We start from the raw sequence: 47,851 nt of genomic DNA, 5'->3' as shown, positions 1-47,851 counted from the left end.
TTGAACGCGTGGTCTCAATGGGCTACCTCAGTTGTGCTTGGGTCTCGCGGACACCGGTCGATGCCGGGGTACGGCCGTTATGGTATTTTCGTCCCCTTAATGTGCGAGCAGCATAGGGATTTCGGGCCCAGCAAGAAAAGACTGGGTAACACCGCCCAAAAGGCGCTCTCTCAACCGCGAATGCCCGTAGCCGCCGGCAATGAGCAGGTCGGCGCGATACTCCTTTGCCACCCCCTGAAGCACCGTTGCGGCCAGCTCTCCATCTGCACGCCTTTTCGCGACCTCCACCGACAGTCCGCCTTTTCGCAATGCTGCAGAAAAACGATCATGCAAATCCTCGTCTATCGCCTTGTCATCGACGACCGATATCAGCACGATCTTTGGGGACTGATCGAGGAACTGACGCGCGCCGGCTAGTGCCCGCGCCAAAGTCGCGCTGCCGTCCCAGGCGATCGCAATCACGTCGACGCGCCCGCAGGATGGCTCGCTGGGATACAGGATCACAGGTCTTCCACTGTCAAATAGGATACTCTCTACGAGCGAGCGGGCCGTTGGAACAGCTTCCATGAGGGAACAATCGTGGATTCGTGCTCTTCTCGAAAACGCCTCACCAATTTGGGATTCCAAGGTTTCGAGATAGGAGATCGTCGCGCTGATCCCGGCGGTTTCAGCGTAGTCCCTGGTCGCTTGCGTCAGAAACTCCGCGTTGTCGCGACTTGCACCTTCAGCGTCCGCACTCATTTTCGCGATGTCCAGGATGGGTGGAAATGCGCTGTGTACATTCGGTATTTTCACCCTCGCGATCGTTACATTCAGATCCGCGCTCTGATTTCGGGCAAAAGTAATCGCGTTCTGGAGTAGCGTGAACGAACTTGGATCTGGATAGGTCGTCAACGGCAGGTGAAACTGAGGCTTCATGGGGCATCTCCTTTCAAGATATCCTGATTCTTGCGCTGATCGAGCGTCATCGCCTCGGTTTTGGGCACACCGATCATGCCAGGATGTTTGCTAGAATACGCCAATTGGCGGGTCGCGATTTGATGCCGATCAATGTTCACACCCTCCGACAGGCTATGATGAAAACACATCTCGATCACATGAGATGAAAAAAGAGTGGAGCACGCCTCCCGTCAGAATCATCAGGTGAAATGGAGATTGAAAACATGGCTGAACATCCTGCTAATCTTCCAACCAACACAGAGCCAAAAACACCGTCGACATCGGGCCGCTGGTCACCCTTTGAAGGCCTGCGTTCGGAATTCGACCGGGTCTTCAATGACTTTACGCCGGGCTTTCTCGACCGGACCTTTTCTCGTTTGCCGGCGGCTTTTCATAGCAACGCACCGGCCATCGATTTTGTCGAAAAGGACGACGCTTTTGAGTTGACCGCCGAGCTCCCAGGCATTGACCCCAAGGAGCTTGATGTCACGCTGTCGGACGGCATCCTCACGTTAAAAGGTGAAAAAAATGAGCGCGAGGAAAGGAAAGATGGGGACTACTACCTGTCCGAACGCCGCTATGGATCCTTCCGGCGCGATATCCGGCTCCCAGAAGCGACAGACCCCGATAAGATTGACGCCTCGTTTGCCAACGGACTTTTGAAGATCACGCTTCCGAAAACGCCAAATGCGAAGAAGAACAACAGGAAGATCGCTATCAAGACATCCTGATAGCAGTCGAATTAATCACGGCCAATACGTTGTGCAAGTTGAAAACGAAGCGCGGGAGCTCAGACCTCCCGCGCTTCTGCAGTATCAGCGTACACGAATATGATTCTCTACCAGGCTGACGCCGGGGACCGACCACGCGGCCTGTTCCGCAGCCTGGCGCTCGCTCCAGGCGTGGACGTCACCCTCCAAAGTCACCTTGTCGTGTGCGACATTGACCTTGACTGCAGCCGCTTCAATGAGAGCGTGCCGTTGCAATGCTGCCTCTATCCGATGTTTGACATCGACGACATTTGCCTTCGGCTTGACTTCCAAAACGTTGACAACACCGGCGACCCCGCCGAGCTTCTTGACCGCGTCTTCCGCGGCTTGCCGCTGGAAATGCCACGGCACTTCCCCGGAAAGCGTGATCCAACCTTTGTGAACCTTGATGTCAACCGCGGCATCGGGAAGTGCGGTATCCCATGATATGATGTCGAGTGCTCTCGCAGCGATTTCGTCATCTGCATGGCGCTTATGCCCGGGCCACCGTATTTCTATCTCGCTGGCGACGGCCCGGACACCTCTGACGCGTTGCGTAATCAACTCCGCCATCAATTTCTGGGCATAGGTTTCCACGTGACCAGAAAGCGTTGCGATCCCGTGTTCGACGGCGACACCGATCTGGGCGGCGTCGAGGCTCGGATCGTACTCCAGTTCGTCGAGGATATCCCTTCGAATTTTTCGGTCGTCCATGTCTTACTCCATCCGTTCAAGAGGCAGGATGCACCTCATTTTAAATTTGAACCAATCGACGGCATCACACTTTGCGCTCGATCAAAGATGAGGCGGGGCTACCTGCGTTAGTCTGATGTATGCTAGAATGAGGAGATTCTCTGGTGACATATATCTTGAAAGATCTGACCGAAGGCGAATGCCGTACGGTGCTGAGCAAAGCCCGCTTTGGCCACCTCGCCTGTTGCAAGGACGGTCAGCCCTATGTCGTGCCGATCTATTTTGTCGCCGATTACGGGGCGATTTACAGCTTTTCGATGCCTGGCAAGAAGGTCGAATGGATGCGGGCGAACAACAACGTCTGCCTGCAGGTCGATGCGGAAGGCGAGGGTAAAGGATGGGGCAGCGTTATCGTCGAGGGTCGATTTGAAGAATATCCGGATACGGAAGCGTGGCATAATCAAAGACTGCACGCCTGGTCGGTTTTACAGCAATATCCTGACTGGTGGGAGATTGGCGCCCTGAAGCCGGAGGAACTGCCAATATCGTCAACGTCTCCGCACCTCTTTTACGGGATTGTCGTTGGGGAGATCCACGGACGCAGAGCGAGCTTCGTGGGATAGTCAAAACCCGACCAGATATTAAGAGGCCGCCCAGATTTGCACTTGGGCGGCCAGTACATTTGTCGATGTCCGTGACCTGCTTACTGTTTCTGCGATCCCTTGCCATCGCCAAAATTCGGTTTAATGAGCCAAAAACAGTGGGATCTTGGCCTCTTTCAACATCGAATGTGTTACCCCGCCGAACAAGCGTTGTGCCAAACGTGGATGGTTATAGGCGCCCATGACGATCATGTCGGCAGAGACATCAATCGCATGTTGCCGCAACGTTTCATCGATGGGCCGTCCGCCACCCGAAATCCGATCGACTGCAACCTTGACGCCGTGCCGCGCAAGGTAGCGAGCGATGTCTGCGCCCGGCTCTTCACCATTGCTGGAACTAGTCGCGAGGGGATCGACCAGCGCGACGTGCACCTCGCCCGCGCTTTTTAGAAAATCAAGGGACAGTTGGGCTGCGCGAGCAGCCTCGTCGCTGGAATCCCAGGCGAGGAGAACTGCCTTTGGCGCAGCACTGATGTCGCGACCCGTTGGATTGAGCAGGATCGGCGTTGGTGAATGGAAGAGAGCACCGTCAATGACCTGCTTGCGAAACTGCTCATCGCGTGCGGCTTGAGGTCCGACCAACAGGATATCGGCGTAAAGCGCACGCACGGCGATATCATCCGCGGCCCAGGCGAATTCGGTATAGATGTCCTGTACGTCCCAGGAGATCTCGCTTTTTTCTAGCAGCGACTTGATGTTACTCGCTGCCGTGTCGAGTTCCTCGATCTCGCGCTGTCTCTCTTCGACCCAGACAGTCGAAATGACATCGTACGCGCCGACATAGGGGGCGGCTCCCATTGATACCACAAGGGCGGTTAGGTGCGCTTGATGCGTTTCACAGAATGTGATGGCACTCTCCAGGTCCTTGTGGAATTTGGTGACATCGAGGACACCGAGAACTGTTTTTATCGTCATGGTCTGAGCCTTTTCCTGTTTGAGGATCTCCTCCAGCATAGTCAGGTCAGCGACTGGTCACATTGATCTGGCGCAAAGACGAGCGCCGACACGCCAATGGTTACACGCACCTCTTTCTCAGTCGATCACGTCAGCGTGTGGAGGAGTTATCTGTCTAGAAGCTGGCGCAAGCGTACCGCCAGTTCGGGCGTCGTATAGGGCTTTTTGAGCCAGCTCGCGTTTTTCAGCAGGCTTCCGCTGGTAATCTCGGGCGATGCATACCCGGACGTCAGCAACACAGCAACATCGGGACGCCGTTCCTTGACCGCCTGCGCCAACTGGTCGCCGGTCAGCGATCCGGGCATTATGATGTCACTGAATACGAGGGCGATTTCTGGTGTTTGTTCGAAGAGGGCAAGCGCGTCAGTCCCGTTCTCCGCCTCCAACACTTGATATCCTAGGTCCTTCAGCCGCGAGACAGCCACGCGTCGAACCCGTGGATCATCTTCGACGACGAGGACAAGTTCCTCGCCCTTTGGGAGTGCGACATTGGCGGTGCCAGGTGGACCGGCGGGGACGACTGCGCCCTGCTGGGCCGGTAGGAAGATCCGAACAGTTGTTCCTTGGGCTGCTTCACTGTAGAGTTGGACATGCCCACCAGACTGGTGGGCGAACCCGTAGACCATGCTCAGTCCGAGCCCAGTTCCGGCGCCGACGGCTTTGGTCGTGAAGAAGGGTTCGAAGGCGCGGCGTTTGACGTCGTCCGTCATTCCATTCCCGGTATCGCTCACAGCGATGAGCACATATTCACCTGTCCGGACGTCTGGATACATCGCGGCATAATCGACATCGAGAGTAACGCGGCTGACCTCAACCGTTAGACGTCCGCCGTCGGGCATAGCATCGCGACCGTTAAGGGCGAGATTGAGAATGGCGTTTTGCAGCTGTGACGCATCGACAAGCGCGAGATTGGCCGCGCCAGCCACGGTGCTGTGCAGCTCCACTCTTTCCCCGAGCGTTCGTCTGAGAAGATCCGAAAAACCGTCGATCAGCCGGCCAATATCTTCTGGCTTTGGATTGAGCGCCTGCCGGCGCCCGAAGGCGAGAAGCTGACCGGTGATCTTCGCCCCGTCGTCTGCAGCCAACTGTGCCTCGCGGGCAAGATTGATAAGCTTCGGGTCTGAAAGCTTCGCCTCGAGCATTTCAAGATTGCCGCCGATGACAGTCAGCAGATTGTTGAAGTCGTGTGCGAGGCCGCCGGTCAGTTGACCGACCGCTTCCATCTTCTGTGCTTGGCGCAGTTCCTCTTCCATCCGATGGCGGCTTGTGAGGTCGCGAATAAAGCCTGTGAATACACGTTCGCGATTGGAGATCGCCTCGCCCACGGAAAGCTCCATTGGAAACAAAGTGCCGTCCTTGCGCAGGCCCGTGACCACCCGTCCATATCCGATAATGCGACGTTCGCCGGTTTCCATGTAGTGAGAAAGGTAGCCATCATGTGCACCGCGATACGGCTCGGGCATCAGTTGCTTAACATTCAAACCCTTCAGTTCCGCAGCTTGATAACCGAATAGTCGTTCCGCAGCCGCGCTAAAGGCAGTGATTGAACCCGCTTTGTCGATCACCACCATGGATTCTGGAACCGTAGCCAGGATGGAGGCCAAATGTGCCTCCCGCTGTGCGAGGTCCCTCTCCGCCTGTTTCAGCGCGGTAATGTCGTTGTTCGTCTGTAGAACGACCAAGGTCCCAGTGTCCTCCATGACCACACAGACGAAGCGAGCAGCGATAAAGAGACTGTGCCCGTCCTTATGCCGGTGTTTCAGCTCGCCCGACCAGATGCCCGTCTCACGGAGCTTGCGACGGATGTTCTCGATAGGTTCCGGAAATTCTGTGGAAAGAACGTCGTGGACGATGGCACCAATCGCCTCAGCACGGGACCATCCGTAAAGGGCCTCGCATCCCGCGGTCCAACGCTCGATCACCCCGTCAAAGCGATGAACAATGACGCTCGCGCCCCCGAAAATCCGTTCGACCTCGTCCAATCCGTGGTGGGTGACCGTTTGTAACGCTTGGAATTGAGACATCACGGTTCTTCATGTTAAGCGCTGGCGAACCTGCGCGCGTTCACCTTATCATGCACATCGGCCTCGCCATGAGAAGTGTCAACTTCACCGGCGAGCGTGATCAACTTTTCGATCTTAATTCTGTATTGATGACGCCCGTCTGCCGTTATGACACCACGCGAAGCGAGGCTGGAAAACGTCCGCGAAACCGTTTCGATTGTTAGGCCAAGATAATCCGCGATGTCCTGGCGGGTCATCGGTAGATCGAGCAGAGACACAACGAGTGCCTCCCGATCGCGTCGAGCTGTCAGGACAAGGAACGTGCATACGCGTTCCTCTGCTGTCTTCGTCGCCAGCAGGACCATCTGTTCCTGTGCTGCAGCCATCTCGTCGCTCAGTCGCGCAAAAAGGCTGGGTCGGAGTTCAGGTGACTGGTCCATCCGTTGCTGGAAGCTCTGCCTGGAAAACCGCCGGACCCTGGTCCTCGTCACCGCCTCGGACCCGTAGAGATACCGATCCAACAGGGAAATTCCAATCAGATCGCCAGCGTAAAGAAACCCGGTAATGACGCGCCGGCCGTCGGAGAGTATCTTGAACACCCTGACGAGGCCTTCAACGATCTCGAACACGTGCTTTGCGGGATCGCTTTGCCAGAAGATTGGCTGTCCCGGCTCGAATGTTTCGATCGGCTGTCTGTCGAAAACGCAGGCCAGGCTCGGCTGCAGGCGGGACGCCAGAGGAATGACGCTTTCAGAACGGTATTGACGAGCAGTTTCTGCCGGGACCATAACCATTTCCTCTCTCCTGTTTGACGAGGGGAGTTGAACCGGTACAGATGACGAGCGAACGCTACGCCTGTATTAGTTAGCGCGAAATTGCAACAATTTGTAACAGATGCCAAACTACCTGCGACACTGTCGCGATTGGGCCTCATGCAATGCAGAACCTACTTGTCATCGACGATGACCCGCGCATCCGCGATATGCTGACCCGCTATTTCCAGGATGAGGGGTTCGGCGTGATGGCGGTGGCGGACGCCCCCTCGATGCGCGCCTGTATGGCATGCACCACCTTCGACGCGATTCTCCTTGATCTCGTCCTGCCCGGCGGCGACGACGGACTCGTGATCGCAAGAGAAATCCGTACAACGTCCGACATTCCAATCCTCATGCTGACGGGGCGCGACGACGTTATCGACAGAATTGTCGGACTGGAGATCGGGGCGGACGATTATATTGCCAAGCCTTTTCACCTGAGGGAGGTACTGGCGCGCCTGCGCACGGTGCTTCGGCGGCGCGCGGCGATCAGAACTCCGAACGGACATGCCGATGTCGACGTCCTTGCCTTCCAAACCTTCACCCTCGACCTCGGTCGGCGCCTTGCGATGACTGCGGGCGGAAGTGAGATCGATTTGACGACGGGCGAATTCGACATGCTCGTCGTTCTCTGCCGCCACCCAAAACGCGTTTTTTCACGCGAGACCCTGATGGAACTCACCCGAGGTCGCAATCTCGATGCTTTTGACCGAAGTATCGACGCACAGATCGGTCGTTTAAGAAGAAAGATAGAACCTGACCCGTCCAGGCCCTATCTGATCAAATCGGTCAGGGGCGTGGGCTACGTCTTCACCGGCAAGCCTGGATCCCAATAGCACACGACTATTTTAGGATCAGCCGAACACCATGATCCCAACGACTGTAGTCTAAACGCTGCAGCCGCCGCGTCCAGTTGTCGGACGTCAATGTCCAGAAGCGAATGCTTGTGCATCCGGCCTTTGCAGCGATGCCCCGCAGCTTGTCGATGAGGGCCTTTGAGACCCCGGCCTCGTCTGCGGCACTGGCAACGACGAAGATGGGCACATCAAGCATTCGTTTATGCGCGAAATCATCGCCGAGCTTGCACAAAGCAAGGCCCTGAATCACACCCATCGGATTGAGCGCGATCCACGCCTGCTCGCGTTGCTCTACGACATCGGTGTTAGTTGCCAATTGAGCGCAGTATCGTCGCCATGCCGCCAGATCGAGCGTTGAGGCGACGGGTTCGATCAACGGATAGGCTCTGTCCACGTCAAACGGCTTGACCTGTGTAATCTTATAGGTTGCTGACATGCGCATTTCCTCCGTGAGCCTCGAGGCCGACCTTGACGCCGCCTTTCAAGCGATAGGCTTGCAGATGTCATTCGTCTCGAATGCCTACGAAGGCGGAAAGGCCAGCCTATTGCATTGCGCCAGATCAATGCCGGACCTTTGAATTTAAGCTGAATTGGACATTCCAAGCCAAAACCCGGCAGAACGCATCCGTTGCGCCCTCCAGCTCGCAAGGACGACCGATGATTCCCAAGCTCCGCGGCGAATTACTGATAAAGATCCTGCGCTCGCGTGGCATCCTATTGGTGCTGACGGCCTCTATCAGTTTGCTGCTCGGGATACTCTTTCTGATTGCTCAACAGTCGGAGCTGGCCGGGCTGGCATTTATGGCCGGAACCGTTCCAGTGCTGTTGGCACTAATTGTCCAGATTGTTCGGTCACTTCGCAAAGGCGACGCCGGACTCGATATCGTCGCGGCATTATCGATGGCCGTCGCCCTCTCCTTTAACGAGCATCTTGCCGCCAATGTCGTGGCGCTAATGTATGCTGGCGGCCAACTGCTTGAGAGTTTCGCCTCCAGCCGCGCGGCGCGCGAAATGACGGCTTTGATGGGAAGGGTCGCTCACACGACAATGCGTTATGCCGGCGATGCTCTCGAGGAAGTCCCGATCATAGAGGTCTTGGCAGGCGACCGGTTGATGATCCGCCGCGGCGAGGTTCTGCCGGTCGATGGTGTGATACTGTCCGGTGAAGCGACTCTCGACGAGTCGGCACTGACGGGTGAGGCTGTACCACATCACCATTTTGTCGACCAGGAGGTCTTGAGCGGCACCACGTCGGTAGGAGACGTCTTCGATCTCGTCGCCCTTCGACCGGCAGCCGAAAGCACTTATGCCGCCGTCGTCCGTCTTGTGGAGGCTGCCCAGAAAACCAAGGCGCCCATGGTGCGTCTGGCCGACCGATACGCGATCCTTTTCCTGGCCGTCACCCTGTCAGTCGCCTTTGCCGCATGGTGGTTGTCCGGCGACCCGCGACGGGCTCTTGCCGTCCTGGTGATCGCAACACCTTGCCCTTTGATCCTTGCAGTGCCAGTGGCGATCATGTCCGGGATCTCTCGTTGTGCAGCGCAGGGTTGCCTCGTCAAGGACGGCGGCACACTTGAAGCGCTCGGGCGAGTTCGGGTCGCCATTCTTGATAAGACCGGTACGCTGACCCATGGCAAGGCGGCGGTGTCCGCCATCGAGACAGCTGGCTGGCTGGAGGAAAACGAGCTTCTGCGCCTTGCCGCTTCGCTCGACCAAGCGTCGGGCCATGTGTTTGCCTATACATTGATAGAGGCCGCTCATGACCGCGGCCTGCATCTTGAACCGCCGACCAATGTAGATGAAGCGCCGGGTGATGGTATAGAAGGTTCCATTGGTCGCCATCGCGTCATCGTCGGCGGTGACCCCTTCGTGGCCGGTCGGGTCAAAGAGATCGCGGATTCGCCTGTACCGAACCGGCGGCGCGCGGGCGAAGCGACGATCTCCGTCGCTGTCGACGGGCGAATTGCCGGATCGATTGTGCTATCGGATCGGGTTCGTCCAGAGGCACTAAATGTTCTCAAAAAGCTCCGTCGTTATGGGGTCAACCGGATTATTCTTGCGTCCGGCGACAGGCTGGACGTTGCGATCAGGATCGGTAAAGGCCTCGGTCTCGACGAAATCCTCGGCGAGCAAACACCAGCTTCCAAGGTCGCTGTCGTCGCATCTGCGCGCCAATGGGGACCCGTCCTTATGGTCGGCGACGGCGTCAACGATGCACCTGCTCTGGCGATGGCCGACGTAGGGGTGGCCTTAGGGGCTCGAGGCGCTGCCGCCGCCTCGCAGTCAGCTGGCGTCGTTTTGCTCGTCGACCGCCTCGAACCGCTCGCCGAGGCCTTAGGTATCGCCCAAAGGACAATTCATATAGCCAGACAAAGCGTATTCGCTGGCCTTGGTCTTTCTCTCGCCGGCATGATCGCTGCCGCCTTCGGGTATCTTCAACCACTGCATGGGGCGCTCCTCCAAGAAGTTATAGATGTTGCCGTAATCTTGAATGCGTTGCGTGCATTGCGGCCGAGACGTGAGGCAGATTCCGGGGAGTGAAACCCAGGAAAAATTCGCTCGTTGCCGGCGTGAAATAGAGGTGCTTTGGCTAACGAGACCATCAGCAATAACCGTTCGGTTTTGATGCGGATCAAAACCAGAGGCACCTCTTTATGTGACAAACAATCGATGGCGTTTGACAAGATATGACGCGGTATTCTCGCTCGTTGTTTTGCGTCAGGCTGCTCTAAGCCAATGGGAGATGCGACGATGCTGTCAAAGACATTCCGGACGTCGAGACGGCCAACCGAACACGCTCCTGACGCCAATTACTGGTCCCGACCCGCGTCTTCACTTTTGTCGGAAATGCAGACCTCGATCCGAGGACTATCGAATGATGTCGCCGCTCAGCGTTTGCTCCAGTTTGGTGCCAACCGCATCGAACAGCAAAGGCACGCTACGGCGTTGGCAACATTTGCCCGGCAGTTCCGAAATCCGCTTGTCCTTATCCTAATCTTCGCTGCGGGTGTCTCGGCCTTGGTCGGGAACGGCAATGAGGCGGTCATCATCGGCCTGATCGTGCTAGCAAGTTGCGTCCTGAGTTTTACACAGGAGTACTCCGCCTCAAGGGCAATGGAGAGCCTGCGCAGGCAGATTTTCACAATGGCGGTTGTTTTGCGAAACGATGTGGAAAAAAGTGTGCCTGCGCAGGAGATTGTGCCCGGTGACATACTTAGATTGTCGGCCGGCAATCTCATTCCCGCAGACAGTATCATCCTCGAGGGCCGCGATTTTAACGTCAGTGAGGCGGTGTTGACCGGGGAAACATTCCCAGTGGTCAAATCTGCGGGCTTGTCGGCAATTAGTGCGACAGTCTCCCAACGCACCAACATGGTGTTCATGGGCACATCCGTGCGCAGCGGCACGGCAACCGTGTTGGTGGTCAGCACAGGAAACCAGACCGAGTTCGCGAAGATCGCCAAAGCCCTGGAGCGCCAAATACCCGAAACGGACTTTGCCAGGGGCATTCGTCGCTTCGGCACACTGATGACCGAGATCATGCTGACGATCGTTATCGTTGTCTTCGTCTCCAACCTTCTCCTGCATCGACCACTGATCGACTCCCTGCTTTTTTCGCTGGCGCTTGCAGTCGGGCTGACGCCGGAGCTTCTACCGGCAATCATCAGCATCACCCTTTCAAAAGGCGCGCGGAGGATGGCGGAGAACGGCGTCATTGTCAGACGGCTGGAAGCCATCGAGAATCTCGGCAGCATGGATATTCTTTGCACCGACAAGACCGGAACACTCACGGAAGGTGTCATTCATCTCGACGGTTGTTTTGGTACTGACGCGAGACCTTGCGACGAAGTCTATCGATGGGCGAAATTGAATGCGACCCTCCAGTCAGGTCTTAAGAACCCTCTTGATGAAGCGATCGCTGCGGCGCCCGACAACCCAGGCGACCGGGATATGTCCACGTATTCGAAGATCGACGAAACCCCGTATGATTTCATTCGCAAGCGGCTGACCGTCGTCGTTCGCCAATCGCCCGGTGACCCGACTGATCTGATGATCTGCAAGGGAGCTATGAGCAATGTAATGAGCGTGTGTACGTCGGTCATGGTCGCGGATCGGCCCGAGATCCTGGATGATGCACGCAAGCAAAGCCTTGACGAGGCGTTCAAGGTTTGGAGTGCACAAGGTTTCCGTGTCCTTGGCCTGGCGATCCGCCAAATTAGTCGCCAGCCGACATACAGTCGTGATGATGAGACACAAATGTCCTTCGCCGGCTTCCTGCTTTTTCTTGATCCGCCGAAAGCCGGCATCAAGGACGCACTTGCCCATCTCGCCAGCCGTGGTATCGGGATAAAAGTCATTACCGGCGATAACCGTTATGTCGCCCGGCACCTGGCCGAAACGATCGGCCTGGATTGTGAACAAGTCCTGACGGGCGACGAGCTCAATCGGATGACGAAGAGTGCCCTTTTCGGCAAGGCGTCCAAGACGAACCTTTTCGTTGAAATCGATCCGAACCAGAAAGAGCGGATCATCGCGGCGCTGCGGTCGCATGGCCACGTTGTCGGTTATTTGGGTGACGGAATAAACGACGCGCCTGCTCTCCACGAAGCAGACATTGGTATTTCCGTCGATGGCGCAGTCGATGTTGCCCGCGAGGCCGCAGATATGATTCTTCTAAAGCAGGACCTGGGTGTCCTTCTGCGCGGGATCGACGATGGTCGCCGGACTTTCGCCAATACGATGAAATATGTGTCGATCACGACCAGTGCCAATTTCGGCAACATGATCAGCATGGCCATTGCATCACTGTTCCTGCCCTTCCTGCCATTGCTGGCCAAGCAGATCTTGCTCAATAATCTTCTGTCGTCGATCCCATCGCTGGCTATAGCCAGCGACAATGTCGATCCGGGACAGATCGAAGCGCCCCACCGCTGGGACATCGGGTCGGTGCGGAGGTTCATGTTTAGCTTTGGGCTCGTCAGCTCTGCCTTCGATTTTCTGACCTTCGGCTTTCTACTTTTGGTCATGCACGCAACGCCCGATATCTTCAGGACTGCTTGGTTTATCGAATCTCTGATCACACAACTTGCCATCGTGCTCATCGTGCGCACACATTTTCCGTTCTGGAAGAGCCGCCCGGGTCCCTTGCTTTCGAGCATGACGCTGGCAATCGCGCTGCTAGCTGTCGCCATTCCCTATCTCCCTTTTGCTGATTGGTTCGGCTTCGTGCCTCTTCCATTGTCAGTCATGCTGGGTCTCGTGGCGATCACGATGATGTATCTCATTGTATCGGAAGCTACGAAACGGTGGTTTTTCGCGCGGGAGCAACATCATGGGGGCCATCGAGGCAAGGTCAGGACACCAATACGGCGGCACCGCTGAGACCGCCGTGGCGCAGGTGAGAAGGGAAACAACACAACACGGTATCGGTGACATTGCTGCGGCAATGGAGCCGTATGATCTCCAGAAGCGCGCTTGTCGGCTTCATCGCCAGACCGATCGATCCTAGAAGATCTTTGCCTATAGCAACAATCTGGACGGCGCGACCACGGCCGCGCCGATGCCTTGCGGGTTCGGTTTCAGGAAACTCTGATGTGGTCGACAACCGCGTTCACGCCTGGTGCCGACCACGCGGCACGTTCGACTGCGCTGCGTTCCGGCCAAGCATGCACATGGCCTTCCAGAGTCACCTTGCCGTCGGCGACCAGAACCGTGATTCCGTTAGCCTCAACTTCGGCTGTGCGTTTCAGTGCATCTTCGATGCGTTTCTTCACATCAAAACTGGAAACTAGCGGCTTGACTTCGATGTTGTTGGTAACGCCGATGAGGCCAGTTAGGCGTTTAACGGCGTCCAGTGCTGCGATTTTTTGGTATTGCCACTCTACCTTGCCAGACAACGTGACCCAACCCTTCGTGACCTTGGCCAGTACCGCGTCGTTCGGAACGGTTGTATTCCAGTTGATTGAATTCAACGCGCGCTTGGCGATTTCGTCATCCGCCGTCGTGTTGATCCCAAATGGGCGCACCTCGATTTCCTGAGCGATGCCACGTACGCCCCTTACTCTGCTGACGACGTTTTCGACCTCAATTTTCTGAAAATAGCTGGGTACGTGGCCAGTCAGGGTGACGACCCCGCTGTCAACGGCTACCCCGATGTCTGCAGCATCGATACTTGGTTCAAACTCCAGCTCATCGATGATGTTCTGCCTCAAAGCCATATCACTCATAATTTTCGTCCTTTCGTTTTTGACGCAGGAACGTTCCTGCTTGAAGCACCCCAACTATCTGTCTGCACACCATCCGCGTCTTTGACGTGGGTCAAAATAGACGTATTCGCCCCATCCAGCAGCTGCTAAGCGAAACCATCGTGAATGCCCGCGCCACGCGCGTGACAAGACAGAGATAATATTGGCCGGATTACAGCGCTTCTTCATGATCGCTGGCCTGCCTTGTCGCTCTTGGCGGAAGAACGCAGGGACTTTGACCGGCATCAAATCGCTCCTTGCGGTTTGATGCCAGTATTCCTGGTGTCAACCCAATTCAGGAGGGAGCCATGGCTTCGATCGATACCAGCGTACCAGTCCGCAACTCATCGAAAGCGCTAGCGGGGAAACTTCGTCTGGGGTCGCTGACTGCTCTCGTCATCGGCTCGATGGTCGGATCAGGGGTTTTCAGCTTGCCGCAGAATATGGCGGCAGGCGCCGGACCGCTTGCCATCCTGATCGGCTGGGGCATTACAGCAGCCGGGATGCTCGCACTCGTATTCGTTTATCAGTCGCTCGCCACCCGCAAACCGGAACTCGACGCCGGACCTTATGCCTATGCCAAAGCGGGATTTGGTCCGTTCATCGGATTTAACAGCGCCTGGGGATACTGGATCAGCGCCTGGATTGGCAACGTCTCGTATGCGGTCATCGTGTTCAGTGCGTTGTCCTATTTCTATACCTCCTTTGGTGACGGCAACACTTGGCAGGCGGTACTGGGAGCTTCCGTTCTCCTATGGGCCGTGCATTTTCTGATCCTTGCCGGGATCCGACAAGCTGCCATCACCAACCTCGTTGTCACCGTGGCGAAGATCGCGCCGATTGTCGTGTTCATCGGCGTGGTTGCAGTGGCCTTCAAGCTCGATGTTTGGTCACTCGACTTTTCCGGGCTCGGCAATGCCGGTCTCGGCTCAATCACCGCACAGGTCAAAAGTACCATGCTCGTCACCTTGTGGGTCTTCATCGGGATCGAGGGGGCGAGCGTGTTCTCGGGGCGCGCAGAGCGTCGCCGCGACATTGCAATGGCAACGGTGCTCGGCTTCTTCACCTGCCTTATGCTCTACGCCCTCGTCTCCCTGCTGTCTCTGGGCATCCTCAACCAGTCGGATCTTGCAAATTTGAAGAACCCATCAATGGCCGGCGTTCTGGAAGCCGTGGTCGGGCCGTGGGGGGCGGTAGTGATCAACTTTGCCCTCGTTGTCTCGGTGATTGGCGCATTTCTCAGCTGGACCTTACTGGCGGCGGAAATCCCCTTTGCCGCCGCCAAGGACGAGACTATGCCGCAGTTCTTCAGCAGGGAGAACAGACATGGTGTGCCATCGGCCTCTCTGCTGATCACCAACGGACTGGTTCAGCTATTCCTCATTGTGACCCTGCTTGCACACAGCACCTATCAGGCCCTGTTCTCGATCGCGTCTGTTGCCATTCTCGTCCCTTACATCTTTTCGGGCGCCTATGCGGCGAAGCTTGCAATCACCAGCGAAAACTATCGACCGGGAGAAAACCGGGTTCTGCCCATGCTCGTTGGTCTTTTGGCGACCTTGTATGGAGCGTGGCTGCTTTATGCCGCAGGTTTGAACTAACTCTATATGTGTGCCGCTCTCTATGCTCCCGGCATCCTTTTCTACGCCTGGGCCCGTTTCGAGACGGAGCGTCGCCTTTTCCATCCAGTCGAGGTCGCGATCGCGATCGTTCTTGGTGCCCTGGGCCTCTATGCCGCCTACCAGATGTGGACCGGCGCGATCAGCGCTCTGTGAAAGGAGAATGTCATGAGCACTCTTGGCGTTCACTCAGAGACCGGTCGGTTGCGAGAGGCCATGGTCCATCGACCGGATCTCAGTTTGCGTCGTCTGACGCCGGACAACTGCAAGGCACTCCTTTTCGATGACGTCCTCTGGGTCAAGCGTGCGCGGCAGGAACACGATATCTTTGTTGATGCCCTGCGTGAACAGGGCGTACTGGTGCAATCTTTCGGTGAACTCCTGTCCGAGACCCTGGAATTGCCGGAGGCGCGAAAATGGCTTCTCGATCAACGCGCGGACGCCTCGGTTGTCGGCCTTGATACGGCGGATGAACTGAGGGGCTGGCTGAACGAGATGGCCAGCGATCAACTGTCCACTCTTCTGGTGGGCGGGATTGCCCGGGCCGAATTGCCTTTTCAACCAGCGGGTCTGACCGGCCGCACCCTTGCGCCGCAAGACTTCGTCTTGCCGCCATTGCCCAATCAGTTGTTCACGCGAGACAGCTCCTGTTGGGTTTATGGCACCGTCTCTGTCAATGCCATGTACTGGCCGGCCCGCAGACCAGAAGCTACAAATGTCGAAGCTGTTTACCGGTACCATCGGCGCTTTCGCGATGCTGGGTTCCCGCTGATCTCCCCGGACACGCAGCGCGCCGGAGCGAGCCTTGAGGGGGGTGACGTCATGCCGATCGGCAACGGGGCTGTTCTGATCGGCATGGGAGAGAGAACGACGGCACAGGCTGTCGATGCTCTGGCGCGCCATCTCTTCAGGACAGGAACGGCGACACATGTGATCGCTGCGTTGATGCCCAGAGACCGCAGTTTCATGCATCTCGACACGGTGTTCACCTTCTGCGACCGCGATCTGGTGACCATGTATCCGCCGGTCGTTGATCGCATCAGAAGCTTTTCACTGCGGCCGGGCTCTGCGCAAGGCAGCGTCGACGTCACAGAGGAGAGCGAGAGTTTCATCTCGGTCGTGGCGGCCGCGCTGGGACTGAAGGCGTTGCGCGTCGTGGCAACGGGGGGTGACTGCTACGAGGCAGAGCGGGAGCAATGGGATGACGGCAACAATGTTGTGGCGGTCAGACCCGGGGTCGTCCTCGCCTATGACCGCAATGTCTACACCAACACGCTCCTTCGACGCGCCGGTGTCGAGGTCATCACCATCGAGGGGGCGGAACTCAGCCGTGGCCGAGGGGGCGGTCACTGCATGACATGCCCGCTCATCCGCGATCCCATTTAACTCATACCGGAGGCCCGAAAATGTCGATCAATCTCCATGGACGCAGCGTGCTGACGCTTGATGATCTCAGCCCGGATGAAATCCGGTTTCTGCTCCGGCTGGCGGCCGATTTGAAACAAGCGAAATTGGCCGGAACGGAACAGCCGCGCTTGTCGCGGAAAAATATCGCCTTGATCTTTGAGAAGGATTCCACCCGGACGCGATCGGGCTTTGAAGTGGCGGCCTATGACCAGGGCGCGCACGTCACCTATATCGGCCCTTCCGGGAGCCACATCGGCCACAAGGAAACGATGAAGGATACAGCGCGCGTCTTGGGCCGCATCTACGATGCGATCGAATATCGCGGATTTGCCCAAAGCTCAGTGGAAGACCTTGCGAAATTCGCAGGTGTTCCCGTCTACAATGGCCTGACGAATGAAGCGCATCCAACCCAAGTTCTTGCCGACTTCATGACAATGCGCGAGTTCACCCATAAGCATTTGTCCGACATGGTCATGGCCTTCGTCGGTGATGGCCGGGATAACGTCGCGCTCTCGCTGGCAACTGGCGCCGCGAAGGTGGGCATGGATTTTCGGGTGGTTTCGCCAAGAGAGCTCTGGCCTGCCCCCGACGTCATCGAAAATCTCGCGGCCGAGGCTCGAAAGAACGGCGGGGTCTTCTCCATTGGGGAGCATATCCGTCCCGGCGTCCTGAGGGCGGATTTCGTCTACACCGATGTCTGGCTTTCGATGGGTGAGGACGAGGCTGCCTGGCCCGACCGCATCCGCCTGCTGTCGCCATACTGCGTGACGACAGACGTGATGACCGCGACGGAAAATCCCTATGCCAAATTCATGCACTGCCTCCCTGCGTTCCACGACAGGAATACGGATGTGGGCGCCCGCATTTTCCAACGGTTCGGCTTGGATTGCATGGAAGTCACGGACGAGGTTTTTGAGTCCAAAACTTCCATCGTCTTTGATCAGGCGGAAAACCGGATGCACACGATCAAGGCGCTGCTCGTCGCAACGATGGGAGGCTAGGATGTTGATTGTCGCGGCGCTGGGAGGAAATGCGCTTCTCAAACGAGGGGAGAGTATGACGGCTGAAAACCAGCGTGCCAATATCAAGCGGGCTGCATCGGCGTTGGCAACATTGATCTCTGCCGGCCATGATCTTGTCGTTACGCACGGGAACGGTCCTCAGGTGGGGCTTCTTGCACTCCAGTCTATGACCCCTCCGGGTTCGCCGTTTCCCCTCGACGTTCTGGATGCCGAAAGCGCTGGAATGATCGGTTATGTCCTTGAACAAGAACTGGCAAACGTCGTCGACAACCGCCGGTTTGCGACACTACTAACCCAAATCAAGGTCGATCCATCTGATCCGGCTTTTGACTATCCAACCAAGTTTATTGGACCAGGCTATGATCTGGCAACGGCTCGGTCTTTGGCCGACCAGCGGGGATGGAAGATCGCTGCCGACGGAGACAAGTGGCGCCGGGTGGTTGCCTCGCCCCGGCCACTGGCGATCCTGGAGGTTCCAGTCATTGCCAGTCTCGTTCAACAAGGCGTTATCGTTATCTGCGCAGGGGGTGGAGGTATTCCAGTCGTGGAACGAGAGGACGGAATTCTGGTCGGCGTAGAAGCGGTTATCGACAAGGACCTGGCGAGTGCCATGCTTGCAAGAGACCTGAAAGCGGACATGCTGCTTTTGCTGACTGACGTCGATGCGGTCTATCGCGATTTCGGCACACCGGCCGCTTGCGCCCTGGGGCATGTAAACCCGGCTTCGCTCCAGGTGAGTGCATTCCCGTCTGGATCGATGGGGCCGAAAGTCGCCGCGGCAGTCGAATTTACCACCCTCACAGGCAAGATAGCGGCAATCGGCAACCTCGAAGAAGCCATCGATATTGTTTCCGGCAAACGGGGGACATGGATCGACGGCACGATGCCACGGGATCCGTCGTAACTGCAAGCCAAGATTCCACCGTCGCTCGCTCTGGCAAGTGCAACAGTTTTGAAAGGAGTGGCAACCGTGATGCAAAAGCTCCTGTTGTTTGTGCTCCTCATTATGATCGCGCTCGTCTTAAGCATCCTGTTCGTCAAACATTCTCAGGATAGGAAATATCGGACCGTTCAGACTGAAACCTGGTTGGAGAAGAGCCTCCGCACAGATCGATTTTCGTTTATTTCGCAGACTTTTGATGCGGATCATTGCCCGTGCAATACGCGAAGCTAGGCTGGCATACCGAACCGAAGCGAGGAGACCCACCATGAACGCTCAGCCAATCATTCACTTCCATGGTGCCGCCGGGACCGTCACGGGCTCTTGTTTCCTCCTGGAGCACGACGGAAACCGGGTTCTCATCGACTGCGGCATGTTCCAGGGATCGAAAACGGAAAAGGAGCTGAACTATCGTCCCTTCCCCTTTGCCGCGTCGCAGATCGACGCCGTGATCCTGACCCACGCTCACATCGATCACTCCGGACTATTACCGAAGCTTGTCAAAGACGGGTTTGACGGGCCTATCTATGCAACCGCGGCGACCCTCGATCTGTGTACGATCATGCTTGCCGATTCCGCACATATCCAGGAAATGGAAGTCGAGCACCTGAACCGGCGCAACCAAAGACGCGCAAGGGAGCCGGTAGCCCCGATTTACAACGCCACAGACGCTGCGGTGTGTATGACGCAGTTTCAGGCGATTGCATTCCAGGCTTGGCATGACGTCGTGACAGGTGTTCGGTTCCGTTTCTGGAACGCTGGCCACCTTCTCGGGTCCGCGTCTGTCGAACTCGAGGTTGGGGACGGTGGTAACCGCCAGCGCATCCTGTTTTCCGGCGATCTCGGCCCGTCCCACAAACTCCTGCAATTCGATCCGGAAGCACCAACAGGATGGGACTACATGATTTGCGAGAGTACCTATGGCGACACCACGCGATCCGAGGTGTCCGAAGAGACACGGCGAAGCAGGCTGTGTGACGAAGTCAAGGCAGCTGCGCGCCATCGCGACGGAGCGCTCATCATCCCTTCCTTTGCGGTGGAAAGGACGCAGGAACTTCTGGCCGATCTGATCATCCTGATGGAAAGACACGAGATTGCATCATGCCCGGTCATTATCGATTCGCCGCTGGCCGCCCGCGCCAGCCAGATTTTTCAAAAATACGCGCGGGTTCTCCAGAACGGCGATGCTTTGGTACGGGCCATGAGGTCGAGGAATGTCCGGTTCACCGAAAGTGCGGAACAGTCGAAAGCCATCGATTCCATTCACGGATTTCACATCGTGATTGCAGCAAGCGGAATGTGCGAGGCCGGCCGTATTCGACATCGGCTCAGGAACTGGCTCTGGCGCGAAGAGGGAACAGTCCTGCTTGTCGGTTATCAGGCTGCCGGAACACTGGGACGTATCCTGTCGGACGGGGCCTCGATCGTAAAAATTCAGGGCGACGATATCATGGTGCGCGCCAGAATTCGCAAACTGGACGTCTACAGCGGTCATGCGGACGGCACGGAACTCGAAGCATGGGTTAAGGCGCGGCTGCCGATCAGGAAGGATATCTTCCTGGTTCATGGCGAAGCGGAGGCCCTCGCGGGGCTGCGCCAGCGACTGTCGGGTTTCCTTCGGCCGGACCAGATCGTTGTGCCCCGGCTGGACGCTGCCTATCGTCTGGACGCTGAAGGCGGCGTGGACATCTCTCCGGCAGCGCCTCCTCCGCGCATCGATCCGGTGCAAGCGGGCCATCGCGACTGGCACAATGACGTTCAAGCTCTCATTCTTGATCTTCAGGAGCAATTGGCATCGGCCGCTGACGAGAAAGCACGAGGCGTGATCATCCGCAGGATCCGCCGAGCGTTGGAAGAACCGAACTGATCTTCGGCGCGCCCATAGAAGATTTCAGCGATTAAGTCGATCAAGGTGAGTGTGAAACTGTTCGCCACCGTTCTAACCGCGCGAAATGCCGGCATGTGGGAGGGTATCGAGGCGCTTGAAACAATGAATCTTACGATCGACAGTACCATCTTTGACGCTGATCAAGGGCGGCTGGAACCAGGGCAAAAAGGATCTGGCCATCTGCTGTTCGACGCGTTGGCCGGGCTCTCCGCCTCATCGTATCGGCTGGAGTATACGAAGACCCCCACGCCGAGCGGCGCGAGGTTACCGCGATGCCGACTGTTGGGACCATCTGCTACGCGGTGCAGCGGCGTCGGCGGCCAGCCTTCAAACTCGGTGCGGAGCACTCGTGCCGATGCTATGCCCGATGCAAGGCACAGCCATCAGCTTCGATGCGATCCGCACCGCCATTCTCTTGTCGGCGCGGATCGATTTGAGCTGAATCTACTTGGGTGCAAGGCAAAAAAGGCCACTGTAAGTGGCTCCTATTGGTCCCGCATAAAACCTTGCATCTCCTCGGTTGTTACCTTGCCATCCTTGTTTGCATCGACGTTGTCGAACACCCGTTTGTGAATCGTCGTCACTTCCTCGAAGGAAAGTGCTCCATCTCCATCGACATCCGCGATGGCGAACATGATTTTCATCATGTGACCACGCATTGCACCGCCGCGCATTCCGCCCATCATACCGGCTCGCCCCATCATCGCACCTGGCATCATCTCCGAGGACCCCGACTGTAAATTCTGGTCCGCGGCCGGGGCCGTCTGCGCGAAGGTCATAGTCATGGCGCTGCCTGAAAAAAGTGTGGTGACCGTTGCCACGCATGCCAATTTTGTCAACGTCATATGCGTTCTCCTTTTGAGATATAGGAACTGGAGGCGACTGCCGCAGCACTGTCGTTTCTCACGACATTCCAGTGCCAACATTTATGATACCCCTGAGGCGAAGTTGCTGCTTTGCGTTACATCAATCATCCCCATGATGATGACGCCTGTTTTCAGCCCCAGCCACCACCGCATTTTGTGTCGATTAACGGGGCTCGCCATGCCCGTCCTGATCCGGCACTGGCTTCTCCAAGTTGCCGCGCACTCTGTCTGGTTCCTGAAAGCCGGTGGCCGCTTGCGCACGCACGCAACGGTAGTCTTTGCAGGGCAAGCTCACGCAACGCACCCACGTCTGCTGAGCACCCGAAGCTTTGGGGCCAGAGCGATATTAATCGCCGTGCATCGTTCGGAATTTACCCCCGTCGGAGATCAACAGAACGTAGCTCGCGAAAATTCAAAAAGTGCTGCACACTTAAATATGATATTAGGGTGGCCACAGCCTCGTCGAAGTCATCTCGCGTGCCTGTCGTCTGAGTGCCTGGAGGGATCTGTTGGGGTGGCTTTTTCGAATGATCGCCAATCTATCCCATTCGGGCCGCTCGGTCCCGACAAGCGCTTCTGTAGATAAGCTGTTCCGGGAATCGGAGATTGAAGCGGAGTATGCGATTGGATGGGTTCGAATCGCCGTGGGGCTCGCCCTCCTCGCGAGTGGTCTACTCGTTTCGTCAGGGACCGCCGAGCTTTCCGATGAATACAGCCTGAGCCGAGTTCGTGTCACAGCCCTGTTCACGGTCGGGGCATTTCTAGCCCTCGGTATCGTATCGTTGCTCTTGGTTATCCGCCACTGGTTCAGGCCATGGATGGCATTTGTGCTCGTTACCGGTGACGCGGCCATTCTCGGAACCAGTCTATTTTTCGGCTTGGAAGGCATTGGTCTAGGCGGCAACTGGGTCGCCGCAGTACCGACCATCTGGCTCGTACCTCTCGGTCTCGCCGTCGGCGCCCTTCGATATCGGCCACTCGTTCAAGTGTGGGCCACCTTTGTAACAATGATCGCTCTGGTTGGCGTCGTTTCCGCGCTTGGCTTTCGCTCGTTCCAGGAGGGCTTTGGGATCGCTGCATTTCCTGCTGACCTGAAGGCGAGCCTTGGTCGCCTGTTCTCGCTGCCGCCTTATCTCATGCGGGCCGTCATGCTCACGCTAGTCGGTCTCACAACGGCACTCGCAATGCTGCGTTCTCGGCGCCTTCTCATGCGCGCTGTCAGCGAGACAACCGGCCGGGCAAACCTCGCTCGATTCCTGCCATCCGAGATCGCGCCATTGGTGGGGGAGAGTGATATCTCCACGTGGCGGCAAGGGCGCCGCCAACAGGCTACCATCCTGTTCGTCGATATACGGGGGTTCACAGCTTATGCGGAGGGCATGGATCCGGCGCGGCTGTCCATCTTCATCTCCTCCTTTCGGCGACGGGTGACGCATGCGGCGGGGGCCTTCGGCGGCGTGGTCGACAAGTTCATTGGGGATGGCGCACTGCTTGTATTCGGCATTCCAAATCCCCAGAGTGATGACTGTACCCGCGCTGTAGCTTGTGCCCAGGAGCTTCTCGTACTCTTGGATCAATGGAACGCGAAGCGCGGATTTGATCCTCCTATACGGATTGGGATCGGCATCCACACGGGCGAGGTCTATTGCGGTCTTATTGGAGACGACAAACGAATTGAGTTCACAGTGCTTGGCGACGTCGTCAATGTGGCTGCTAAGATCGAACAGGCCACCAAGCGGTTTAATACAGCGCTGCTGGCTTCTGAGATCGTAGTGATGCGCTCGGGACAATTTTCCGCATGGCAGGAGGTCGGTCGTGAGCCGTTAGGTGGGCGCGGCGAGCACCTTGCGATCTACGCTTACTCGGGGACAAGCTCGACCGGCTGAATGGCGAGTCCCAGAGCCCACATTCTGATGGGGGATGCGTTAAGTCCGCGATACCCGAACCCGGGCTTGTCAATTGCGGTCATCTTCGAGCACCAGCCCGTCGGGGAGCCGGTGCTTGCAGGACATGTCCCACTGCTTCAATGCGCCAGAAAAAGCGGCACGCTCGCCTTTGGGAGCATCGACTGCGTGACACCGCCGAAAAACCGCTGCCTCAAGCGCGAGTGGTTGTAGGCGCCCATGACGATCATGTCGGCGGAAACGTCGCTTGTGTGCTGCCGCAGCGGTTCAGCGACCGAACGACCCCTTGTTGCGAGGCGGTTGACATCGGCCTTGATGCCGTGACGTGAAAGGAAAGTCACCGCTTTGGCGCCCAACTCTTCACCCTCGGTCGAGCGGGTCGGGAAGGGATCGACCAGCGTCACATGGACTGCGCCGGCCGACAGCAGAAAACCCAAGGATTGGCGGGCGGCCCGGGCCGCCTCATCGCTCGATTCCCAGGCGAGCAGAACTGTTTTTGGAGCTGGATCGATCGCGAGGACTGATGGGTTGAGCATGATCGGCGTCGGCGAGTGGAACAGGGCTCCATCGATCACCCGCTTGCGAAACTCTTCGGCGCGCGTGGCCTGCGGTCCGATCAGCACAAGGTCGCATAAAGCGCGCGTGGCTATATCGTCCGCGGCCCAGGCGAATTCAGTTTAGATATTCTGGACATCCCAAGAAATGCCGCTCCGGACACCTTGGTCGTTTCGGCCGCATAGACTATCCAACGCACTGGCACTTCGACCCAGTACAGAAACCCGCGGATCGTTCTGTCGGATACCTTTGCGAAGGTCAGTATCGATCCGGTCGAAGACAAAAGAAACTAAGCGGAATGGAGCCGAGGGAACTCAAGCGTTTTCGCCCATCGAGACGGATACCAGGGGCTGCCCGTGGAGGCGGCATAGGATATCGTGGCAGAGTGCTTCGGTAGGCTGGCTGGCATCCATCCGCAGCCACTCAATGTCGCCTATCTCATGAGAGAGTTGGCGCACCAGTATATCAACGGTCGCATCGGAAGTGCCTCCAACCCTCGTTGCAACCCGCCGGTGAAGCAATGCCGGATCTCCATGAAGCCAGAAGGCCGAAAACGCATGTCGGCCCTCGGCCGCCGCCTTTTCGATCATCTGTCGATTGTGCGCCTTTTCGAAGACTGCGTTCGCCACCACCGTGCCACCTTCCGCGAGTATGAGGCGGACCCGCCAGACCATCTCCTGATAGACTTTTGCAGAAATTTCAGGTCGATACGCAGCCTGCGGCAGCCTCGTCTGTGGCGGCAAGCCATGCATCGCCTTGCGGATACGATCGCTCTCGATGAGACGTGCCCCAGGGGCAAGCCCGATACGCGGCGCGAGCGTTTCCGCCAGTGTTGACTTGCCCGAACCACTCAGACCACCAATGGCAACAAGCTGCCCCGCCACCGGCTGCAACAGAGACTGGGCAAGCTGGAAATAGGATCGCGCTTCGCCCGCAAACGTCGTTGCCAAGTCACCTGCATCTTCCGCCTGTGTGGCGATCACATGCGCCCGGACGGCAGCACGCACGGCGATGAAGAATGGCAGCGCGCCAAATCCGTCATCCTCGTCTGTCTCGTCGAGATATCGATTCATGACGAGGTTAGCGAGTTCGGGATGTCCGCGATGCCAGAGATCCATCAGCATGAAGGCGAGGTCGTATAGTATATCGGTCGTGGCGATCTGGTCGTTAAACTCGATGCAATCGAACAAGCATGGTTCGCCCTCTAGCAAGAATATGTTGCGGAGGTTCAAGTCGCCATGGCAACGCCGCACTTTGCCAGATCGTTCCCGTCGGTCCAAGAGATTGGCAAGCTGCGTCAGGCGCCGGTTGAAGGCCGCAGTCAAGTCGTGGACCTCCTTTTCTGAAAAGACATGGCTTGTCGCAAAGCCAGCCTCGTTCACCTTCAGCACAGCCGCCATATTGGCGGTGCCACTGCTGCCGTGTATGATCGGTGCATGACGATGAGCCTTGACGATCGCCTTCGCAAGCGAGGCCACCATCGTCGGCGTCAATCCCCCTGAAATGGCAATCTGGTCGAGCAGTAAAGACTGATCGAAACGCTTCATCTCCACGAGAGCATCGAGCAGCTGTCCTTCGCCGCCAAGCGCAAGGCCGCCGTTATTTTCCCGTGTGATAGTCTTGACCCCGAGATAAATGCCGGGCGCTGTCGGGGTGTTCAGCTCGACCTCTTTGCGACACGCCGCTAACCGCTTCTCCGCTGAGGAAAAATCAGCATATGGCAGCTTCACAGCACGTTTCATCTTATAGGCTCGCTGCCCCACCAAAAAAATGCGCGAGATGTGAGTCTCCATCATCTCGACGGGCGCCGCATTCAAGGACAATGCGTCCTTGAGAAAGGAGATGGTTGCCGACTGGTCCTCAGTGATCATTTGCAAACCTTTCTGATGCCGTGGTCAGATCATCAAGTTCACCATGCCCCGGCACACAATGCATTGACGTGGGTCAAAGATCAGATTGCCGCCGTCGAACCTGCTTTCGAAAACACCAGACAGGCGTCACGCGACCGCGCTCGTCAGCGGTTTTCCTCTCAATTTGCGGACCGAAGCACGTTTTGCCGCCTTTCAACCACCCAAGGGGAGGATACCACCTAGCTGAGGTGCCACAGGTGGCTCACAGGGATCGCAGCATCCAAAATGAAGCGTTGTTGTTGCGCTAGATCAAAGCGCAGCCAGATTGGATCGCTATTATCCTTGACCACAGGGCGCAGCGGCTGACCCAACTGAACGGCGCTAGCCAACGACCGTTGTGCAGGCTCGAAGGAGACATGAGATGCTCGAAGATACCGATGACGACCTGACCACGCGCACTGGTTTCCGTTTCCATGTACGCCACGCCACGCCGCAAGACGAAGCGATCGTGGCCGAGTTTTTCACACACGTAACCCCGGAGGACATCCGATTTCGGTTCCTCTCCGGCATGAAGACCGTATCTCACGAACGGCTCCTCGAAATGACGCGCGCCGACGATCCTCGGGTCGTGAACTTCCTGGCCTTCGCTCCGAATGAAGCGCTGTTGGCAGTGGCAATGCTTGCGGCTGGCGAAGATGCTCAGCGCGGAGAAGTCGCGCTCACGATCCGCAATGACTTCAAACATCAGGGAATAAGCTGGGAAATGCTCGCGCATATCTGCCGCTATGCGGAGCGGCACAATTTCAAGAGCATCGAGTCCCTGGAAAACCGTGAAAACCACGCGGCGATCGAGCTGGAGCGCGATATGAAGTTTCAGGTCTGCGACGACGAAGACGACCCGACCGTGGTCGTGCTGCGCCGAGATTTCAAGCCACAGCCATCACCCGACGCCGCCCCGCTCGACGGCGGCGAGGTTTCGCATATGTTGCGTTGACCAATTCAGAGAAATCGCTCCGTTCGGAGCGACGCAGGGATCGAAGCTGTCGCTCATCGTGCAACTCTGCAAAGGAACGGATTGGCCAATGGACACGATGCCGGGACACGGTCGTTACGATTCATTCGTCCGCAAAGCGATCGCCCTTTCACCGATGCGGACGGCAGTGGTCCATCCCTGTTCAGAGGAAACCCTCCGCTCTGCGATTGATCTGAAAACCCAAGGGCTTCTCGATCCGTTGCTGGTTGGGCCAGAGCACAGGATCAGGGCGATTGCCGAGGCGGCGGTGCTTTCCCTCGCTGGTATCGACATTGAGCCGGTCGAGCACAGCCATGCTGCAGCGGACCGCGCCGTTGAACTCGCCTCGACCGGCAAGGTCGCTGCGTTGATGAAGGGCAGCATACACAGTGACGAACTGCTTTCCGCCGTCGTGTCACCCGCGTCGAGGCTTCGAACAGACCGCCGCATCAGTCACGTTTACGTGATGGATGTGCCCGCTTACAACAAGCTGCTGGTCATCACCGATGCTGCAATCAATATTCGGCCGAACCTCGATCAAAAAAGGGACATTTGCCAGAACGCCATCGATCTCATGCGGCTTCTCGGCGTTGAAAGACCGCTCGTTTCAGTGCTCGCAGCCGTCGAAACCGTCAACAGCAAGATGCCTGCAACGCTAGACGCCGCTGCCCTAACGGTGATGGCTGTGCGCGGCCAGATCGAAGGCGCGACTGTCGATGGTCCGCTTGCCTTCGACAACGCCATCAGCATCACGGCCGCGCAGGCCAAATGCATCAATTCCGAAGTGGCAGGCCAGGCAGACATCCTTCTGGTTCCCGATCTCGAAGCCGGAAACATGCTGGCCAAACAACTCATCTATTTCGCAGGCGCGGATGCGGCTGGACTTGTCCTTGGCGCGCGCGTTCCCATTATCCTGACAAGCCGTGCGGATTCGGCCAAGGTTCGCATGGCCTCGGCAGCCCTGGCCGTGCTGACCGCCGCCAAACGAAATGAGCCAAAGGCGATCCTATGACGGGCAACCTCCTCCTCACGTTCAATGCCGGCTCATCGACGGTCAAGATTGGCATCTTCGAGTTGGGTGACAAGGGGCTGGAGCGGAGGGGCAAGGCGGTTGTTGATTTCGGCTCCCATTCGCTGCAGCTGACTGTGAAGGAAGCTACGACGCACCTCGACCTTGCTCGACTGAGTAACAGAAGCGACGATTTGTCGGAACTGATGGAAGAGGTCTTCAGGGCGCTGTCCGGTCTTGGTTCGGTAACGGCTGCAGGCCACAGGGTCGTTCATGGCGGCGATCTCTTCTCCGGTCCAGCCGAGTTGACTGCCAGGACCCTCGAGCAGATCACGTCGCTGACGGATCTTGCGCCACTTCACCAGCCACAGGCGCTGCGACTTGTCAGAGCGGTCAAACACCTGCGGCCGGATCTTTTCCAGACCGCTTCATTCGATACCACGTTTCACGCCACGCAGCTGGATCTCGTGCGCCGGTTCGCAATTCCGCGCGTCTATCACGAGCGAGGTATCAAGCGATACGGGTTCCACGGTCTTTCCTACCAATCCGTTTCAAGTACCTTGGCCTCGAAGTCGCCGGAAGTCGCCCATGGCAAGATCATAGTGGCTCATCTTGGCAGCGGCGCCAGCCTGTGCGCGATCGATAACGGGACCAGTCGCGATTCCAGCATGGGCTTTTCAACGCTCGACGGTATCCCGATGGCTACGCGTCCCGGCTGGCTCGATCCCGGTGTGCTCCTGCATTTCCTGGGACCGCTCGGAAAGACTGTCGGGGAGGTGGAGGAAATGCTCTACCATCAATGTGGTCTGCTCGGTGTCTCGGGACTGAGCGGCGATGTCCGGGTGTTGCTAGACGACAATGGGCCAGCGGCTAGGGAAGCAATCGACCTCTTTACCCTGCGGATCGCCGGTGAAATCGGTCGGCTTGCGTCGACGCTCAAGGGACTTGACGCCCTGGTGTTCACGGCAGGCATCGGTGAGAACCAACCGAGGGTTCGCGAACTCGTCAGCGAAAGGCTTCTTTGGCTTGGTGTCGAGCTGGATAGGCGCGCCAATGACATGAACGCATTCAAGATCAGCACTGCCACGAGCCGGATCGCTGTTTACGTTATTTCAACGGACGAGGAAATGGTGATCGCAGAAGAATGCCTCGCCGTCATCAGTTCGCGGGATTTTCCACCGCATTCATAAGTCGATCGTGGATACGGTCCGCCTCTGGCGCGACGCTCCCGATGTACCAAAGGAACAAACCGATGCAGTCAGATACCTCCCTGGCCCCAAGTCCTGCGATAACTTCGGAAGAACTGACACTGATCGACCGCTACTGGCGCGCCGCCAACTATCTGTCCGTTGGACAGATCTATCTTCTCGACAACCCGCTGCTGCGTGAACCGCTACAGGCGGAGCATATCAAGCCCCGTCTGCTCGGTCACTGGGGGACGACGCCCGGCCTCAACTTCATCTATACCCACCTCAATCGCATCATTCGAAATCGCGATCTCAGCATGATCTACGTCTGCGGGCCGGGTCATGGCGGGCCGGGTATGGTTGCAAGCACTTATCTCGAAGGCAGCTACAGCGAAATCTATCCGGATATATCGCAGGACGCCGCCGGCATGCAGAAGCTGTTCCGACAGTTTTCCTTCCCGGGCGGAATTCCCAGCCATGCCGCGCCGGAAACGCCCGGCTCCATCCACGAGGGCGGTGAGCTCGGTTATGCGCTTATACACGCCTATGGCGCGGCGTTCGACAATCCGGACCTCATCGTAGCCTGCGTTATCGGTGACGGCGAGGCTGAGACCGGGCCGCTTGCCGCGAGTTGGCAGTCAAACAAGTTCCTCAATCCGGCCCGCGACGGCGCCGTTTTACCTATCCTGCATTTGAACGGCTATAAGATCGCCAATCCGACGCTGTTGGCCCGCACAAGTGACGAAGATCTCGGCAATCTCTTTCGTGGCCTTGGCTACGAACCGTTTTTTGTTGAAGGACATGAACCGGCGGACATGCACCGGCAGATGGCAGCGACGCTCGACGCGGTTTTCGACCGTGTTCGCACTATTCAGCAAGACGCGCGCGATGGTTCGTCACAGGACGGTTGCCCGCGCTGGCCGATGATCGTGCTGCGCAGCCCGAAGGGCTGGACCGGCCCGAAGGAAGTCGACGGCAAGAAGGTCGAGGGCTTCTGGCGGGCGCATCAGGTGCCGGTGGCCAATTGCCGGGGAAATGCCGACCACCGCAAGATTCTCGAAGACTGGATGCGCAGCTACGATCCGCAAGACCTTTTCGATGTCGGCGGACGGCTCAAGCCCGAGCTGCAGGCACTGGCGCCGATGGGTGAGCGGCGTATGGGTACCAATCCTCATGCCAATGGCGGACTGCTTCGCAAGGAACTTGTCGTACCTTCGATCCGGGACTATGCCGTGCCCGTGAGCACCCGCGGCGGTTCCATGGTGCAGACGACCGAAATTCTCGGGCACTATCTGCGTGACGTCCTCAAGCTCAACGACGACAATGCCAATTTCCGGATTTTCGGTCCCGACGAAACGGAATCGAACCGCCTTGGGAGCGTATTCGAAGTTACCAATCGTGTCTGGATGGAGGCGATCGAACCATACGACGTCCAACTCTCGCGTGATGGCCGAGTGATGGAAGTCCTGAGTGAGCATCTGTGCCAGGGTTGGCTGGAAGGCTACCTGCTCACCGGCCGCCACGGGTTGTTTTCCTGCTACGAAGCTTTCATCCACATTATCGATTCGATGTTCAACCAGCACGCCAAATGGTTGAAGGTGTCGCGGGAGCTTCCATGGCGCAAACCGGTATCGTCGCTCAACTACCTGCTGACATCGCATGTCTGGCGGCAGGATCATAATGGCTTCAGCCATCAGGATCCTGGCTTCTTGGACCTTGTTGCCAACAAGAGAGCCGACACGGTGCGGATCTATTTGCCCCCGGATGCCAATACTCTGCTTTGGGTCGGCGATCACTGCCTGAGAACCTGGGACCGCATCAACGTCATCGTCGCGGGCAAGCAGCCAGAGCCTCAGTGGCTGACGATCGACGAGGCGGCAAAGCACTGTGAAGCCGGTATCGGCATATGGGACTGGGCCAGCAACGAGGAGGGCTCGGTTGAGCCAGACGTCGTGATGGCCTGCGCGGGAGATGTACCGACCCTGGAGGCGCTGGCGGCCGTGAAGCTGCTGCGCGAGGCAATCCCTGAACTCAGCATCCGGGTCGTCAACGTGGTCGACCTGCTTTCCCTTCAGTCGCAAGAGCATCATCCGCACGGCCTATCTGACGACGCGTTCGACCGCCTGTTCACCAAAGACCGGCCGATCATCTTTGCCTATCACGGCTACCCCGCCCTCATCCACCGGCTGACCTACAAACGCACCAACCACGGGAACATCCACGTTCGCGGCTTCATCGAGGAAGGCACCACGACGACGCCATTCGATATGACTGTTTTGAACGAGCTCGACCGCTTTCACCTGGCGATAGAGGCGATCAAGCGCGTGCCTGGCCTGAAGGAGAATGCCGATGCGGCCATCGCCGCTCTTGAGAGCAAACTCGTGGAACATACCCGTTATGTGCGCGAATATGGCGAGGACATGCCGGAAATCCGCGATTGGAAATGGGACCAGTGATGCGCATGTCCGGATCGAAACCTTGCTGAGCCAGAATTGCAGGCGGACCCGGCTGGGACAGCGCCGGTTCTAGCGGGCGAGCAAGGCAATCGCAGTCGTAAGGCTCATCCAAGGCGACGGATCAGTGCCAGCCATATATAATTCCAAAGGGTGCCCATGTGGAGGTGGCCTTGGGATCCGCGGGCAAACCTGCTCGAAGAAGAAACTGGCTGTCCTGAACGCGTCGCGGGCGTGGATTCGCCGTCGCGCCTGTTCAAGATCAGATGCTGACGTTGACCGATATCAATGTCCAGGAGCATCATGAACACTACACTCCGGGATCATCGTCGGCTCTTTCTCGCGACGATCAACCGTCTGATCTGGAGTGTCGCATGACCGCCACCGCTCAATTGCCTCGTGACGTCCAGGCCACCGGACAAGGGCCTGGAGGACTGACCAGTGTTGAGGCTGCCGAGCGCCTGGTGCAATTCGGTCCGAACACCATCCCCGAGCCCAGAGCGGCGTCTCTGTTGCTGATCTTCATAAGGCAATTCCGCAGTCCACTGATTTACATCCTCCTTGTCGCAGCTGCAGTATCGCTCGCCGTCAGTGAACCCGAAGATGCCGTTTTTATCGCCATCGTCCTTCTGCTGAATGGGTTGATTGGTGGCATTCAGGAACATTCGGCCAGCCGCGCAGCCGCTGCGCTGCGCAATCTTGAGCAGCCCTATGCGAACGTCATTCGTGACGGAGAAGCACGGGAGATCGACGCTCGTTTGCTGGTTCCCGGCGATCTCATCCGCATTGAGGCCGGCGGCAAAATTCCTGCTGATATCACTCTTATCGAGGCGAACGGCCTGCTGTGCGATGAATCGCTGCTGACAGGGGAATCAGCGCCGGTCCACAAGCACATTGGCCTTGCCGATGTGCCTGGGGAACATCGGAACTCGGACCTTGCATTTGCGGGATCGTTGGTCACCCGTGGCCGCGGCAAGGGTCTGGTGACGGCCACCGGCCCCTCAACCCAAATCGGCAAAATCGCTTCTGAAGTCGGCAAAGCGTCCATTTCCAAGCCGCCGCTGATGATCCGGCTGGCGCATTTCTCTAACAGGATCGCCTGGCTGGTCGGCATCGCCAGTGCCGTGCTTATCACGGTCGGATTGATAAGAGGGTTGCCTTGGAACGAGCTGTTGATGATGTCGATCGGACTTGCGGTCAGCGCGGTTCCCGAAGGTTTGCCGATCGCCATATCAATCGCGCTGGCCATCAGCATGCGCCGCATGGCCAAGCAAAATGTGATCGTCCGGCACATGACGGCGGTTGAATCCCTTGGCTCGTGCACGATGATCGCTACCGACAAAACAGGCACTCTGACCCTCAACGAGCTGACAATTACCGATATCCGGCTTCCCGACGGCACTTGCCTCGAACTTGACGCTGGCACGGATCTCGATAGTTGCGAGATCCGCGGCCCAAACATGAGTGTGGCAGACGCCCGTCAAAAGGCCGCACGCCTGCTCAAGGCTGCCTCATTGCCGAACGAGGGCGCGCTCACCAAACAGGAAGCCGGGTGGCAGGGCATCGGAGATACAGTCGACGTGGCGCTTCTGGCAGCTGCCCGCAAAGCGGGTCTTGAGCATAGGGTCATGCAGGATGCTTATCCGCTTCTGGCACGCATCCCCTATGAGCCTGATCTAAAATATGCAGCCTCCTTCCATCAGCGGGGAGAGAGTGTCCACATGTTCGCCAAGGGGTCGGCCGAAACCTTGATCGATATGGCCGATCGCATGGATGCGGGTAATCGTAACGTGCCGATCGACCGTGAGGGGCTCCTCGCGCAAAAGGAGGAGATGGCAGGACGCGGCCTGCGCGTGCTCGCCTTTGCGGAGGGCGAGATCAAGGCGGCCAATGACCGCACATTTGGTCACCATCATCTCGTCGACCTTGTCTTCCTGGGGCTTGCGGGTATGCAGGATCCTATTCGTCCGGAAGTACCCAAAGCTATCCGGGATTGTCATGCGGCCGGCGTCGAGGTCGCAATGATCACCGGAGATGACCCGAGGACAGCCTCCGCCATCGCCTGCCAGGCAGGTCTGAAATTCCGGCCTGATCAGGTGGTCGTGGGTGATGATGTCCGGAAGGCGGAAGACGGGGGGCCCGGTAGGCTGGACGCGTTGACGAAAGATGCCCGACTCTATGCGCGCGTTGTGCCGGCTCAAAAGCTCGCAATCGTGTTATCGCTTGCCCGCAACGGGCACTTCGTCGCCGTCACCGGCGACGGCGTCAATGATGCCCCGGCGCTCAAACATGCTCATGTGGGCGTCGCGATGGGGCGAAAGGGTACTGAAGTCGCCGAGGAAAGTGCCGACATCGTGGTATCGGACGACAATTTCGCGTCCATCGTGAGCGGTATTCGTGAAGGGCGTGTGGCCTATTCGAATATCCGAAAGGTCATCTTCATGCTCGTGGCAACGGGAGCGGCGGAAATGTTGCTTTTCCTGCTGGCGATCCCGCTCGGTCTGCCCATGCCCCTGCTGCCGGTGCAGTTGCTCTGGCTCAATCTGGTGACCAACGGAATTCAGGATGTCGCGTTGGCGGGCGAAAAGGCGGAGGGAGACGAACTGGAGCGACCGCCCCGCCGCCCGAGGGAACCGATCTTTGACCGGCTCATGGTTCGCAGAATCGTTCTGTCGACTTTGACCATCGGTGTTGGAGGTTTTGCTGTCTTCTGGTGGCTGCTGCAGCATGGATACGAGGTTTCGCAAGCACGAAACATGCTGCTCCTGCTTTTCGTGATATTTGAAAACTTCCAGACTTTCCTCAGCCGCTCAGAACGCAAGTCGATCTTTGCATTGGCCTTCCTCGGCAACCCGCTGCTGCTCTTGAGCATTGTCGCGTCCCAGGCACTGCACCTGTCGGCGATGTATGTCCCCTGGTTGCGCGAGACACTGCAACTCACGCCGATTTCGCTCGCACAATGGGCCTGGATCTGCGTCGCCGCCTCGTCGATTCTTTTCGTCAATGAACTCGACAAATGGCTGATACGCAGAACGACCGTGAATTGAGGTGCACTCAATTGCGCTGCATCAAGGCGGTGAACGCCGCAATCCCCGAAGCTGGCGACGCACTAAACAATAGCGGCCTTAGGAGACGACGATGCTTGCCAGGGATCTGATGACGACGAATGTAGCTTATGTGACGGTGGGCACGAGCCTCAAGCGGGCGATAGAAATTATGATCGACCGAGATGTAAGTGGCCTACCGGTAGTCGACGATGCTGGAGGCGTATGCGGGATGTTGACCGAGGGAGACTTATTAAAGCGGCACGAGTTCAACGGCGGGCATGAAATCGGACACCTTCAGCCGGACGTGGCGTTTTTCGAAAGCTATATCAAACAACACGGGCGGGCGGTCGAAGATTGCATGACGGCCAACGTCGTCGTCGCTTCGCCGCAAGCTACGCTTGCCGAAATCGTCGCGCTGATGCGCCGTCATAATATCAAACGGATTCCCATCCTCACGAACGGCAGACTCTCGGGAATCGTCAGCCGGCGCGACGTGCTCAAGGCCATCTCTGCAACACCAGACTCCGTCGCTCGCGGTGATGACGCATTACGGCTGGCAGTTTCGACGCGGCTTCAAGCCGAATTGGGACTTCGCCGGGAGAAAGTGGAGGTCAATGTCCGGGATTCAGTGGTGGAGGTAATTGGCGAATTCGAATCCGATGCTGCGTGCGAAGCAGTAAGGATCGTGACCGAAGCTATCTCCGGCGCCAGTTGCATTGTCACCCGAAAGGCTCGGTCAACTGCAGCGCACTAGCGATGCAGAATATGGACGGCTCCTCAGTTTCGGATTGCGCATGTTTGCGTGCGCTGGGTCGTTTCCCGGCCGATGCGGAGTAATCACGCAAAGCGTTGGGATTTTATATAATGGTGATCAACGCAAGCCGGTCTGGGTACCGGCCATGCCGTGCTACCCTACAAGTTAATCAGTGGAGCATCATGAAGATCAGTTCTGTTTCGCTGGCGAGCGGGCTTCCGGCTCCACTTCCAGGAAACTGGGAAAAGTAAGATGGACTCGATTATTCCACGTCTTGGCCTCGCCCTCGCTATTGGCCTTCTGGTTGGGCTTGAACGTGGCTGGCGGGATCGCGATGCCCCTGCAGGCAGTCGCACCGCCGGCATCCGGACGTATGGAATTGCGGGCTTGCTTGGCGGCGCATTCGGCACGTTGGTGCAGGAACAGAACGGCGGAGTGATCTTCGGTTTAGGGTTCCTCGGCTTTTCACTGAGTTTCAGCTGGTTCAAGCTGCGCGAAGCCCGTCGTGATGACGATTTCAGTGTCACCGGAGTTTGCGCAGCGCTCTGCGTTTTCGCGCTTGGCGGAATCGCAGTTGCTGGAGATTATCAGGCTGCCGCCGCGGCCGGCGCCGCCCTTGCAGCACTGCTGGCAAGCAGGGAAGCGCTCCATGGCCTCCTGCAGCGCCTATCATGGATCGAGTTGCGCTCGGCCCTCGTTCTCGCTGTGATGACCGCGATCATCCTTCCCCTCATTCCTAATCGCACAATCGATCCATGGGGCGGATTGAATCCCTGGGAAGTTTGGCTCTTCACCGTGCTGAGCGCAACGATCTCCTACACCGGCTATATCGCAGTCCGGCTGCTTGGCTCGACGAAGGGTCTGCTCGTCAGTAGCCTGGCAGGAGCGTTGGTTTCCTCAACCGCCGTCACAGCCAGTTTCGGACAGAAGGCCAGAAGCGGCGAGGCTCCTTTGCCGTTGGCTGGGGCCGCGATCCTAGCGGCCGTTGTATCAGTCCTTCGGGTCATTGCGATCGTTCTCGTTATCGCGCCAGCGGTCTTTCCCTTGATCGCCCCTGCTGCTCTTACAGCGGCAACGGTGCTGGCCCTTGCCGGCGGCTCGTTGATGACGTTGCACGCCGCGCGACAAGAAGAGACAGTTACCGCGCGAAACCCATTCGAACTCGGCCCAATTGTCGTTTTTGCCAGTCTTTTCGCACTGACCACGACCCTGAGCGCCGCGCTCGTGTCCCGTATTGGCGACAGCGGACTTGTCGCCCTTTCGGCCATCTCCGGGACATTCGATGTTGACGTTGCGGTCCTCAGCGCCTTGCGCGCAGGCCAGGACGGCCTGCCGCTGCCGTTGATTGCCATCGGCCAGGCAGTGCTTGCGGCTATCGCCGCCAATGCCGTCGGGCGGCTGATCGTCGCAATCGCATCGCGAACGCTCTTTTATTGGTTGCCTATCGTGATCGCCTCTATACTGGCAATGAGCGCTGGTAGTGCTGTCTACCTGGTGACCCGATAACCGACTGAATGATGAAGGCCCCCGGCGCGCGTCACAGAAGACGCCCGCGCCCATCGGCGGATGAACTCATCGAGTGCGGACACCGGTGGCAGAATGATTGACAAGCGCCCACGGATCGGACCGAACGTTGACGAACTTTATGGTATTACTCCACTCAGGCTTCGGTACAGCACGTATCCGGCAACCATGAAGATGAGCCCCGCAAACATCCGATTGAGCAGGCCTTTGTAGACACTGAGTCGCGTCGAGAGGATCATGCCAAACACGCCGCCGACAATCCCACCGCCCACGAATTCGACGGCAAGCATCCCGTCGACGAGTCCTGACGCAGCATAGTTGATTGCCGTCGCCAAGCCGAACGCACCGACAGATAAAAGCGATGATCCGACTGCATTGATCATCGGCATGCCTGTCGCGAGGATGAGCCCTGGGACGATCAGGAATCCGCCACCAATCCCGAAGAGACCCGATGCAGCACCCGAAGCCAACGCAACAGCCGCGGTTATCAGACACATTTTGCCATCAATAGGACGTGGCACGGTCGAGAGGGACTTTTTGGGTCGCAGCATCAGCCCGCCGATCACCACCATGACGATGCCGAATAAAAAGAGCAGCTTGTCACCATCCATCGACTTACCGAGAGTTGACCCCAAGAGCGCTCCAATTGTCCCGAGGAGAGAGAAGACGATGGCGCAGCGCCACCAGACGTGACCCTTGACCGCATGGATCCCGAAATTGGCAAAGGCATTGGCTGAAACGGCCAGTGCGCCCGTTCCTATGGCCACATGCGGCTCGGCGACGCCAACGACATACAGAAGCAGCGGCGTGGCGAGGATTGAGCCGCCGCCGCCGAGTAGACCAAGCATGAAGCCGACGACGCTGCCGGAGCCAACTGCTGAGACGATCGAATAGGTCACGATCCCCTCCTCCACACACGGTCGTGTAGCGTCATGCCGACGATCATGGCTATTACAAAGACGAAGGATTCACCGAGGCCGACCGACAAGGACGCAACCGCCGGGCCGGGGCAGAAACCACCGAAGCCCCAACCAACGCCAAACAGCGCCGAACCGATAAGGAGCGGCGGGTCGATCTTTTTGTTCTTCGGGACATGGAAGGATTCATCAAGAACGGGACGATCCATTCGGTACATGATGCGAACGCCGACGAACGCTATGACAACCGCACCGCCGAGAACGAAGGCAAGGCTGGGATCCCAGGCCCCAAAGACGTCGAGGAAACCCTGCACCCGCGCCGGGTTCAGCATGCCGGAGAGCGAAAGCCCGAAGCCGAACGCTAGACCGGATGTTAGCGCGGAGGCCGTCTGAAGGATGTAGCGTGTCATTGTCCGATTCCTCTCAGAACTGTCACGGCAACGACGCCTGCGGTCAGAAATGTTGCGACGGCCACCATCGACCGGGGTGAAAGCCGGGCGAGCCCGAGCACGCCGTGTCCGCTCGTACATCCAGACCCCATCCTTGATCCGAAACCGACAAGCAGACCCGCGCCGATGATCAGCGGCCAGCCAGCAGAAATCTCGACGGTCGGCCACTGCCCGAAGCTGTATAGGTAGACAACCGGGCCGAGGATCAGACCGACGACGAACGCAAGGTTCGTTGCGATCCCTGCTCCTTGGGCAAGACGCGCAACGATTCCGCTGATCCCGGCGATACGGCCGTTAACGAGAAGCAGCATGACGGCCGACAAACCGATCAACATGCCTCCGATGAGCGAAGGAAGGTAGTGTGTCATTGTTCTTCCTCCTTGCAGAAAATCGTATAGAGCGCCGCCACGAGCTGGGCCGCCTTTTCTTCTGTCAGGCTGTAGAAGATCTGTTTGCCTTCTCGGCGGGTGTTGACGATATTCGCCTCCCGCAGCACCGTCAGCTGCTGCGAAAGATGCGGTTGGTGAAGATCGAGCTTCGCCTCCAGTTCGCTGACGGAGTGCTCACCCTCGACGAGAGTGCAGACGAGCATCAGCCGGGCGGGATGGGCCAATGTCTTCAAAAGACCGGACACTTCGGCTGCGCGCGCTGCCATATCCTGCGGCGTCATTGAAGACTGTTCGCTTGCGTCTGGATCCAAGGCCATCACCATGCGACCCCCTCCAGAGCGTCCAGTGGGAATTTAAGGTACCGTTTGCCGTTGGCCTCAGGCTCCGGAAGCCGCCCCGCGCGAACGTTCACCTGCAGGGCATGCAGGATCAGTTTTGGCATGGGAAGTGTTTCGTCCCGCGCCGTTCGGATCTTCACGAATTCCTCTTCCGACACGCCGGCGATGTGAGAGTTGCTCCTTTTCTGTTCCTCGACCGTGCTTTCCCAGCGCGGGGGCCGTCCATCGGGCTGATAGTCGTGTCCGGTGAAAATGCGCGTCTTCTCCGGAAGAGCCAAAATGTCCTGGATCGACTTCCAAAGCATGTGTGCGTCGCCACCAGGAAAATCAGCCCGTGCCGTGCCGCTGTCCGGCATGAAGAGAGTGTCGTGCACGAAGGCGGCATCACCGATTACGTAGGTGATGGAAGCGAGCGTGTGGCCGGGCGAGAACATAACCTTCGCATCGATCGAACCGACCTTGAAGGTCTCGCCATGCACGAACAGTTTGTCCCACTGCGAACCGTCTGCGTCGAGTTCTGGCCAGTGGTAGATGGCCTTCCAGAGCTTTTGAACGTCGACAACCCGCTCGCCGATCGCGGTGAGTGCGCCAGTCTTCTCCTTCAGGTATTGGGCGGCCGAGAAGTGATCGGCGTGGGGATGGGTATCCAGGATCCATTCGACCGTGAGTTTGTTCTCCCGGATATATTCGAGGATCCCGTCGGCATTGATCGTCGCTGTCGCACCAGCCCTTTCATCGAAATCGCGGACCGGATCGATAATGGCACACTTGCCCGTATCCGGATCCGATACCACGTACTGGATGCTCCAGGTCCGTTCGTCGAAGAAGCCCTTCACGATCGGGCGGCGGGCAAAGTGTTTGTTCAGCCAGTCGTCGGCGGCCGCCAAGTCGATTCCGTGCTCTTGGCCAAAGGCGACAACATGATCGCGCTTCATGCGCCCGTCGAGAACCTCGCCGATGACGTACAGCAGCAATGCGCGGGTGCCGGACTTGCAGTGAGCGACGACCGGGCCGTCCGCCTCATCCATGGCCCGCCGGAATGCGCGGACGTCGGCTTCGGTGATTGTCGCGACCGTGACTGGCACGTAGGCGTAAGTCATCCCTGCCCGGTTTGTAGCCTCTTTCTCGGCTTTCGTTCCCGGTTGCGCTGGCTCCTCCAAATCTGGACGGGCGTTGATCAGAGTCGTAAACCCCTGTTCCGCAAACGACCGAAAGTCTGCGATCTCGGGTTGTGGCATGACGGAGAACTTGTCGGTTATCTTTGTGAGGGCCATGATGGTGATCTCCAATTTAACATTATACAATTAAATATAATGTATATTGACATCATTTCAAGCCTTGGAGTTTTTAAAAAGCTGCTTGACCGTCGCCCATGCAAGCCCACCGATCAACTTAACAGTGGCCTCCCTCCCGACGATGTTCCCCACCTCAGAGAGGAAGGGTTGCCTGCCTTGACTTCCGATTAGAATGTTGTGCGCCGGAACCAGTGAAGGTTACCGCTCCCTCGCCTTGATGGGAGCTGAACCAGCGACCCGCGCTTTGACAGCGTAAATCATTGAAAATTCCGGCTTTTCACCGTCAACGTGTCGATGTGCAGATCGGGTATGTAAATTTCCCGAGCCTTGACGCCCATCGTTGGCCGTTCGCGGCTGTCGGGACTGCCCGGCGAGGAATGGGCGAATTCGTCGCCACGCCCTGTCGGCACCCGGAAGGTGTCCCGCTCGCCTATCCGCGCGGACGAGGCGCCTGGAATGGACGAACTCCAGCCATCGATTTCCAAAGTGTAAGGCGGATCCTGTCTGGCCGCAGCGACGCTGCACTGGCCAGGCGTTGCCCGCGTATCCCCAAACGGCACCTTCGGCATCCCCAACGCGGGCCGCGATGCAGGATGGTCCTTTGAGCCTTGCCTCAGTCGAAATCACGGCGGCCGGCGCACAAGAGGAATTGTGGTTCTCCCCGCTGGCGGCGTGGGTACGGCTACAGGTTCACGCCTTCTTAACCATGAATTGTCATACTGTTCTACCCGGATGGTATGACGCCAACGGTTCATTTTGGGGTTGAATGTGCATGCGTAAACCGCAAGATCAGGCTCTGCCGCCCGGTGCCGCCGTAATCGGATCCACCCACGTCGTCACCCGCCGCGCCATGCTCTCGGGCCTTGGCGCCATGACCTTGCTTGGCGCCTCAGGTTGCTCTCAAGTGCTCGAATTCCCCTCACTGGGACCAATCGAGCCCTCCGGTGGTATGCCGTCCGGCGGCGTTGACCGCATGGCGACCGGGTCAATTAGACCGGTGCCACCGATCAGTGTCGACAGTAACATCACCGACAATAGCAGCATGTATGCCGCATTGATCGATAAGGGCTTTGTCATCCCGGCAATTCCGTTCCGGAAGATCAAGCCGGAGTTCCGTCGTCAGATCGTCCTCGATCCGACCGGTGAGGCACCGGGCACGATCGTGGTGCGGCTGAGCGAACGGTATCTCTACTGGGTACAGGAAGGGGGGGAAGCGATCCGTTACGGCGTCGGCATTGGCAAGGCGGGCTTTGAATGGAATGGCCGCGCGCAGATTCAGTACACGAAGGAGTGGCCGACCTGGACGCCACCCAAGGAAATGGTCGCGCGCAAGCCGGAGCTCGTGAAATGGACCGGCGGCCAGCCGGGCGGCCTCGACAACCCTCTCGGCGCCCGCGCGCATTATATCTACAAGGACGGTAACGATACCGGGTATCGTGTGCACGGTTCTCCAGAATGGTGGACGATCGGCACTCAGGCATCTTCCGGCTGTGTACGCATGATCAATCAGGATGTCGTCGACCTCTATAACCGCGTCAAGGCCTCGCCGACCAAAGTTCCAATTGTGGTTTCGTAAAAGCCCCTCCGCTTTGTGCGCTCAATCGTTCACCTATTGGGTCGAACGATATCTTCAGGCGTCAGGAGGTGAACGCGCCGTGTTTCATCTTTTGCAAAATCGTTCAGGTGGGTCGAAAAACCAGCCTTGCTGAAGTGCAAGAAAAGTTTTCCGGTGTCAACGGCGGAGCAAAAGCAGGCCAGCGGCAGGGCTGTGGTGCCGACATGGAAATGGCCCCGATCGGGGCCATTTCCATGTCGGCGGCGATGATTTTAATCAGGGTGTGAGGATTTCGCCGGTATCGAGATCGACGTTTGGAGTGGCCTTGTTTTGCTCCGCCCCTGATGAAAATGGAGCGTGAGCGCATTATCCTCGCCGACATTCCGGAATTGTCCGTCACATTGCTCGAGTTGGCGCGCGAGCACGGGCGGATCACGGTCGCGGAGGCTGCACGGATCACCGATGGAAGCCGTCACACCATCAAGGATAATCTCAAGACACTCGTGGATCAAGGGCACCTCGTCCTACACGGTGCCGGCCGCGCCGCCTGGTACGGTCTTTCCTGAGCAAGGGGATGTTAAGCCCATCTGAATGGGGCGCCTTGAAGGGGATTGAATTGGCACGCCACTAAATGGCGCCAAGAACGGAATCCATGACGTGCTCAGGGCTCAAACCGCTCCAGCATCATCCTCAATTGTGCATTCTGAAGTCGGAGTTTGCGAGCCAACCGGTCGCGCAGCAGCCCGATCTCCGCATCAAGGCTCTGTACCTCATCGGAAATAGTATGTAGGCTTGTTAGCTGCTGCGGAAAGGCTTCAACCGACTTGGCTAAGCTAGCTTCCTGGCTCCGCTTTCGCTTAGCGTTCGGTCTCTTCAGGGAGGGCGAGGATGTCGAAGCGTCGCGAGTCGCACTGGCGTCAGGGTCATCGGATAAGCCGGGATCAGAGTTATCGACGGGCTTAGCGCTCTGGAGGTCGATCTTCCCCTGCACACGGCTTCCCGCTTTTGCGGAACGCTCCCGTACGATGATGTCCGCATCGGGTCGATCGGCAGGTCGCGGCTCCGCTTCCACCAGCCGGTCCCTAGAATTTTGCGTGTTGTCGATTGCCGCCGCCTCAACAGGCTCAGGGCTCACCGCCTCTTCCGAATTCACATCATCGGTGACGCCGTCCTGTTGTTCTTTCGAACCACGCCACCTCGACGTCAGTCGCTCAAGAAATCTCCAAGGTGACGCCATTGTTTGGACCTCGCGTTATACCTCGCATGCAGTTTGCGACCTTGAGCTTTGGCGGCGGGATGATCGCCACCAAATCGCACATCTTGACGAGCACAAAAATTCGATCGGCGATGAACCGCGCCTGGGATCAACCGAGGTTGAGCCGCCTGCGCAGGTCTGCATTTTCGGAACGAAGCTTCTCAGCGAGCAATTTGCGCAGTCGCTGGTTTTCTTCTTCCAGCTTCAGAAGATCCGCCATCTCGTCGATTGCAGCAGCCGGTGCTGGAATCGCTGCTTTCACAGCCTTCGGACCGCGTTTGACCGGTGCCTTCTTGGCGCTGGCCGCAACCTCGTGCAATTTCGGCTTCCGTCCTCTCGTCTGCTTGCCGCGCTTGCCAGCCGGGCTGTCCAAAGCGCCTGCAGTTTCCGCCGCAGCAACTTCGACTGGCGCCATCTCGAGTGCTGCCTTCTTGGCGCGAGGTTTCCGCTGTTTCTTCGGCGCATCGATCGCTGCGACGACAGAAGCCGGCGCGTCACTAATTGTTGTCGTATCGTTTTCGTCGGCCATGAGTATCTCCTGTGTAGCCGTTGCAGTTGTCGGATGCCCGCTTGACAGCGTCAACAACGGCCCCGTTCCTTTTACTATAGGTAAGGAGACCTTTCTGTCGGATGCTCCATCTTGTTCGCCCAGCGTTAGGAATGGCATTGCTTCTTCCTGCACATCTCGAGCAACGGACTTGAGATCCATGCTGCCCCAGATAGAGTTCGAGTTGGGAACGGTTTTTCGCCGCCCGGATTTGTACTCAATAACGAAACTGCGTTGAACCTTTTTCACGAAATGTAGCCCCGATATTTCCGCGGTGATGTATCAGCGAAGTGTCCAGCATCGCAACAAACCGTCTAGATAGCGATTGCTACGCTGGCGGTCTAGACCTACGGTCCTCTCGCGCACGCGCGATTAAAAGCGCCGCGACAGTGCCGCTTAAAGTGAACACGACGTTGTCGACGTGAAGAATGAAGGTGAATACGAGCGCTATTCCCTGCCGCCAATCTGGCACCTCGGCGTTCGACAACGAAACCGCGGCCGCCTTGACGGGAATCGAACTGACAGCCCCTTCTCAATATCGACCGGTTGAACGCACGTTGCGTAGTCGGATTAAACACATGCACTCGGCTCGAGTTGAAGCCGGCCTTTACGGCTTCCCCAACCCTTGTGCCCCCGCAGCGGTATCTTGGTAGCCTATGAAGACCGTGTATTTCGCACGCTCGCGGGCGAATGGCCGTTTTATTTCAGCCCTTCCGCCTCTGAAATCGAGAGCGTCGCGGTACGCGCTCATGGCTTCGACGTGTTTGAGGAAGGCAGCATTTCGTTCGTTTGCGCTTAGCGCTCGTCTGGAAAGTTCCGCGCCGAGGAAACACCAATCTTCGGAAGGTTACCTCAACCTGTCTGGAGGAACAGCTCGAACCGGCGACCTGTCGACGAATGGAATGAGCGTCCAAATATCTCATTCTTGGCTTTGTTGTGGTTATGAAAGCAAACCCCGACTACGAGCGTGAGATGCAGCAGCTGTCCGCGTTTTTGCGTTGAGCTTGGCAAGAATCGAAGAAACGTGGTGATCCACCGTCTTGGCCGAGACGAACAGCAACGCAGCTATCTCGCCGTTGGATTTACCCAGATCAACCCATCGCAACACCTCCATCTCGCGCATCGTCAGGCCGGCCGGGTTGGCCTTCGTGCTGGCCCTTGGCCCACGGGCGGCAACACGGCCAAGTCGGCCACGTATGATCGCACGGACATGCTGGGCAATGGCCGAGGCTCCCATGCCTTCAAGCAGGTCTAGTGCGTGATAGACGGCATTATCGTCACCATCGAGGAGTGTCATTGCCTGCCAATATGGCGATCCCCTCTCGTTCCAGGTCTCCGCTGCGGCCGCCCAGTCACCAGCCAGCATCTGGCGAACGACCTGGTCTACGCCGAAAGCCAAGTCGAGTGAAACGTCTGCTCCAAGTTTTCTTTTCCAGACATGCAGTAGCGAAACAGCGGCGTCATCCCTGGAAAGAGCAATGGCCTGATCGAGCAAACTCAAAGCTCGTCCGATGTCCTCCAAGCCCAACCAAGCCCGCTCCGCTATCAGCTCGGCATAGGGTGCCAGCCTCTGCAGCTCCCTGCCCGTCTCAAGAAAACGCGACAGTTCCTCCAGTAATGCATCTGCCGGCTCGCCACGCCGTGTCCAGAGAACTGCGAGCGCAAGAACATTCGGGTATCGTGACAAGGGAGGCGCATTGACGTTGCCGACGACCAATCTTGCCGCCTGCTCCGCCTCGTCCCAGCGGCCGAGATGGGTGAACAACTCCGCCTGTTCGCCACGCATGTAGTCACGCCACGTATCGAGGTCGTGTTCGATACAGTAGTTAATTCCGCGCCCGAGAAAATCCTCGGCGTCTGCGACAGAATGCAAACGTAGCTCTATCCAACCTCGATTGGTGAAACTCCGAGCTGCGTGCTCCTCGAGCTGGTGAGCGAGGGCAATTTCCAGACTACGTCCAAGGAGCTCCCGGGCTTGATCGGGGTCACGCCACAAGACTGCGGTACCAACATTATTGAGTGCATGGCAGAGAATATCGGGTCTGCCGATAGCTTCGAATTGCGCCAGGCCGATCGCCCGGTCCCCATAATGGCAGGCTGTCTCCGTGTCGCCTGCGAGCATACTCAGTTGCGAGAGATTGGAATATGCCATGGCGAGCTCCGCTCCTTCAGGCTGCGCCTCCAGGAGGGCCACGGCCTCCTTTCCATAGGCATCGCTATCCTCGCGGTTGCCTGCGAGGTAACTCAGTCGAGACAGCCACCGCAGGCTTTCGCCCTCTCGCAATGGCGCGCCGAGGCGATGATGAATAGCGAGCGCTTTTTTCTGCGAAAGTATGGCCCGCTCGACCTGGCCGACCAAGTGACATTCGAAGGCGTGGTGTTCATACAGGTCTGCCCGCTGCTTTTCATCAAAAGCAGCGGCGTGGGCCAATGCAAGTTCATAGTGCTTGATGGCCTCGCGATGGGCACCCAGCCTTGCCGCTTCTGCTGCCGCCTGCGGTGCCAGTTCACAGATCGCAGCGATATCCTGCGCTTCGTTCGCATGGTGTATCAACCGCACCCACGGCACATGTTCGGCATGGCGGGAGGCTGCCAGGACCGTTGCGTTCAAGCCACGACGGCGAATGGGAGACAAAGATTGCTCTATCACCTGGCGAGTGATCTCGTGACGAAACGAGTATGTTCCGTCAACCCGACGCATCAGGCCGCAGTCGAGGCATGCCTGCAAGGATTTTTCGGCGCCATCGCCGCAAATCGCATCGAGAGACTTGAAGTCGACTGCATCGGGAAAGATCGAGGCTGCGGCAAGAACACCCCTATCAGGAGCCGTTAGACCCTCCGCACGCGCAAGAACGGCATCGCGAACGGTTCTCGGCATCACCATCCAGCCGCCCGCCTCGATCAGCTCGGTAATGAAATAGGCATTGCCGCCGGTGACACGAAAAATCTCATCACCGTCCAAACCGCGTGGCATTGCAAGTTCACTTACGGCAGCCCTGCTCAATGCAGGGACGTCTATCCGCCTCTGACTGGTGGCTGGGATATCGCCCAAGGCTTTCCGCAAGCGTGATTGTAAACCAACATCATCATCCCGTGCCGTCAGCAGAATTAAGATATGCGCGTCGCGGACCCGTCGCCCCAGATATCGAATGAGGTTCAGTGTCGCATCATCGGCCCAGTGGATGTCCTCGATCACAATCAGGCTCGTGGGCGCTCCCACGCTCAACAGTCGAAAGACCTCGGAGAACAAGGCGATCCGACTTTCGGTGGACGAAAGCGTCTCCGACAAGGCCCACCCAGCTTCGCGAGCCAGATCGCGCAAGGGGCCGAGCGGCTCTGCCGTACCGAAATTCTCGCATGCACCACGCAGAATACGTGTTGTCGGGCCAACCAAGTCTACGAACCTGTCTACAAGCGCGGATTTGCCGACCCCGGCTTCGCCAACCAAGACAGCGACGTGACCATTTCCCACAGCGGCTTCCATCAGAAGCGACCGCAGTTGATCCAGTTGTTCGGCGCGCTCCAAGAGTTGCATGACGTCTGACCATCATCGTCCAGCGGCGTTGAACACAACTAAGCTCAAAAAATGGGGAATGCGCAAAGAGAAAATAGGGACATTCCCCGAAGCGGTCTCTTCTACGTCAGGGTATCAACCTCATGGTGAGGACATGAAATCCGTTGAGGAGACTTGAAAATGCCAAAATATCTGATCGAGAGGAACATACCGGGAGCATCAAAGCTCAATGCCGAACAGCTCCAGGGCATCTCGGCTAAGTCAAACGATGTTGTTGCAGGCCTCGGCGTGCCCTATGAATGGGTGACGAGCTATGTCGCTGGCGACAAGATCTACTGCGTCCACGAGGCGGAAAGCGCCGAGATCATCTATAGGCACGCTCGCGAAGGTGGTTTCCCCGCTGATCTGGTGACCGAAATTGCGTCGCAGATCGGTCCAGCAACGGCGAATGGCAGAATTTAGACGGTAATCGACGCGACGTGATCTGAGAGAAGCCGTCGCGTCCATCCATTTTGTGGCTCAGCACCCCGCCCATGGCGCGGCTTCCATGCGATCACCATCAATGCCGTTGTACAGTAAGCGCGAATTTCCATGCGCCTTCTGAAGAGCAGTGCTCTGATGCATGAAGTGTCCACCAA

41 protein-coding genes and 1 pseudogene are annotated in these 47,851 nt (G+C 57.8%); 23 read left to right on the top strand and 19 right to left on the bottom strand.

Going from position 1 to position 47,851, the window contains the following annotated elements; translation table 11 throughout:
* Window positions 1-96: 96 nt before the first annotated feature.
* Window positions 97-918: a universal stress protein gene (locus tag ACSQ3J_RS29370; protein WP_060504047.1), complete on the bottom strand. Its 822-nt coding sequence runs from the start codon at window positions 916-918 to the stop codon at window positions 97-99.
* Window positions 919-1,163: 245 nt separating this feature from the next.
* Here ACSQ3J_RS29370 and ACSQ3J_RS29365 point away from each other — a divergent pair, with 245 nt between their 5' ends.
* On the top strand, window positions 1,164-1,670 hold the full coding sequence (locus ACSQ3J_RS29365) for an Hsp20/alpha crystallin family protein (protein WP_060504064.1): 507 nt from the start codon (window positions 1,164-1,166) through the stop codon (window positions 1,668-1,670).
* A gap of 84 nt (window positions 1,671-1,754) precedes the next feature.
* Here ACSQ3J_RS29365 and ACSQ3J_RS29360 read toward each other — a convergent pair whose 3' ends face one another.
* Window positions 1,755-2,402: a BON domain-containing protein gene (locus tag ACSQ3J_RS29360; RefSeq protein WP_060504046.1), complete on the bottom strand. Its 648-nt coding sequence runs from the start codon at window positions 2,400-2,402 to the stop codon at window positions 1,755-1,757.
* Window positions 2,403-2,545: 143 nt separating this feature from the next.
* Between ACSQ3J_RS29360 and ACSQ3J_RS29355 the strand changes: the two genes are divergently transcribed.
* Entirely contained in the window at window positions 2,546-3,004 is a 459-nt protein-coding gene (locus ACSQ3J_RS29355) for a pyridoxamine 5'-phosphate oxidase family protein (RefSeq protein WP_060504044.1), read from the top strand.
* 120 nt (window positions 3,005-3,124) lie between these two features.
* Here the strand turns inward: ACSQ3J_RS29355 and ACSQ3J_RS29350 are convergent, their stop codons facing one another.
* From ACSQ3J_RS29350 to ACSQ3J_RS29340, 3 genes are all read right to left on the bottom strand, one after another.
* The gene (locus tag ACSQ3J_RS29350) at window positions 3,125-3,997 is read right to left on the bottom strand and encodes a universal stress protein (RefSeq protein WP_436040914.1); all 873 of its coding nucleotides are present in this window, start codon (window positions 3,995-3,997) and stop codon (window positions 3,125-3,127) included.
* A gap of 107 nt (window positions 3,998-4,104) precedes the next feature.
* Entirely contained in the window at window positions 4,105-6,021 is a 1,917-nt protein-coding gene (locus tag ACSQ3J_RS29345; protein ID WP_060504041.1) for a hybrid sensor histidine kinase/response regulator, read from the bottom strand.
* Window positions 6,022-6,035: 14 nt separating this feature from the next.
* A complete protein-coding gene (locus tag ACSQ3J_RS29340; RefSeq protein WP_244482070.1) occupies window positions 6,036-6,794 on the bottom strand; it encodes a helix-turn-helix domain-containing protein in 759 nt (252 codons plus the stop codon).
* A gap of 143 nt (window positions 6,795-6,937) precedes the next feature.
* On the opposite strand from ACSQ3J_RS29340, the gene ACSQ3J_RS29335 reads away from it, so the two are divergent.
* A complete protein-coding gene (locus ACSQ3J_RS29335; RefSeq protein WP_436040913.1) occupies window positions 6,938-7,651 on the top strand; it encodes a response regulator in 714 nt (237 codons plus the stop codon).
* A gap of 7 nt (window positions 7,652-7,658) precedes the next feature.
* Here ACSQ3J_RS29335 and ACSQ3J_RS29330 read toward each other — a convergent pair whose 3' ends face one another.
* Entirely contained in the window at window positions 7,659-8,108 is a 450-nt protein-coding gene (locus ACSQ3J_RS29330; protein ID WP_060504037.1) for a hypothetical protein, read from the bottom strand.
* A 221-nt stretch (window positions 8,109-8,329) separates the two neighbouring features.
* On the opposite strand from ACSQ3J_RS29330, the gene ACSQ3J_RS29325 reads away from it, so the two are divergent.
* Together ACSQ3J_RS29325 and mgtA are read left to right on the top strand one after the other, a co-directional pair.
* Complete coding sequence (locus tag ACSQ3J_RS29325; RefSeq protein ID WP_436040912.1) at window positions 8,330-10,213, top strand: heavy metal translocating P-type ATPase; 1,884 nt, start codon at window positions 8,330-8,332, stop codon at window positions 10,211-10,213.
* Between the two features lie 210 nt (window positions 10,214-10,423).
* A complete protein-coding gene (mgtA, locus tag ACSQ3J_RS29320) occupies window positions 10,424-13,054 on the top strand; it encodes a magnesium-translocating P-type ATPase (protein ID WP_436040911.1) in 2,631 nt (876 codons plus the stop codon).
* A gap of 197 nt (window positions 13,055-13,251) precedes the next feature.
* Here mgtA and ACSQ3J_RS29315 read toward each other — a convergent pair whose 3' ends face one another.
* Window positions 13,252-13,899 (bottom strand): BON domain-containing protein, encoded by a 648-nt coding sequence (locus ACSQ3J_RS29315; protein WP_436040910.1) that lies wholly within the window; start codon window positions 13,897-13,899, stop codon window positions 13,252-13,254.
* 326 nt (window positions 13,900-14,225) lie between these two features.
* Here ACSQ3J_RS29315 and ACSQ3J_RS29310 point away from each other — a divergent pair, with 326 nt between their 5' ends.
* The 6 genes from ACSQ3J_RS29310 (at window position 14,226) to ACSQ3J_RS29285 (ending at window position 20,772) form a co-directional block, all read left to right on the top strand.
* Window positions 14,226-15,518: a basic amino acid/polyamine antiporter gene (locus ACSQ3J_RS29310; protein ID WP_436040909.1), complete on the top strand. Its 1,293-nt coding sequence runs from the start codon at window positions 14,226-14,228 to the stop codon at window positions 15,516-15,518.
* 6 nt (window positions 15,519-15,524) lie between these two features.
* A complete protein-coding gene (locus tag ACSQ3J_RS29305) occupies window positions 15,525-15,692 on the top strand; it encodes a hypothetical protein (protein WP_436040908.1) in 168 nt (55 codons plus the stop codon).
* 12 nt (window positions 15,693-15,704) lie between these two features.
* Window positions 15,705-16,922, top strand: a complete 1,218-nt coding sequence (locus ACSQ3J_RS29300) for an arginine deiminase (RefSeq protein ID WP_060504029.1) — start codon at window positions 15,705-15,707, stop codon at window positions 16,920-16,922.
* A gap of 20 nt (window positions 16,923-16,942) precedes the next feature.
* Window positions 16,943-17,944: an ornithine carbamoyltransferase gene (argF, locus tag ACSQ3J_RS29295; protein WP_436040907.1), complete on the top strand. Its 1,002-nt coding sequence runs from the start codon at window positions 16,943-16,945 to the stop codon at window positions 17,942-17,944.
* Between the two features lies 1 nt (window position 17,945).
* The gene (gene arcC / locus ACSQ3J_RS29290; protein ID WP_060504026.1) at window positions 17,946-18,869 is read left to right on the top strand and encodes a carbamate kinase; all 924 of its coding nucleotides are present in this window, start codon (window positions 17,946-17,948) and stop codon (window positions 18,867-18,869) included.
* Between the two features lie 304 nt (window positions 18,870-19,173).
* The gene (locus ACSQ3J_RS29285) at window positions 19,174-20,772 is read left to right on the top strand and encodes an MBL fold metallo-hydrolase (RefSeq protein ID WP_436040906.1); all 1,599 of its coding nucleotides are present in this window, start codon (window positions 19,174-19,176) and stop codon (window positions 20,770-20,772) included.
* A 506-nt stretch (window positions 20,773-21,278) separates the two neighbouring features.
* On the opposite strand, the gene ACSQ3J_RS29280 is transcribed toward ACSQ3J_RS29285, so the two are convergent.
* A complete protein-coding gene (locus tag ACSQ3J_RS29280; protein WP_436040905.1) occupies window positions 21,279-21,638 on the bottom strand; it encodes an EF-hand domain-containing protein in 360 nt (119 codons plus the stop codon).
* A gap of 548 nt (window positions 21,639-22,186) precedes the next feature.
* Between ACSQ3J_RS29280 and ACSQ3J_RS29275 the strand changes: the two genes are divergently transcribed.
* Window positions 22,187-23,545 carry an adenylate/guanylate cyclase domain-containing protein gene (locus tag ACSQ3J_RS29275; RefSeq protein WP_436040904.1) on the top strand — a complete coding sequence of 453 codons (1,359 nt, stop codon included), beginning with the start codon at window positions 22,187-22,189 and terminating at the stop codon, window positions 23,543-23,545.
* Between the two features lie 137 nt (window positions 23,546-23,682).
* Here ACSQ3J_RS29275 and ACSQ3J_RS29270 read toward each other — a convergent pair whose 3' ends face one another.
* Together ACSQ3J_RS29270 and ACSQ3J_RS29265 are read right to left on the bottom strand one after the other, a co-directional pair.
* Window positions 23,683-24,186 carry a universal stress protein gene (locus tag ACSQ3J_RS29270; RefSeq protein ID WP_436040903.1) on the bottom strand — a complete coding sequence of 168 codons (504 nt, stop codon included), beginning with the start codon at window positions 24,184-24,186 and terminating at the stop codon, window positions 23,683-23,685.
* A 246-nt stretch (window positions 24,187-24,432) separates the two neighbouring features.
* On the bottom strand, window positions 24,433-25,989 hold the full coding sequence (locus ACSQ3J_RS29265; RefSeq protein WP_436040902.1) for an AAA family ATPase: 1,557 nt from the start codon (window positions 25,987-25,989) through the stop codon (window positions 24,433-24,435).
* A gap of 400 nt (window positions 25,990-26,389) precedes the next feature.
* Here ACSQ3J_RS29265 and ACSQ3J_RS29260 point away from each other — a divergent pair, with 400 nt between their 5' ends.
* The 7 genes from ACSQ3J_RS29260 to ACSQ3J_RS29230 all read left to right on the top strand — a co-directional run bounded on the left by ACSQ3J_RS29260 (window position 26,390) and on the right by ACSQ3J_RS29230 (window position 36,936).
* Complete coding sequence (locus tag ACSQ3J_RS29260; protein WP_436040901.1) at window positions 26,390-26,962, top strand: GNAT family N-acetyltransferase; 573 nt, start codon at window positions 26,390-26,392, stop codon at window positions 26,960-26,962.
* Between the two features lie 88 nt (window positions 26,963-27,050).
* Window positions 27,051-27,992 (top strand): bifunctional enoyl-CoA hydratase/phosphate acetyltransferase, encoded by a 942-nt coding sequence (locus ACSQ3J_RS29255; RefSeq protein ID WP_436040900.1) that lies wholly within the window; start codon window positions 27,051-27,053, stop codon window positions 27,990-27,992.
* Window positions 27,989-29,179, top strand: a complete 1,191-nt coding sequence (locus ACSQ3J_RS29250) for an acetate/propionate family kinase (RefSeq protein ID WP_436040899.1) — start codon at window positions 27,989-27,991, stop codon at window positions 29,177-29,179. The genes ACSQ3J_RS29255 and ACSQ3J_RS29250 overlap by 4 nt, the downstream gene beginning before the upstream one ends.
* Before the next feature lie 62 nt (window positions 29,180-29,241).
* Complete coding sequence (locus ACSQ3J_RS29245; protein WP_436040898.1) at window positions 29,242-31,632, top strand: phosphoketolase family protein; 2,391 nt, start codon at window positions 29,242-29,244, stop codon at window positions 31,630-31,632.
* A gap of 371 nt (window positions 31,633-32,003) precedes the next feature.
* On the top strand, window positions 32,004-34,676 hold the full coding sequence (locus ACSQ3J_RS29240; protein ID WP_436040897.1) for a cation-translocating P-type ATPase: 2,673 nt from the start codon (window positions 32,004-32,006) through the stop codon (window positions 34,674-34,676).
* Between the two features lie 91 nt (window positions 34,677-34,767).
* The gene (locus tag ACSQ3J_RS29235; protein ID WP_436040896.1) at window positions 34,768-35,430 is read left to right on the top strand and encodes a CBS domain-containing protein; all 663 of its coding nucleotides are present in this window, start codon (window positions 34,768-34,770) and stop codon (window positions 35,428-35,430) included.
* Window positions 35,431-35,682: 252 nt separating this feature from the next.
* Window positions 35,683-36,936, top strand: a complete 1,254-nt coding sequence (locus ACSQ3J_RS29230) for an MgtC/SapB family protein (protein WP_436040895.1) — start codon at window positions 35,683-35,685, stop codon at window positions 36,934-36,936.
* 137 nt (window positions 36,937-37,073) lie between these two features.
* Here ACSQ3J_RS29230 and ACSQ3J_RS29225 read toward each other — a convergent pair whose 3' ends face one another.
* The 6 genes and pseudogenes from ACSQ3J_RS29225 to ACSQ3J_RS29200 form a co-directional block, all read right to left on the bottom strand.
* On the bottom strand, window positions 37,074-37,853 hold the full coding sequence (locus tag ACSQ3J_RS29225; RefSeq protein WP_244489838.1) for a sulfite exporter TauE/SafE family protein: 780 nt from the start codon (window positions 37,851-37,853) through the stop codon (window positions 37,074-37,076).
* Complete coding sequence (locus ACSQ3J_RS29220; protein WP_060511249.1) at window positions 37,850-38,281, bottom strand: YeeE/YedE family protein; 432 nt, start codon at window positions 38,279-38,281, stop codon at window positions 37,850-37,852. The genes ACSQ3J_RS29225 and ACSQ3J_RS29220 overlap by 4 nt, the downstream gene beginning before the upstream one ends.
* Window positions 38,278-38,688 (bottom strand): YeeE/YedE family protein, encoded by a 411-nt coding sequence (locus ACSQ3J_RS29215; RefSeq protein WP_060511251.1) that lies wholly within the window; start codon window positions 38,686-38,688, stop codon window positions 38,278-38,280. The genes ACSQ3J_RS29220 and ACSQ3J_RS29215 overlap by 4 nt, the downstream gene beginning before the upstream one ends.
* Window positions 38,685-39,032: a sulfite-sensing transcriptional repressor BigR gene (bigR, locus tag ACSQ3J_RS29210; RefSeq protein WP_436040894.1), complete on the bottom strand. Its 348-nt coding sequence runs from the start codon at window positions 39,030-39,032 to the stop codon at window positions 38,685-38,687. Before bigR ends, ACSQ3J_RS29215 begins: the two co-directional genes overlap by 4 nt.
* Entirely contained in the window at window positions 39,026-40,321 is a 1,296-nt protein-coding gene (blh, locus tag ACSQ3J_RS29205) for a bifunctional sulfur transferase/dioxygenase Blh (protein ID WP_436040893.1), read from the bottom strand. Before blh ends, bigR begins: the two co-directional genes overlap by 7 nt.
* A 278-nt stretch (window positions 40,322-40,599) precedes the next feature.
* Window positions 40,600-40,782 (bottom strand): annotated as a pseudogene (locus ACSQ3J_RS29200) (hypothetical protein); the annotation flags it as partial.
* Between the two features lie 332 nt (window positions 40,783-41,114).
* On the opposite strand from ACSQ3J_RS29200, the gene ACSQ3J_RS29195 reads away from it, so the two are divergent.
* The 3 genes from ACSQ3J_RS29195 (at window position 41,115) to ACSQ3J_RS29185 (ending at window position 42,463) form a co-directional block, all read left to right on the top strand.
* Complete coding sequence (locus ACSQ3J_RS29195; RefSeq protein ID WP_426233423.1) at window positions 41,115-41,918, top strand: L,D-transpeptidase; 804 nt, start codon at window positions 41,115-41,117, stop codon at window positions 41,916-41,918.
* 68 nt (window positions 41,919-41,986) lie between these two features.
* Entirely contained in the window at window positions 41,987-42,184 is a 198-nt protein-coding gene (locus ACSQ3J_RS29190; RefSeq protein ID WP_436040892.1) for a hypothetical protein, read from the top strand.
* A gap of 57 nt (window positions 42,185-42,241) precedes the next feature.
* On the top strand, window positions 42,242-42,463 hold the full coding sequence (locus ACSQ3J_RS29185; RefSeq protein ID WP_436040891.1) for a DUF977 family protein: 222 nt from the start codon (window positions 42,242-42,244) through the stop codon (window positions 42,461-42,463).
* Between the two features lie 95 nt (window positions 42,464-42,558).
* Here the strand turns inward: ACSQ3J_RS29185 and ACSQ3J_RS29180 are convergent, their stop codons facing one another.
* From ACSQ3J_RS29180 to ACSQ3J_RS29170, 3 genes are all read right to left on the bottom strand, one after another.
* Window positions 42,559-43,134, bottom strand: coding sequence for a hypothetical protein (locus ACSQ3J_RS29180; protein WP_436040890.1), 576 nt, complete (start codon window positions 43,132-43,134; stop codon window positions 42,559-42,561).
* Window positions 43,135-43,261: 127 nt separating this feature from the next.
* Window positions 43,262-43,948 (bottom strand): transcriptional regulator, encoded by a 687-nt coding sequence (locus ACSQ3J_RS29175; protein WP_436040889.1) that lies wholly within the window; start codon window positions 43,946-43,948, stop codon window positions 43,262-43,264.
* A 691-nt stretch (window positions 43,949-44,639) separates the two neighbouring features.
* Window positions 44,640-47,234, bottom strand: coding sequence for an ATP-binding protein (locus ACSQ3J_RS29170; RefSeq protein WP_436040888.1), 2,595 nt, complete (start codon window positions 47,232-47,234; stop codon window positions 44,640-44,642).
* 159 nt (window positions 47,235-47,393) lie between these two features.
* Between ACSQ3J_RS29170 and ACSQ3J_RS29165 the strand changes: the two genes are divergently transcribed.
* Window positions 47,394-47,675 (top strand): DUF4242 domain-containing protein, encoded by a 282-nt coding sequence (locus tag ACSQ3J_RS29165; RefSeq protein WP_436040887.1) that lies wholly within the window; start codon window positions 47,394-47,396, stop codon window positions 47,673-47,675.
* Window positions 47,676-47,851: the final 176 nt, after the last annotated feature.

The sequence above is a fragment of the Rhizobium sp. LjRoot98 genome (assembly GCF_964252935.1).
Taxonomy (GTDB): Bacteria; Pseudomonadota; Alphaproteobacteria; order Rhizobiales; family Rhizobiaceae; genus Pararhizobium.
This window is presented reverse-complemented; position numbering and strand designations above follow the sequence as displayed.

Coding starts and splice junctions, on each gene's coding strand:
- ACSQ3J_RS29230 (WP_436040895.1), top strand. CDS start 35,683: ATGGACTCGATTATTCCACGTCTTGGCCTCGCCCTCGCTATTGGCCTT.
- ACSQ3J_RS29170 (WP_436040888.1), bottom strand. CDS start 47,234: ATGCAACTCTTGGAGCGCGCCGAACAACTGGATCAACTGCGGTCGCTT.
- ACSQ3J_RS29220 (WP_060511249.1), bottom strand. CDS start 38,281: ATGACACGCTACATCCTTCAGACGGCCTCCGCGCTAACATCCGGTCTA.
- ACSQ3J_RS29365 (WP_060504064.1), top strand. CDS start 1,164: ATGGCTGAACATCCTGCTAATCTTCCAACCAACACAGAGCCAAAAACA.
- ACSQ3J_RS29260 (WP_436040901.1), top strand. CDS start 26,390: ATGCTCGAAGATACCGATGACGACCTGACCACGCGCACTGGTTTCCGT.
- ACSQ3J_RS29255 (WP_436040900.1), top strand. CDS start 27,051: ATGGACACGATGCCGGGACACGGTCGTTACGATTCATTCGTCCGCAAA.
- blh (WP_436040893.1), bottom strand. CDS start 40,321: ATGGCCCTCACAAAGATAACCGACAAGTTCTCCGTCATGCCACAACCC.
- ACSQ3J_RS29235 (WP_436040896.1), top strand. CDS start 34,768: ATGCTTGCCAGGGATCTGATGACGACGAATGTAGCTTATGTGACGGTG.
- bigR (WP_436040894.1), bottom strand. CDS start 39,032: ATGGTGATGGCCTTGGATCCAGACGCAAGCGAACAGTCTTCAATGACG.
- ACSQ3J_RS29195 (WP_426233423.1), top strand. CDS start 41,115: ATGCGTAAACCGCAAGATCAGGCTCTGCCGCCCGGTGCCGCCGTAATC.
- ACSQ3J_RS29240 (WP_436040897.1), top strand. CDS start 32,004: ATGACCGCCACCGCTCAATTGCCTCGTGACGTCCAGGCCACCGGACAA.
- mgtA (WP_436040911.1), top strand. CDS start 10,424: ATGCTGTCAAAGACATTCCGGACGTCGAGACGGCCAACCGAACACGCT.
- ACSQ3J_RS29345 (WP_060504041.1), bottom strand. CDS start 6,021: ATGTCTCAATTCCAAGCGTTACAAACGGTCACCCACCACGGATTGGAC.
- ACSQ3J_RS29180 (WP_436040890.1), bottom strand. CDS start 43,134: ATGGCGTCACCTTGGAGATTTCTTGAGCGACTGACGTCGAGGTGGCGT.
- ACSQ3J_RS29315 (WP_436040910.1), bottom strand. CDS start 13,899: ATGAGTGATATGGCTTTGAGGCAGAACATCATCGATGAGCTGGAGTTT.
- ACSQ3J_RS29330 (WP_060504037.1), bottom strand. CDS start 8,108: ATGTCAGCAACCTATAAGATTACACAGGTCAAGCCGTTTGACGTGGAC.
- argF (WP_436040907.1), top strand. CDS start 16,943: ATGTCGATCAATCTCCATGGACGCAGCGTGCTGACGCTTGATGATCTC.
- ACSQ3J_RS29310 (WP_436040909.1), top strand. CDS start 14,226: ATGGCTTCGATCGATACCAGCGTACCAGTCCGCAACTCATCGAAAGCG.
- ACSQ3J_RS29325 (WP_436040912.1), top strand. CDS start 8,330: ATGATTCCCAAGCTCCGCGGCGAATTACTGATAAAGATCCTGCGCTCG.
- ACSQ3J_RS29275 (WP_436040904.1), top strand. CDS start 22,187: ATGATCGCCAATCTATCCCATTCGGGCCGCTCGGTCCCGACAAGCGCT.
- ACSQ3J_RS29305 (WP_436040908.1), top strand. CDS start 15,525: ATGTGTGCCGCTCTCTATGCTCCCGGCATCCTTTTCTACGCCTGGGCC.
- ACSQ3J_RS29250 (WP_436040899.1), top strand. CDS start 27,989: ATGACGGGCAACCTCCTCCTCACGTTCAATGCCGGCTCATCGACGGTC.
- ACSQ3J_RS29285 (WP_436040906.1), top strand. CDS start 19,174: ATGAACGCTCAGCCAATCATTCACTTCCATGGTGCCGCCGGGACCGTC.
- ACSQ3J_RS29370 (WP_060504047.1), bottom strand. CDS start 918: ATGAAGCCTCAGTTTCACCTGCCGTTGACGACCTATCCAGATCCAAGT.
- ACSQ3J_RS29265 (WP_436040902.1), bottom strand. CDS start 25,989: ATGATCACTGAGGACCAGTCGGCAACCATCTCCTTTCTCAAGGACGCA.
- ACSQ3J_RS29350 (WP_436040914.1), bottom strand. CDS start 3,997: ATGCTGGAGGAGATCCTCAAACAGGAAAAGGCTCAGACCATGACGATA.
- ACSQ3J_RS29300 (WP_060504029.1), top strand. CDS start 15,705: ATGAGCACTCTTGGCGTTCACTCAGAGACCGGTCGGTTGCGAGAGGCC.
- ACSQ3J_RS29215 (WP_060511251.1), bottom strand. CDS start 38,688: ATGACACACTACCTTCCTTCGCTCATCGGAGGCATGTTGATCGGTTTG.
- ACSQ3J_RS29360 (WP_060504046.1), bottom strand. CDS start 2,402: ATGGACGACCGAAAAATTCGAAGGGATATCCTCGACGAACTGGAGTAC.
- ACSQ3J_RS29340 (WP_244482070.1), bottom strand. CDS start 6,794: ATGGTTATGGTCCCGGCAGAAACTGCTCGTCAATACCGTTCTGAAAGC.
- ACSQ3J_RS29245 (WP_436040898.1), top strand. CDS start 29,242: ATGCAGTCAGATACCTCCCTGGCCCCAAGTCCTGCGATAACTTCGGAA.
- ACSQ3J_RS29335 (WP_436040913.1), top strand. CDS start 6,938: ATGCAGAACCTACTTGTCATCGACGATGACCCGCGCATCCGCGATATG.
- ACSQ3J_RS29185 (WP_436040891.1), top strand. CDS start 42,242: ATGAAAATGGAGCGTGAGCGCATTATCCTCGCCGACATTCCGGAATTG.
- ACSQ3J_RS29280 (WP_436040905.1), bottom strand. CDS start 21,638: ATGACGTTGACAAAATTGGCATGCGTGGCAACGGTCACCACACTTTTT.
- ACSQ3J_RS29165 (WP_436040887.1), top strand. CDS start 47,394: ATGCCAAAATATCTGATCGAGAGGAACATACCGGGAGCATCAAAGCTC.
- arcC (WP_060504026.1), top strand. CDS start 17,946: ATGTTGATTGTCGCGGCGCTGGGAGGAAATGCGCTTCTCAAACGAGGG.